We start from the raw sequence: 55,634 nt of genomic DNA, 5'->3' as shown, positions 1-55,634 counted from the left end.
AAGACCTTTGCGGACGGCATTGCCCATTCCCGCACGGGTAAGCTCGAGGCTATCGCCACCCGCAATCCGGACAAGCCCGGCCTTGCTGACGCCTTTCCCGGCGCGCGCATCATCCATGGTTACGATGCGCTGCTTTCCGATCCCCATATCGACGCAGTCTATATCGCCACGCCCCATACCGGCCATGCGGAATGGGCGATCAAGGCGATCCGTGCGGGCAAAAACGTGCTGGTGGAAAAGCCCATCGCGCTTTCCGCCTATGACGCCGATGCCATTTTCCACGAAGCGAAAAAGGCTGATGTCTTTGCGGGCGAGGCCTATATGTACCGCCTGCATCCGCAGACGGCAAAACTGGTGGAGTTGATCACGAACCGTGCCGTTGGCGATATCCGCATCATCCGCTCCAGTTTCGGTTTCAACATGGGGTCTTTCCGTGCCGATCATCGTCTGTTTTCCAATGAGACGGCAGGCGGCGGCATTCTCGATGTCGGCGGTTATCCCGTATCCATGGTGCGGCTGATTGCCGGTGCAGTCGATGAAAAACCCTTTGCTGAACCCGAAAAGATTGTAGGTGCGGCCCATCTCGGCCAGTCGGGCGTCGATGAATGGGCTTCGGCCGTTCTGAAATTTTCGAACGGTATCGTTGCCGAAGTCTCCTGCTCGATCATGGCAGGCCAGGACAATGTGCTGCGCATCATCGGTTCGGAAGGCCGTATCGAAGTCAAGGATTTCTGGTTCGCCGCCGGCCACAAGGGTGGCACCGGCCGGATCGATATTTTCAGGGGCGACAAGGTCGAAACCATCGAATTGCCGGAAGACCGTTGGCTCTATTCCTTCGAAGTCGATGCGGCAGGTGAGGCGATAAGGCAGGGCAAGCAGGAATTCGGCGCGCCCGGCATGGGCTGGGCCGACAGCCTCGGCAATCTACGTGTCATGGACCAGTGGCGTGCCGCCGTTGGCCTGGAATACAGCGTCGAAAAAGCAACCTCTCGCATCACGAATATTGCCGGTGGCAAGGTCGTGGCAGGCAATGCGGTTCCGAAGCGGCAGATACCCGGCCTCACCAAACCCGCTTCGGTGGTTGCGCTCGGTTTCGAGTTCTTCCCCAATTTCGCCTCCGCGTCCCTGACGCTCGATGCTTTTTATGAGGCGGGCGGCAATCTGTTCGATACGGCTTATGTCTATGGCGGCGGCAAGACGGAAGCAATATTCGGTGACTGGCACACCAGCCGCAACGTGCCGCGCGAAGAAATCGTGTTGATCGGCAAAGGCGCGCATTCGCCCCTCTGCTATCCGGACATGATCGCCAAGCAGCTCAACCAGTCGCTGGAGCGTCTGAAGACGGATTATGTCGATGTCTATTTCATGCATCGTGACAATCCCGACGTGCCGGTCGGCGAATTTGTCGATGCGATGGATGCCGAAGTCCGGCGTGGTCGCATTCGGGGCATTTTTGGCGGATCGAACTGGACGCGCGAGCGTATGGACGAGGCCACCGCCTATGCGCAAGAGAACGGCAAACAGGCGCCGGGCGCACTTTCCAACAATTTCTCGCTTGCCGAAATGCTCGATCCCATCTGGGCGGGGTGTGTGGCGGCATCGGACGATGAGTGGAAGGCATGGCTCCAATCGCGCCAGATCCCGAATTTCGCCTGGTCGAGCCAGGGGCGCGGCTTCTTCACCGACCGGGCGGGGCGGGACAAGCGAGATGACGAGGAAATCGTCCGCGTCTGGTATTCCGACCGCAACTTCGACCGCCGCGACCGGGCGATCGAGCTTGCCCGGAAACTCGGCCGCCATCCGATCCACATCGCGCTCGCTTATGTCATCGCCCAGCCTTTCCCGGTCATTCCGCTGATCGGGCCGCGCACCATTGCCGAACTGGAGGACAGCCTTTCTGCGCTGGATATCAAATTGACGGCTGAGCAGGTTAAGTGGCTGGAGGCGTGACGCGACACGAGGCGGCGGGTTTTCCGCGGTCTCCGGATGGATGATAAAGTCGGCTACCTCTCCTGCGTCATGCCGGGCTTGACCCGGCATCCGGCTACGGTGTGTCAGCGCCGTGGCCGGAGCCTTTTGCAATCAAGGGATTGACCGTGCTGGACCCCGGACCTCGTCAGGGTGACGGAATGCGGATGCTGTGGTGGTGCTAAAGCACTGTTCTATAGGAGGACTATCCCCAACCTCCTACCTTATCTTGTTTTCCTGCTTCTTTCTCTCAGCAGCCGCTGATAAATCGGAATCTTGATATAATTGCGCCCGCCTGAAAACACGGCGGGTGAAACAATCTACCGGGGTTCTTATGGGCGATATCGATCGAGGCCGTGCGCAGCAGTTGATGGGTGAGGCGGGCATGGATGCGCTGGTGCTTTTCCAGCCCGAAGCCTTCCGTTATGCGGTTGGAGCACATGCCGGTGTTGCGACGATGTGGGGCAGGGCGGGGTCGGCGATTGCGCTTGTGCCAGCCGATGCTGCGTCCGGGCTTGCCGCCGTCGTCAGCGATCACGCCGCACCTCTTGTCGAGAAGGCCGCGCCTGATGTCGATCTGCGCCGGCATCGCATCTGGATCGATATGGTCGATATGTCGGGTGTCGAAAACGTCTCGCAGGTAGACGGTGCCTATCGCCGAAACAATTCCGGCGGACAGAGGCCGGAGACATTCGATCGCGCCGCCTGCTTTGTTTTGCTAGCCGACCTTCTGCAGGAACGCGGGCTGTCTGCGGCGCGCATCGGTGCCGATCTCGAATTCATGCCGGCCGCCGATTTTTCGGCTCTTCGTGAGGCGACGCCCGCTGTGACCTGGGTTGATGGTTCGACAGTGCTGAAACGTCTGCGTGCGGTGAAATCCGTGCGCGAGATTGAACTTCTCAGGCGGGCCGCAGCGGCCGCTGAGGCCGGGCTGGTCGAGATGGCGGCGGCCGTGCGGCCGGGCGTGGCGCTCAGCCAGCTTTCCAATGCGTGGAAAGCCGGCGCTCAGTCGCATGCCCTGAAGTCGGGTTTTTCGCTGAGCGGTCATTGGGACTATATATCGGTTGGTCCGGTCCTGTCGGATATGACGGCGGTCGTCGCGCCCGGTGCCCTGATCAAGGCCGATGTTGGCACGCTGGTCGATGGTTATTCGTCGGATGGCGCGCGGACGTTTTCATGGGGGCCGGTCTCTCCGCTCGCGGCCAATATTTTCAAGGCGCTGGAGGCAGCTTTTGCCAGCGGGCTGGAAGCGATTCGTCCCGGCAATACATTCGGTGCGGTGCACGCCGCCATGCTGGCTTCGATGCGCAAAGACGGATTCAGCGAATATTATCGCGGTCACTTCGGCCATTCCGTCGGCGGCGGCGTGGGCATCGAGGAATGGCCATTCTTTTCCCATGACAATGAGGAGGTCATTCTTCCGGGCACGGTCGTGGCACTTGAAGCGCCGTTTTACGGCGAAGGTCTGGGCGCGCTAATGATCGAGGACCAGTTCCTCGTTACTACAGCAGGGGCAGAGTGCGTGAACAGCCTGCCACGCACCCTTCGGGATTTGTCCCGGGCCTGAGGCCGGCCAGGTTCAGAGAAAGTCGTCGCGGCGCGGGGTGAAGCAGTCGATCAGCTCGCCCTCTTCCAGGCAGAGGCAGCCGTGCTCGACATGGCCGGGAATGATGAGGCTGTCGCCTTTCTGCAGGTCGTAGGCTTCGCCATCGCGGTAAAAGCGGAAGCTGCCGCTGGCGACATAGGTGGATTGCACATGCGGATGGTTGTGCAGCTTGCCTTCGGCGCCGGTCTTGAAGCGGAACGAAACCACCATCAGCTCCGGCGCTTCGGAAAGCACGGTGCGTTCAACACCATCGTCGGGTGAAACGGTGGGGAATGTCGGAAGCTGCTGCATGTCGTTCTCCTCGGTCATGCGATGTCGTTCAAGCTTGAAATTCAGCGCGGCGCGCGCAGCATGGCGCGGTAACGCGTCTGACTGCTTTTCAGGTGGTGGCGCATGGCGCTTCTTGCCGCCTCTTCGTCGCCGTCCTGTATAGCAATCAGGATCGCTTCGTGCTCACCGACAAGCCGGTTGAGGTCAGCGGGCGAAAGCACGGTTTCCTTGCCGTTTTCGGCAACGGCGCGGCGCGGAATGAGCGTGGGGCCAAGCACCTGTAGAAACTCGCTGAAGCGCGGATTATTGGTCGCGTCGGCAACAGCCAGGTGAAAAGCGAAGTCGGCCTCTGCTGTCGGAATGCCCTTGGCGGCGCTGGCGCGGAAGGCATCGAAGGCTTCGATGATTTTCTCCTCCTGCGCCGGGGAGCGGCGAACGGCCGCAAGACCGGCGGCATCACCTTCCACGGCGGTGCGCAGTTCGAGCATTTCGATCAGGGACGAGACGCGGGCAAGATCGACATTATGGAACGGCCGTCGCTCGACAGGCGCTGGCTCCAGCACGAAGACGCCCGCACCCTGACGCGGCTCGACCAGCCCGTCGGACCTCAGTGAGGCGATGGCCTCGCGCACCACGGTGCGGCTTACGCCGAATTCCTGCGTCATCTGCGCTTCGGAAGGCAGGCGCTCGCCTGTCTTATAACGGCCCTTGGCGATCTGGCTGCGGAGCTCCTCGGAAACCTTCACCACAAGCGTCTTGGCTTGCGGAGCTGCCGGTTCGGAGGTTATCGCTTTTGTCATTGTCATCGCCGTTCTAAAAAAGGGTGCAGGTTAGCGTCCGGTATTCCTCGATACGTCATTCGCGGTCCGGCTTGCAATCCCGCTGCACGCGCAGGAAAGACCGGTTATCATGCCTGTCGGTCCCGAATGGCATTTCACGTCGCCTTGAAGATCGGATTGTCGATGAAAACGCCGCCCTGAAAACGCGCCACCGCATCTTTAGGGTCTGGTTGCGGTGTTGTCTCGGCAATGTGCTGCCGGAAAGTCTCGGCGTTGTCCTTCGGTTTCCAGCCAAGCCAGCCGAGGTGGGAATTGTCCCACCAGCCCGCGTCATTGGCCGATGCGCCCCAGATGACCGGGCAGCCGAGCACCGGCGCGCGGAAAACCGCCTCGATCAGCGATACGAAATCATCCTGCGAAAACCAGGTCGACAACATGCGGTGATTTTGCGGTTCCGGCGTGCATGAGCCGATACGGACCAGCGCCGTTTCCTGGCCGAATTTTTCGAAATACATGCGGGCGAGGCTTTCGCCGAAACATTTGGACACGCCGTAAAGACCGTCCGGCCGGAAGGGAACGTTGGGGCCAAGCCGCTCTGTCTGGGAATAATAACCGATCGTGTGATTGGAGCTGGCGAAGACGATTCGCGGCTGCCCATGGGCGCGGGCCGCCTCATAGAGGTTATAAAGCCCGATGATATTACCGTGAAGGATTTGCTCGAAAGGCCGCTCCACCGATATGCCGCCAAGATGGACGATGCCGTCACAATCGGCGACCATCGCATCGACGGCGCTGGCGTCGGCCAGATCGCATTGCACGCATTCCTCGTTCGGCCCGGCAGGATCGAGCGGCGAAAGATCGGCAAGACGCAATATCTCGGCCATGGGTGCGAGGCGCTTGCGCATGACGCGGCCGAGTTGGCCAGCCGCACCGGTAACAAGAAGCCGTTTCATTGCAATTCTCCCTAAACGAATGGACTGCGGATCATCGAGGCTGCGGGAAACCCCATTCAACGTCTCCGGCGTGGTCGAGATATCCAGGTTCCTCTTGACCTTGTCATACAGATCGTACAAAAAGCGGATAACATATATTATGTCCTATACGCAACAATCATGAAGGATGAGTTTGATGCTGACCGTCGAAACAAGGCAGGCCGTCAACCCGGAATATGCAAAAACGCTCGATACCGATGGGCTTCGCAAGCATTTCCTCGCCAACGACATGTTCCGTTCCGGCGAAATCAGGCTGATCTATACCCATTACGACCGTTTCGTCATGGGCGGCGCGGTGCCTGATGGTGCCCCGCTGATGCTGGACAAGGTCGAGGAAACCAAGACGCCGTCGTTCCTTGACAGGCGCGAGATGGGCATCGTCAATATCGGCGACACCGGCACCGTCAACGCTGGTGGCGAGACGTATACGCTCAATCGTGGCGACGTTCTGTATCTCGGTGCGGGAAGCGGTGCGGTGACCTTCGATGGCGCGGGCCGGTTCTACGTCACTTCATGCCCGGCGCATCGCAGCCTGCCGGCAAAGCTCGTCAGCCTTGCCGACAGCAAGGAGGTCAAGCTTGGTGCGACCGAGACCTCCAACAAGCGCACAATCAACCAGTTCATCCACCCGCTGGTCATGGAAAGCTGCCAGCTGGTGCTCGGCTATACGACGCTCGAGGACGGCTCCGTCTGGAACACCATTCCGTCGCATATTCATGATCGCCGCATGGAGGCCTATCTCTATTTCGGCATGGATGAAAAGTCGCGCGTTCTGCACCTGATGGGTGAGCCGCAGGAAACGCGGCATCTCTTCATTTCCAACGAAGAGGGTGCCATTTCTCCGCCCTGGTCGATCCATTCCGGCGCTGGCATCGGCTCTTACACGTTCATCTGGGCCATGGCTGGGGACAATGTCGATTATACCGACATGGACTTCATTCAGCCGGGGGATCTGAAATGAAAAATCCCTTTTCGCTTCAAGGGCGTAAGGCGCTGGTGACGGGTGCCAATACGGGGCTTGGTCAAGCAATCGCCGTCGGCCTCGCCGCGGCCGGCGCGGAAGTTGTCTGCGCCGCCCGCCGCGCGCCGGACGAGACGCTGGACATGATCGCGAAGAACGGCGGCAAGGCCGCCGCATTGTCGATTGATTTTGCCGATCCACTCGCCGCCAGGGACAGCTTTGCCGACGCCGGTTTCGATATTCTCGTCAACAATGCCGGCATCATTCGCCGCGCCGATTCCGTGGAGTTTTCAGAACTCGACTGGGATGAGGTGATGGACGTCAATCTCAAGGCGCTGTTTTTCACCACGCAGGCCTTCGCCAAGGAATTGCTGGCGAAAGGTCGTCCGGGCAAGGTAGTCAATATCGCCTCGCTACTGTCGTTTCAGGGCGGCATCCGCGTACCGTCCTATACGGCGGCGAAGCATGGCGTTGCGGGTTTGACCAAGCTTCTGGCAAATGAGTGGGCCGCGAAGGGCATCAACGTCAATGCCATTGCGCCCGGTTACATCGAAACCAACAATACCGAGGCGTTGCGGGCGGATGCTGCCCGCAACAAGGCCATTCTGGAACGCATCCCGGCAGGCCGCTGGGGGCATTCTGAAGACATCGCCGGGGCGGCGGTTTTCCTCGCCTCGCCGGCGGCTGACTACGTGCATGGCGCCATCCTCAATGTCGATGGTGGCTGGCTGGCGCGCTAATGCGCGCCGGTTTTCAAAATTCATCATATAACTTGTATGATGACTTGTTGACAAATATGCGGCAAGCGGTTTAGGTGGCTTCCAGTCAGTGAACTTGCAGAGGAATACGGATTATGAACCCTGAACAAATCAAGGCGGCGCTTGGCTCCGGCCTGCTCTCCTTCCCGGTAACGCATTTTGATTCCGAGGGTCGTTTTGCGGCCGATAGCTACAGGGCGCATGTCGAGTGGCTTGCCGGTTACAAGGCGCCGGTGCTGTTTGCCGCCGGCGGTACGGGCGAGTTCTTCTCGCTGAAGCCGGATGAAATCCCTGCTATCGTTTCGGCTGCCAAGGAAGTGGCCGGTGAAACGGCAATCGTTTCCGGCTGCGGCTACGGCACCGAAGTTGCGGTTGATATCGCACGCGCGGTGGAAAAAGTCGGTGCTGATGGCATCCTGCTTCTGCCGCATTATCTCATTGATGCGCCGCAGGAAGGCCTTTACGCGCACATCAAGAAAATATGCCAGTCGGTCGGCATCGGCGTCATGGTTTATAACCGCGACAATTCGGTGCTTCAGGCGGATACGCTGGCGCGTCTCTGCGATGAGTGCCCGAACCTCGTCGGCTTCAAGGACGGCACCGGTGATATCGGTCTCGTTCGCCAGATCACCGCCAAGATGGGTGACCGCCTGATGTATCTCGGCGGCATGCCGACGGCGGAACTGTTTGCCGAAGCCTATCTCGGCGCCGGTTTCACCACCTATTCCTCGGCCGTCTTCAACTTCGTGCCGGGCCTTGCCAACGAGTTCTATGCGGCGCTGCGGGCCGGCGAGCGCGCCACCTGCGAACGCATCCTGACGGAATTCTTCTATCCGTTCATGGCGATCCGCAATCGCGCCAAGGGTTACGCTGTCTCCGCCATCAAGGCTGGCGTTCGCCTGCAGGGCTTTGATGCGGGTCCGGTGCGCTCGCCGCTGAAGGATCTGACGAATGAGGAAATCGGCATGCTCGATGCCCTGATCGGCACGCACAAGCGCAAGGTGTGATCAAGGTATAACGGGAGGGGAACGATGAAGATCACAGCGGTGCGCACGCATCTGCTCGAACATCGGCTGGCCACGCCGTTTGAAAGCGCATCCATGCGCTTTGACCGGCGTGCCCACGTTCTGGTCGAAATCGAATGCGATGACGGGACCGTCGGCTGGGGCGAATGCCTCGGTCCGGCGCGACCGAACGCCGCCGTGGTTCAGGCCTATTCCGGTTGGCTTATTGGCCAGGATCCCCGCCAGACCGAAAAGATCTGGGCTGTGCTTTACAATGCCCTGCGCGACCAGGGCCAGCGCGGCCTCAGCATTACCGCCCTGTCCGGTATCGATATCGCGCTGTGGGATATCAAGGGAAAGCATTACGGCACCTCCATCTCCATGCTGCTCGGCGGGCGCTGGCGCGAAAGCGTGCGCGCCTATGCCACCGGCAGCTTCAAGCGTGATGGGGTCGACCGTATCTCCGACAATGCCAATGAGATGGCGGAGCGCCGTGCAGAGGGTTTTCACGCCTGCAAGATCAAGATCGGTTTCGGCATCGAGGAGGATCTTGCGGTCATTGCCGCCGTGCGCGAAGCGATCGGGCCGGATATGCGGCTGATGATCGACGCCAATCACGGCTATACCGTTACCGAAGCCATCGCGCTCGGCAATCGTGCGGCTGAATACGGCATCGACTGGTTCGAGGAGCCGGTGGTTCCCGAGCAGCTCGATGCCTATGCCCGCGTGCGGGCGGGCCAACCAATCCCGGTTGCGGGAGGCGAGACCTGGCACGGGCGTTACGGCATGTGGCAGGCGCTTTCCGCCGGTGCCGTGGATATTCTCCAACCAGACCTCTGCGGTTGCGGCGGCTTTTCCGAAACGCAGAAGATTGCCACGCTTGCCACGCTGCACGGCGTGCGCATTGTGCCGCATGTGTGGGGCACGGGCGTGCAGATCGCCGCTGCCCTGCAGTTCATGGCCGCGATGGTGCCCGATCCGGTGCGGGTAAACCCCATCGAGCCGATCATGGAATTCGATCGGACACATAATCCGTTCCGTCAGGCCGTGCTGCAACAGCCGATAGAGGCGGTGAACGGTGTCGTCGCCATTCCCGATGGTCCCGGTCTCGGCATCGAGATCAACCGCGACGCACTCGTTGAATTCAGGATGCCACAGCCATGAGCGAACTTGTCAGAAAACTAAGCGGGACACCGCCGCAGCCAGCATTCCCAAAAGGGGCGGTCGATACTCAGATGCATATGTATCTGCCCGGTTATCCAGCCTTGCCGGGTGGGCCGGGCCTGCCGCCGGGTGCGCTGCCGGGGCCTGAGGATTATCGCCAGCTCATGCAATGGCTCGGCATCGACCGCGTCATCATCACCCAGGGCAACGCCCAACAGCGAGATAACGGCAACACGCTGGCCTGCGTGGCAGAAATGGGCGAGGCAGCCCGCGCGGTGGTGATTATCGATGAGAACACGACTGAAAAGGACATGGAAAGACTTGCCGCTGCCGGTGCCGTGGGCGCCCGTATCATGGATTTGCCTGGCGGCGCGGTGAGCCTATCGGAACTGGAAGCGGTGGATCAGCGTGCCCATGCTGCCGACTGGATGGTGGCAGTTCAGTTCGACGGCAATGGGCTTCTCGATCATTTGCCGCGTCTTGAAAAAATCCGCTCGCGCTGGGTCTTCGACCACCATGGTAAATTCTTCAGGGGTATCGACACGGATGGCCCGGAGATGGCGGCACTTTTGAAGCTCATCGATCGCGGCAATCTCTGGTTCAAGTTTGCCGGTGTTTATGAAAGTTCGAGCGACGCCTGGCCCTACGAAGATGTTGCAGCCTTTTCGCGCCGTATCGCTGCCCATGCGCCGGAGCGGATCGTCTGGGGGACGAACTGGCCGCACAATTCGGTCCGTGAGACGGCTGCCTATCCGGATGATGCCCGCCTTGCGGAGCTCACACTCGGCTGGCTGCCGGACGATGCGGCCCGTCACCGAGCGCTGGTGGAAAATCCAGAAGCCCTGTTCAAGCTGCCGCCACTCAAGGCGGTGTAGTTTCAATTCGGGATAGTTGGGGAAAGGGAGGTCCCCATCATCCTTTGCAGATGAAAGGTCTTTGCATGCCGGCCCGGATGGGCGTGAAAAATTCGGTCCGTTAGCCTTGGAGGGGTGGGGCCATTGTTACAACGGAGGAGGAAGAAATGAAAAAGATTGCAAGCATGATGTGCATCGCGATGGGGATCGCGCTGTCAGGCGTTTCCGCCAAGGCGCAGGAAATCACCCTGCGCTCGGCCGATATTCATCCCGACGGATATCCGACGGTTGAAGCCGTGAAATATATGGGCGAACTTCTGTCGGAACGCTCCAATGGCCGCATCAAGGTGCAGGTCATGAACAATTCGGTTCTCGGCGGTGAGAAGGATACCATCGAGCAGACCCGCTTCGGCGTCATCGACATGAACCGCGTCAACGCTGCGCCTTTCAACAATCTCGTCAAGGAAACCACCGTTCTCGGCCTGCCTTTCCTGTTCCGTTCGACGGAACACATGCACAATACCGTAGACGGCCCGATCGGCGATGAGGTTCTGGCAGCTTTCGAACCGCACGGCCTGATCGGTCTTGCCTTTTACGATTCCGGTGCGCGTTCCTTCTACACAACCAAGAAGCCCATCGAAAAACTGGCGGACCTGAAGGGCCTCAAAATCCGCGTGCAGCAATCGGATCTGTGGATTTCGATGATGCAGGCGTTTGGCGCCAACCCTACGCCGATGCCGATGGGCGAGGTTTACTCCTCGCTTGAAACAGGCGTTGTCGATGGTGCGGAAAACAACTGGCCGTCCTACGAATCCGCCCGTCACTATGAAGTGGCGAAGAACTATTCGCTGACGGAACATTCCCTCAATCCGGAAATCCTCGTCATCTCCAAGATTTCCTATGACAAGCTGTCGCCGGAAGATCAGAAGCTGCTGCGTCAGGCAGCCAAGGATTCCGTTGGCAAGATGCGTGAATTGTGGAGTGCGCGCGAAAAGGCCTCGGAAGAAAAAGTACGCGCCGGTGGCGCCAACGTCATCAAGGTCAATAAGGAAGAGTTCGCCGCCGCGATGGGGCCGGTCTACGACAAGTTCGTCACCGATCCAAAAATGAAAGACCTTCTTGAGCGGGTAAAAGCCGTCAAGTGACATAGGGAAAACCGGCTCTGGCAACAGGGCCGGTTTTCTTTTGTCGTCATTGGTCTGAGGTTGGAGGAGGAAGGCAAATGCGAAACTTCATGCGGGCGATCCGCCCATTTCTCGGCGCGCTCAGCCGTGCGTCACTTTACATCGCCGGCGTCGGCATGGTCGCCATGACCCTTATCGTCGGCTGGCAGGTGTTTGCCCGTTATATCCTGAATGATTCACCAAGTTGGTCCGAGCCGCTGTCGCTTCACCTTATGTCATGGTTCATCATGCTGGGGGCGGCGGTGGGCGTGCGTGAAAGCGTGCATCTGGGGCTGGATATTCTGCGCTATATGATGCCGCCGCGCATACAGGCGGCGATGGACCTGACCAGTCTGGCACTGATCTTCTTTTTCGGGGTTGGCATGTGCTGGTACGGAACCGTCCTCTCTGCCGGAACATGGACGGCGACGATCCCTGTTCTTGGATGGCCGGGCGGCATGGATTTCTTCCCGCTGATCGGTGGCGGTTTTCTGATCGCGCTGTTTGCAGCCGAACGCTTTATCGATCTCGTCATCGGCGAGGAAATCGCGGCGGATGTGTTTGTGCAGGAGGCCGCGTAAATGGCTTACACAATCCTCTTCGGTGTCTTCACCCTTCTGATGCTGATCGGTACGCCGATTGCGTTCTGCCTCGGCATTGCCTCCTTCGCCACCGTTCTTTATCTCGGCCTGCCGCCCATCGTGGTCTTCCAGCAGATGAACTCCGGCATGAACGTGTTTGCGATGATGGCGATCCCGTTCTTCATCTTCGCGGGTGACCTCATGGTCCGCGGCGGTATAGCCCATCGTCTGATCCGTTTTGCGGCCGGTCTTGTCGGTCATCTGCGCGGCGGTCTGGGGCAGGTCAACATCGTCGCTTCGACATTGTTCGGCGGCATTTCCGGCTCGGCTGTCGCCGACGCCTCGGCCGTTGGTGGCCTGATGATCCCGCAAATGGCCAAGCGCGGTTATGACCGGGATTACGCCGTCAACGTCACTGTCAACGCCGCCATCATCGCGCTGATGATCCCGCCTTCGCACAATATGATACTTTATTCGATCGCGGCGGGTGGCAATGTTTCGGTGGCCGATCTCTTCACCGCCGGCATCATTCCAGGCCTGCTGCTTGCTGCGGCCCTGATGGTCACCGCCTATATCGTCGCGCGGCGCAAGGGTTACCCGTCCGAGCCGTTTCCCGGCTTTTCGAAGCTGATGTATTATCTTCTGGCGTCCTTTCCCGGCATTCTGTTGATCGGCATCATCTTCGGCGGCGTTCGTTCGGGTATCTTCACCGCGACGGAGAGCTCCTGCATTGCCGTTCTCTACGCTTTCCTTGTTGCCATGCTTGTCTATCGTGAGCTGGACTGGAGCGGTTTCGTGGAAGCGGTGATGGGGGCGGTTCGTACGACAGCGATGGTTCTGCTCGTCATCGGCACGGCTGCGTCGTTCGGCTGGTTGATGGCGTTTCTGCAGGTACAGACACTGATGATCGCGACAATCAGCGCGATTTCGGACAATCCGATTATCGTGCTTCTGGTCATCAACGTCATTCTGCTCTTACTCGGCACTTTCATGGATATGGCGCCTATGGTCATCATTTCCACGCCGGTGCTTCTGCCTGTCGTGAAGGCCTTCGGCATCGATCCCGTGCATTTCGGTGTCGTGATGATCCTGAACGCCGGTATCGGTCTCAATACGCCGCCGGTCGGAACGGTGCTCTTCGTGGGATGTGCGGTTGGCGGCATAACGATACGGGAAGCGATGCGAACGATCTGGCCGTTCTTCGGCGCCAGCATAGCCGTGCTGCTCGCCGTCACCTATATTCCGTCGCTTTCACTCTGGTTGCCGTCACTTTTCCGGTAGTTCCAAAGCTTTATCGCAAGAAGGCCCCGCTATGCCGGGGCCTTTTGCATTTCGGTGGCAAGCAGCCTCTGCTGTTCGTGCTCGTCAAACGCCATCAGATTGCCGTGCCTGCTGCGGCGTATCCTGTTCATGTGGTCGCGGGGGCTCAACCCCAATGTGCGCTTGAACATCCGCGAAAAATAATAGGGATCTCCATAACCCACTTCTGCCGCCGCAGCCGCAACTGAAAGCCCGGCTTCAAGAAAATGCATGGCACGTTCCATGCGTTTGAATTCCTGATACTTCCTCGGCGTGCGCCCCACCCGTTTCTGGAACTCACGCAGGAAATAGTCGCGATTATAGGGGGCTGCGTCGGTCGCCCTTGCGGCGATTTCAGGGTCGAGCGGATTGGCGGAAATCATCGTGATCGCTTTCATGACAGCCAGATCCAGGGCTTCGGCACCTTCCGGCTGGAAACTCGGACGGTCGACCCATCCGAGAAATGCATCATCGATAAATGCGATCAGCAACACCATGAACAGGTGATGCTGGCCAAGCGTGACAGAGGAGGGCGGAGCGCTCTGCCGATAGTGGCGCACCAGCGGCTCCAGCAGCGGCCAGCGGCTCAGCGAAAGTTTCGGCTTGAGGTCCATCTGCGCGACAAGGTTGTGACGACCGTAAATATCCAACGTGAAATGCTGTGCCACTCCCCGATAGGTGACGGCCTGTTCATTCCAGCCGATAAAATGCTGCCCCCTGAAAATCAGCATGGCGTCGCCAGGCTCCAGCACCCGTGCTTCACCGTCCACGAGATAATGCCCGCGACCCTCCAGGCAGATAATGAGATCGTCCACCTGATTGGATTTGTCGATCTGCCAGGTGCGGGAGTGCTCCATCTTGATCGTGGCGCGCGTGAGATTAAGCGTGAGCGCCGCAGGCGGAACGGACGAGAGAATACCACCTTCGATTTCGTCCATCTTTTTCCTCGTCTTTGTTAATTCACCTTGGCTCGGAAATTTGGTTTTGTCACCTCACAAACTGCTAATGCGCGCCGTATCAATGAGGGAGGAGATCGGCTGCGGCGAGAAATCGCGCCATCATGCGCCCGCCGTCAGCCGTTCCGGGAGAATCACTTGCACGAAATTGTATTCTGTTATCCGCGCCTTTCCGGGGTGGGGGAGGAGCGTCATGAAATCTAATCGCTTCCTCGGGCTGGGATATCTGACGCCCTACATCATCGGACTTCTGGTTTTCACGGCGATCCCGTTTCTGGGTTCCCTGTATCTCAGCTTCACCCGCTACGACCTGATGAGTGACCCCACATGGGCGGGACTGGCCAATTACGAGCGGCTTTTCACCCGTGATCGCACGTTCATGAAATCCCTGAACGTCACCCTGTTTTATGTGTTTCTGACGGTGCCGTTGAAGCTTGCCTTCGCGCTGTTCATCGCAGCGATACTCAATTACAAGCTGCAATTCATCAATTTTTTCCGCACCGCCTTTTACGTTCCGTCCATCCTCGGCGGTTCGATCGCGATTGCGGTGCTGTGGCGCTACATCTTCGCCAGCGAAGGGCTGGCCAACATGGCGCTGGCGGCAATCGGCTTGTCGCCGGTCGACTGGTTTGGCGATCCCGCCAATGCGCTTTTTACAATTACGCTGCTGCGCTGCTGGCAGTTCGGTTCGGCCATGGTGATCTTTCTCGCCGCGCTGCAATCCATCGACAAGTCGCTTTATGAGGCAGCGGCAATCGACGGCGCAGGCAAGGTAAAGACGTTCTTTTTCATCACCCTGCCGCTTCTGACGCCGGTCATCTTTTTCAACCTGATCATGCAGATGGTGCAGGCATTCCAGGAGTTTAACGGGCCTTACATCATCACCCAGGGCGGGCCGTTGAAGTCTACCTATCTGCTGCCTCTCTATATTTACGATGAGGCTTTTAAGAAGTTCAACATGGGCTATGCCTCCGCCATCGCCTGGGTTCTTTTCACCATCATCACCGTGCTGACCCTCGTGGCCTTCTGGTCCTCGAAAAAGTGGGTCTATTACGCCGGCGACAAGCGGAATTGATGCCATGACCGATATCGCAACCTTAAACGACATGCAGGCCGCCCGCCGGGCAAGGCTCCGGCTGTTATCGACCTCTGTCCGGTACACGCTGCTGTTCGCGGTCGGCTTCATCATGCTCTATCCGCTGATCTGGCTGGTCGGCGCAAGCTTCAAGACCAATTCCGAGATCTTTTCCGGTGCAGGTTTCATTCCTGAGACGCCAACGCTGGACGGTTACATCCGCGGCTGGGAGACTTCCACGCCCTACACCTTCGGCCGGTTTTTCTGGAATTCGTTCTTGATCATCCTGCCGAAGGTCATCGGAACGGCGATTTCCTGCACCATGGCGGCCTATGCCTTTGCGCGCTTCGATTTTCCGCTGAAGAAAATCCTGTTTGGCTCTGTCATCGCCATCCTGCTTTTGCCCAATGTCGTAACCCGCATTCCACAATATATCCTGTTTCGTGACCTCGGCTGGCTGGATAGTTTCCTGCCGCTATGGGTTCCCTCGGCACTAGCCGGTGATGCCTTCTTCGTCTTCATGCTTGTGCAGTTCCTGCGCTCGCTGCCCTCGGATATGGAGGAAGCCGCCCGTGTGGATGGCGCCAACAGTCTGCAGACGCTGGTTTACATCGTCGTGCCGATGCTGGCGCCGGCGCTGATCTCGGTCTGCCTTTTCCAGTTCATGTGGACGATGAACGACTTTCTGGGACCGCTGATCTACCTGTCCTCGGTCGATAAATATCCGGTGAGCCTGGCGCTCAAACTCTCCATCGACACCACCGAAGCCTTCGAATGGAACCGCATCCTGGCGATGTCGGTGCTGACGATCGCGCCTGCGCTCGTCGTGTTTTTCGCGGCGCAACGGTATTTCATTGAAGGGATCTCGTCTGGCGGGGTCAAGGGCTGAAAATGGCAAGCGTTCAACTTAAAAATCTCGAAAAAGTCTATGGCGGCAGCTTCAAGGCCGTGCACGGCATCAATCTCGAAATCGAGGACGGCGAGTTCATGGTCTTCGTCGGCCCGTCCGGCTGCGCCAAATCCACCACGCTGCGCATGGTGGCGGGGCTGGAGGAAATCACCGGCGGTGAAATCCTCATCGGAGATCAGCGCGTCAACGACCTGCCGCCCGGCAAGCGCTCCATTGCCATGGTGTTCCAGAACTATGCGCTCTATCCGCATATGAAGGTGCGCGGCAATCTTGCTTTTGGCCTCAAGATTGCCGGTGTTGCCAAGCCCGAGATCGAGAAGGCAATCGACAATGTCGCGCGCATTCTCGAAATCGAGCCCTTGCTGGATCGTCTGCCGAAACAGCTTTCCGGCGGGCAGGCGCAACGTGTTGCTTTGGGCCGCGCCCTCATCAAGAAACCGGGCGTGTTCCTGTTCGATGAGCCCCTTTCGAATCTCGATGCGAAGCTGCGCGCTTCCATGCGTGTGCGCATTACCGATCTGCATCGCCAGCTGAAGGCGGAGGGCCTCTCTTCGACCGTCGTCTACGTGACGCACGATCAGACGGAAGCCATGACCATGGGCGACCGTATCTGCGTCATGCAGGCCGGGCGCATCATGCAGGTCGCCACGCCGAAGGAACTCTACAACCGGCCCGCCAATCTGTTCGTCGCCGGTTTCATTGGCATGCCGGAAATGAACCTTGTGGATGTGGCGATCGACGGGGCGGAGTTCGTCATCGGTGGGCAACGTCTTCCGATAGGCGACCATCTGGAAAAGCGGCTTTCAGCCAGACCGGCAGACGCCGTCATCGGCATCCGTCCGCAGCATCTTTCGCTCGCCGGTGAGGCCGATGGGCCGGCGCTGCAGGCGAAACTGACCAACGCCGAATTCATGGGGCACGAGGTCTATCTGCATGCCGATCTGGGCGGACAGAAGCTCGTGAGCGTGGTGGGAGCAGCCGAATTCGAGGCGCTTGGGCGCGACGGCATTCTGCGACTGAAGCCGGACCCCGAGAAGCTGCATATTTTCGACAAGGCCGATGGCCGCAATGTCTCGCTGTGAGGAGGGGACGAGCGTGCCTGATTTTTCGAGGAGGAGAAGAACAATGAAGATGACGAGAACAATGGCGATGCTGGCCGGTGCTGCCTATCTGGCCACCGTGGCTGCGCCTGCGGCGGGTGCCGCGGAACTGCGTATGTCGTGGTGGGGCGGCGAAAGCCGTCATGTCGCCACCCAGAAGGCAATTGCCGCCTGCGGTGAAAAATACGGCCACACGGTCAAAGGTGAGTTTACCGGCTTCGACGGATATCTGGAAAAACTGACCACGCAAATGGCAGGCAAGACGGAGGCTGATATCGTTCAGGTGAACTGGCCATGGCTGCCGCTGTTTTCCAAGAATGGTGAAGGTTTTGCTGATCTGCGTCAGCTGAAACCTCTCGATCTTTCGCAATGGGCCGAGACGGATCTGGAAGCGGGTTCTATGAACGGAGTGCTTCAGGGCCTTTCAGTCTCCACCACCGGCCGCGTGTTTTTTTTCAACGCCACCACCTTCGAGAAGGCTGGTGTTGAAATCCCCAAGACATGGGATGAATTCTTCGCGGCAACAAAAACCATCAAGGAAAAGCTCGGCAAGGATCATTACACCTTCAATGCCGTAAAGGAGACTGCCCAGCTTCTCGTGACACTCGCCGTGGTGCAGAAAACCGGCAAGGATCTGGTCGACCCCAAGACCAACCGTGTCGCCTGGACGTCGGAGGAACTGGCGGAAGGTATCTCGTTCGTCGGCAAGCTGGTAGAAACCGGCTCCATTCGCTCCCAGAAAGAGGAAGCGGCCGATGGCAACGTCAATCTTTATGAAAAGCCGTCCTGGTCCGAAGGCCGTATCGCTGGTTCCTATGAATGGGATTCCACCTATTCGAAATATGCCGATCCCCTAAAGGATGGGCAGGTGCTGAAACCCGTGCCGATGCTGAAGCTCGCCGATGCCGTAACGGAAGGCGTTTATCGCAAGCCTTCCATGGTCTTTTCGATCTCGAAAAACTCGAAGAACCCTGAAGCGGCCGCGCAAATCCTGAACTGCCTGCTGAACGAGCCTGAGGGCATCGATGCGCTTGGCACGTCTCGCGGCCTGCCTGCTTCCAAGGCTGCGGCGCAGCGTCTGGGCGACAAGGGTGAGCCGGAAGTGCGCGCCGCCAACGCCATCGTCATGACGGCATCTGGACCGGTAGTTTCGCCCTTCAACGAACATCCGGAAATCCGCTCCGGCTTCATCGATACGCTGGAGGAATATGCCTATGGCCAGCTGACGGCGGAAGAGGCGGCTGAGCAGATCATCGATACCACCAATGACGTTCTGGCCAAATTCGATTGACGACAATGGCCCGCCGCCCTTGCGGCGGCGGGCTCTTTATCCGGTTGCCGGGTGACATGGGCATTCCCGCCGATTGTTTTCGCGGGACATGCACGAACAACGAGAAACGAGCATGAACGAACCCTCTATCATCGCGCTTTCGGCGCGAACGGCGGCGCTTTGCCTCGCTGTACCCGGTGCGCGATATCACCTGCCGCAGACGGCATGGCGGCTGACTTCGCAAGATGGTGATTTACGAACCGGAAAATCCGCCACCGTGGTGACGCTGCTGCATGATCTGCGTCCGGATACGCGGTATGTGTTCGAAGCGGATGGGTTCGCAAGCCTGGAGTTCAGGACAGCGCCCTGCGCGGGGCTTGTCGAGGCGATGGCATTTTCGCTGACGCCGGATATTGCGCTTGACGACGAAGCCGGCGCACGCGCCAACGCCCGCGCTCTGGAAGAGGCAGTTGCCGCCGTGCCTGCGGGCGGCACGTTGCGATTTGCTGCCGGCCTTTGGACAGCGTTTCCCGTGCGGTTGAAAAGCGACATGACGTTTCATCTTGCGGAAGGGGCCGTGCTGCGCGCACCCTCCACCCGCAATGGCTGGCCGATCCTGCCTGCCCGCGATGAGACGGGCCGCATGCTCGGCAGTTGGGAAGGGCTACCGGATGCCTGTTTCGCTGCGCCGGTCCATGCCATCGGCGCAGATAATCTCGTGATCGAAGGCACAGGCGTTCTCGATGGTTCCGGCGACAGAGGCGACTGGTGGAGCTGGCCGAAAGAAACCCGTGACGGCGCGCGCCGACCGCGCGGCCTGCATCTCGTTTCCTGCCGCAATGTCGGGCTTTTCGGTTTCACCATTCGCAATGCACCGTCCTGGACGGTCCATCCACAGGGGTGCGAGACCCTGACAGCGGCGGGTCTCACAATCAGCGCTCCGCATAACAGCCCCAATACCGATGGCTTCAACCCGGAAAGCTGCCGCAACGTGACGATATCAGGCGTGCGCTTTTCAGTGGGCGACGATTGCATTGCTGTGAAGGCAGGCAAACGCGGGCCGAACGGCGAGGACGACCATCTGGCGGAAACACGCGGCGTCAGCGTACGCCATTGCCTGATGGAGCGCGGCCATGGCGGGCTGGTGATCGGCTCGGAAATGTCGGGTGGCGTGCATGACGTAACGGTAGAGGACTGCGACATGGTTGGCACGGATCGCGGCCTGCGTCTCAAGACGCGGCGGGGCCGTGGCGGTTCAGTCAGCAATGTCACCATGCGCCGGGTGTTGCTGGATGGCGTGCAGACCGCGCTTTCCGCCAATGCCCATTACCATTGCGATGCCGATGGGCATGACGGCTGGGTGCAGTCGCGAGACCCTGCACCTGTCGACGACGGGACCCCGTTTATCGACGGAATTACTGTCGAAGATGTGGAAATCCGCCATCTGGCACATGCCGCCGGCGTCTTTCTCGGTTTAGCGGAGGCCCCAATCCGCAATATCGCCATTCGCAATCTCACCATCGTCTCGCGTGATCCTGCAGCCGTGGCCACACCGCCGATCATGGCCGATGGGGTGCGCCCCATGCTGCATGAGGGGATCGTTTTCGAACAGGCTGAAATCATTTGCGACGATCCTGCGCTGCTGAGCGCCTCTGGCATTTCCCATTCACAGATTTCAATCGAGAAAACCCATGAAAGCCACTGATTATTTTGATCAATTCACCAGCCGATATAGGCACTACAAGGGCGGAAGCTGGTGTTATGAGGATGGCTGTGTCTATCGGGGTTTGCAGCACCTGTTCGAAGCGACCGGCGAGCGTCGCTGGAACGAACATCTGCATCGTCTGGCTGACACCCAGATAGCGGCAGACGGAGTGCTCGCCGGTTACGATCCTCAGGAATACAATATCGATCACATCCTTGCCGGTCGCATTCTGTTTCCTCTGGCAGCGGAAACGGGCGATCCGCGTTATCTCGCTGCGGCGGAACATCTTGCTGGCCAACTCCGCAGCCATCCGCGTACGGGCTCCGGTAATTACTGGCACAAGAAGCGTTATCCGCATCAGGTCTGGCTGGATGGCCTTTATATGGGACTTCCTTTCCAGATCGAATATGCGCAGGCGACTGGTGACGCCGAACTGATCGACGATGCGCTACAGCAATTCTCAACCGCACTCACGCTGACGGCGGATGCCGGTGGGCTCTATGTCCATGGTTATGACGAAAGCCGCAACCAGCGCTGGGCCGACCCCGTGAGCGGCCAATCCCCGGCCGTATGGGCTCGCGCCGTCGGCTGGCTCGCCATGGCGCTGGTCGATGCGTTGGTGATGTTGCCGGCTGATGGCGCAACGATCGAACTTCGGGAACGCGCGGGCCTACTTCTGGCCGGTATTGTTGCCCGGCAGACTAAAACCGGTCTCTGGATGCAGGTGCTGGACAAACCGGATCTTGCCGGAAACTACGAGGAAACCTCCGCTTCGGCGATGTTCGCCTATGCCTTACTGCGGGCTGCGCGGCTGGGGCTTTTGCAGGGCGAGGAGGCAAAGGCGGCTCTTTCGGCGGGCCGGTCCGCGCTTGATGCCCTGCTTGAGAGACAGCTCAAGGTGGACGAAAAGGGTATCGTCCGTCTCACCGGCATCGTGCATGTCGCGGGCCTTGGCGGTTTCGAGGGCAATTATCGCGATGGGTCTCCGGATTATTACCTGACCGAGCCGGTTGTATCCGATGACGCCAAAGGCGTCGGGCCGCTGATGATGGCCTATGCCGAAAGCCTGCTTTTGGCATGACGGCGCGGTCATCTTAACGGGCATAGGGTATTTTGTGGCATGAGATCATGCCACTTTTGCCAAGATCACCGTCTGGATCAGGCCCTGTTTTTTGTGGTTCGCGATGGTGATCGTGCCACCGAAGCGCTCGATGATTTCCCTGGCGATGGCAAGACCCAACCCCACACCAGGGATCGACTTTCGCCGCCCGAGATCGACCCGAAAGAAGGGCTCGAAAACCCGGCCGATCAGTTCCTGCGGAATGCCAGGGCCTTCATCGCGGATTGTAACGACGACCTCGCTCTCGTCCTCGGTTAGATCGATCCGTGCCGTTTTGCCATGGGTGACGGCATTGAGGATGAGGTTGCGCAAGGCTCTTTTAAGCGCAAGCGGAGCGGCCTTGATGATCATGGCGGCTTCCGGTTTCATAAAGTCGAGGGTATCAGCGTAACCGAGATCAGAAAGTTCGCTGACGATTTCGCCGAGAAGCCTGCCGATATCGATCATCTTGACGGTATCCTGGCTCACTTCCTCGCGCACAAGCAGAATGGCGCTATCCGCGATGGCGTTCAGTTCCTCGAGGTCCGCCAGCCATTTGCCCCGCTCTTCGTCGTTTTCGATGAATTCTGCCCGCAGGCGCATGCGGGTCATTGGGGTTCTCAAGTCATGGCCAGCGGCTGCGACGAGGCGCATTCGGCTTTCCATTGCCGCCTTCAGGCGGCGGGCGAGTTCGTTCAAGGCCCGCGCCGTGGCGCGGATTTCACCCGGACCTGTTTCCGACAAATGGGGTAGCGAACCATCGGGTCCGATGCTTGCAGCGGCGTTTTCCAGCATGTCGAGGGGGCGGGTGATCTTTCTGGCAGCAAAGATGGAAACAGCAGCACCGCCAAGAATGATCAGCCCGATCCACATGCCGAAAATCTTCCAGCCGCCCGGGGGAGGACCCATATGCGGAATTTCCGCGACCAGCCATCCGCTTTTTTCCAGCGCTATAGCCGCCACCGGGGCACTACTTCCTGGCGCGCGGATCACAATTGCGGTGCGCGGCTCGCCAACCTGTGCAAGGGCCTTTTCTAGAAACTCCGAAAGCATTCCATCGAGATCACCTTCAGGCGGCTTCTGTTCGATGCGGAAATAGCGGGGTTGTTGCAGCGAGGGGTCGCGTTCGGCCATGGTCACGGCAAAGGCAAGGCTGCGGGCAACGGGCTCGATGGTGGCATCTGGCGGCGGCGGCTGCAATGTCTGATCTGCCACCACAGTTGCAAGCGCGATGACCGCGATGATGGAGACGATCAACAGTGCGGCGATACGGTTTCTGAGCGAGCTCATCGATGCACCGGCAGGGTTCTGACCTGAACCGTCATCTGGTAACCGCCATTGCGAACGGTCTTGAAGATCGGAGCCCGGGCATCGGTTTCGAGCTTCTTGCGCAACCGGCTCATCAACACGTCGACGGAGCGGTCGAACGGTCCCCGGTCCTTGCCCTGCGTAAGATCGAGCAGCTGATCGCGGGAAAGAAGCCGGCCGGGCCTGTCGAGGAAGACTTTCAGCAGATCGAACTCCGCCCCCGTCAGCTCGATCCTCTCACCGCTGGCGTGGATGACGGAGCGCTGTTCCGGATCGGCGGTGAAGTCCGCAAAACCATAAGCGGTGGATGAGCCGCGAGGTACTTCCTGAGGTACTGCGCGGCGCAGCACGGCCTTGATCCGCGCCGTCAGTTCTCGCGGATTGAAGGGTTTGCCAAGATAGTCGTCGGCGCCGATTTCCAGCCCGACGATCCGGTCGACATCCTCCTTGAGCGCTGTCAGGAGAATGACGGGCGTGCGCGGCCGGCGGCCTTGGAGATCGCGGCAGATATCGAGGCCGGAACCATCCGGCAGCATCACGTCGAGCACGATGAGATCCGGATCGGAGCAGGCGAACTGTTCTTCGAACTCACGCTTGTCGGCTGCCATCGAAACGCGAAACCCCTGCGAGCCGAGATATTTCGCGAGCAATGTGCGTATCTCCGGATCATCATCCACGATCAAAATATGTGTCACCGAAACTGTCGCCATATCGTCCAACCTTTTGATGCCACTATACATAAGCGGCGCAAAGAAACGGCGGATTTTTGCAACGAAAGCTTGCTGCGGCCGCTCTGGCAACATTCGGTTACAAATAGGCCGCGCGTGGAACAAGACCCGCAACATTCGGACCAAAGCCGGAAACGCTTAGCTCCTATCGTCTTCTCAGGTTGGAAAACGAAAAGGAAGGTAAGATGAGAAACGCTCTAATCGCCACCGCCGTCGTCGTGACAACTGTTCTTGGCGCTTCGGCCACCTCCCGGGCTGCGGAGCAGGGTGAACCAGTGCCGCCGCTGGCCAGTCCTGACTTCGGTTCGAATAGTGGTCCGGAGCAAAGGCTGCCGCATGGCCGCAAGATGGCCGGGCCTGAGATGCTACGCCCGGATATGATGGGGCCGGATATATTGGGCCCGGATATATTGGGGTTGGCGACGAAACTTTCGGCAGCGGAAATCTATCTCGGCGTCACACCTGAACAGCTTGGTCCGTGGCGCGCCTATACCACTGCGCTGATCGATCTTGTTTTGCCCACTTCGGAACTCAAGCCATTGCCGCCGAAGGGACCGGGTGCGACGGGGCTAGAGCCGCGTCTTGCCGGTGAGGAACTGGCCGGCATCACAATGAAAAAGGCAGAACAGGCTAAAGCACTTCAGGACGCAGCGGCTACGCTGAAACCGAAACTTTCGCCGCAGCAGGTGAAGAAGCTTGCTGAACTCGAACGCGCATTGATGCCGCCTCCGCCTCCCGTCCCGCATGATGGCCGTGCACGAGACGGTCGTATCGAGCCTCCGCATGGCGACAGGATGCCGCCGCTGCCTCACGCAGAGCGGGGCTGACGCCACTCTTCAAAGTTTCCTCCTTTAATAGCCCCCCAGCAAAGGAGGAAATCAGCCGGAAACGGCTGAAGCCGGGGGATCGCTCGCCTGCGATCCCCCGCGTGATTTTCAAGCGAGAAGATGATGATGAGATATTTCTACCTGATGCTGGCGACGGTTTTTGGTTTGAGCTTCGTCTGGTCGGTCGCTGCGGCCGGTGACAGGCCGATGCGAGATCCGGCGGCGAAATCCCGGCAGGAAGAACAGTGGCACCAACCCGTCTGTGCCAAGGAACGGCGCGAAAATGCACACGGCAAGCGTCGTCACGGCGCCTGCCGCAAGGCATCCGCCAGAAAGTCTGTTGCCGCCTATGAATGGATCGAAGCAGACAACGGCTTCATCCTTGTGAAACACGACATGAGGTCGGTTTCTTCTTTTGAGTAGACCGGCCGGACAGGACAGGACAGGACGATGAAAATGGTTCGCAAAGCAGGTGTGGCGCTGACGGTTGTCGCGCTCGCCCTGGGTGGCTACTGGTTTTCGTCACAATATACGCGGGCCGCAACGCCCGGTTATATCACCTCGTCTGTGAAGCGCGGTGATATCGAGCAGACCGTTCTGGCGACTGGAACGCTCAAACCCGTTCGTCTGGTGGCCGTCGGCGCGCAGGCCTCCGGTCGCATCACCGCCGTCAAGGTCGCACTTGGAGATACGGTCAAGGCGGGCGATCTCATTGCCGAGATCGATTCCGTTACCCAGAATAACAGCCTGCGCACGGCGCTGGCAGCGCTTGCCAACGTGAAGGCGCAGCGGGTGGAAAAGCAGGCGACACTTGCTCTCAACCGCCAGAGCCTTGTCCGCCAACAGGAAATGGTGTCGAAAAATGCCGCCTCCCGTGCGGATTTCGAAAGCGCCACTGCAGCGCTCGCAGTCACCCAGGCGCAGATCGAAGCGATCGACGCCCAGATCGAGGAGGCACAGGTCGCTGTCGAAACGGCAAAGGCCAATCTCGGCTATACGAGGATCACCGCGCCCATCGAAGGCACTGTTCTGTCTATCGTCAGTCAGGAAGGGCAGACCGTCAACGCCACGCAGTCCGCGCCGACAATCGTGATCCTAGGCCAGCTCGACCGGATGACGGTGCGCACGGAAATTTCCGAAGCAGATGTGACGCGCGTAAAAGCCAGTTTGCCAGTTTACTTCACGGTGCTGGGTGAGCCGCAGCAGCGTTACGACGCGACGCTTACGTCCATTGAACCGGCGCCTGAATCAGTGCGCAGCGACTCCAGCTTCAGCTCCTCGACGTCTTCCTCGACCACATCGTCCTCTTCCAGCACCTCGTCGTCGGAGGCGATCTATTATAATGGCGTGTTCGAAGTGCCGAACCCGGACGGCAAGTTGCGCACCTATATGACGGCGGAGGTCCATATCGTCCTTGGTGAAGCCAAGGACGTGCTAACCGTTCCGGCGGCGGCCCTTGGTAGCAAGGGCGCCAACGATGACTATGCCGTGCGTGTGGTAGACACCGATGGCAGAATTTCCGAACGCAGGGTCCAGATCGGTCTTAACGACAAGGTAACGGCGGAAGTGCGTTCCGGCCTTGCCGAGAACGAGCGCGTGGTGACCGGCGAACTTTCCATCGACACCACCAAAAACGCCATGCCCGGGCCTGGTGGCCCGCCGATGGGTTTTTGAACAATGGCTGATCCTTTGATTTGCCTTAAATCCGTGCGGCGGGATTATCCGTCCGGTGAAGGTACGATTACCGTACTCAAGAATATCGACCTCATCATCGAGGCCGGCGAGATGGTGGCGATCGTCGGCGCTTCCGGATCGGGCAAGTCGACGCTGATGAATATTCTCGGTTGCCTCGACCGGCCGACCTCAGGGAGCTACAGCATCAGGGGCCGGGAGACGGGCAATCTCGATGCAGACCAGCTTTCGGAATTGCGGCGAGAAAACCTCGGTTTTATTTTCCAGCGTTACCATCTGCTTGTCGAACTGACAGCGCTCGGCAATGTCGAAATTCCGGCGATCTACGCCGGAAAGTCACAAAGCGATCGCAGGAGCGATGCCGCCAGGTTGCTCGGTCGCCTTGGCATGGCGGACCGCCTCGATCATCGTCCGGGCCAGCTTTCCGGCGGCCAGCAGCAACGCGTTTCCATCGCGCGCGCCCTTATGAACGATGCCGAAATCATTCTTGCCGACGAGCCGACCGGTGCGCTCGACAGCGCGAGCGGCGACGAGGTGTTGCGCATCCTCGACGAGCTGCATGCCGAAGGGCGCACTGTCATTATCGTCACGCACGATATGTCAATTGCACGACGTGCCGAACGGATCATCGAAATCAGCGACGGCGCCATAATTTCAGACCGCAGGGCGGATGCCGCGCCGGTTCGGAAGGATGACGCCAAACCCTCTATGGTTTCCGGCGGGGCCTCCAGTCTCGCTGGTCTCGCATCCTCGCTGCGGGAGGCATTGCGCATGGCGCTCCTGTCGATGCAGGCGCACAAGCTGCGCAGCTTTCTCACCATGCTCGGTATCATCATCGGCATCGCCTCGGTCATCAGCGTCGTGGCGCTGGGGCAGGGGTCACAGCAGCGCGTGCTGCAGAATATCTCAAGCCTCGGCACCAACACGCTGGAAATCTTCGCGGGCAAGGATTTTGGCGACATAAGGTCGGGCAAGATCACCACGCTGGTCGTCTCCGACGCCGAGGCACTTGCCAAACAATCCTATGTCGCGGCTGTGACGCCCACGGTCTCGACCTCCAGTACGGTGCGTTTCGGCGCGAAGGAGGCGAATGCGCTTGTGAATGGTGTCAGCGAGCGGTATTTCGTCGCCAAGGGCACGAAGCTGTCACAAGGGCGCTTTTTCGATGCCGCAAGCGTCGCGCAGAAAGCCCAGGAGGTGGTGATTGATGAGAACACCCGCAAATCGTTGTTTGCGGATTTCGACGGCAGCCCCATCGGTCATGTCATCCTCATCGGCAAGATGCCGGCCCGCATCGTCGGCATCACGCAGGCGCAGCAGGGCGGTTTCGGTTCAAGCCAGAACCTTTCACTTTATCTCCCCTATACTGCCGTCCAGTCACGCTTTCTCGGCAGCCTGTCGCTGCGCAGCATCACGGTGCAGGTGAGTGACGATATTGACGCCGCAATTGCCGAACAGGCGGTGACGGTTCTTCTCACCCAGCGGCATGGAACGCGGGATTTCTACATTCTCAACACTGACGATATTCGCCAGACCATCACCAGTACAACGCAGACCATGACGCTGCTGGTTGCGGCGATCGCGGTGATTTCGCTTCTGGTCGGCGGCATCGGGGTGATGAACATCATGCTCGTTTCCGTTTCCGAACGTGTATCGGAAATCGGCGTGCGCATGGCAGTCGGCGCACGGCGCAGTGATATACTGCGCCAGTTCCTGATCGAGGCAGTGCTCGTCTGCATCATCGGCGGAACGCTGGGAATTTTGGGCAGCTTCGGCTTCGGGGCGCTTTTCTCCGCCTTCAGCAGCAATTTCGCCATGGTCTATTCCACGGTGTCGATCATTGCTGCCTTCGTCTGCTCGACACTGATAGGCGTCGTTTTCGGCTATCTGCCGGCCCGCAACGCATCGAACCTCGATCCTGTTGCGGCCCTGTCGGCGGGTTGATATCCGCCGCTGCCGGTCAAGCCTTGTTTTTTTCGATGAAGCGGATGGCGTCGCCAACGGTCAGGATTGTGCTTGCGGCCGAATCGGGGATTTCCACTCCGAATTCTTCCTCGATTTCCATGACAACCTGAACCACTTCGAGGGAATCGGCACCGAGATCGTCGACAAAATTGGCGTCATCGACAACCGTGCCGGGATCTGCGCCAAGCTGGTCAACGATGATTTTTTTAATACGGTCGGCGATGGTGGACATGGTGGGACTCCGCGAAAGTTGTTTGCCGCCGAACAACCCGTTTGAATTTGCGCCCAGGACACTTGCTAAAATCGAAACCGGTTTTTGCGAGGCGTGGTACACAGAGTCAGAAGGTCAAAGCATCGATGACATTCGGACGTAGCATGCCTTTGACGGCTGCGAAAGAGCGTGGCTCATGGGGAATTGCCCATAAGAATTCGGGGTATGTTTGACGTTGAACAGTTTTTGACTGGATGCGATGAACCGCTGCGCTGTAAACCTCGTTTTCGTGAAGTAATTATAATCCAGTCCTGTCGAGCATCAACGCCCATGGTCCAGTCTTCCCCGGAACGCTTCATATTGCTCGATGGCATAAGGGGCGTAGCTGCGCTCTTCATCGTACATCGCCATGCCGAACAGTTTTTCGGGAGAGACGACGCTTCGAGCTATCTCGCCGTCGATTTGTTCTTCGCCTTGAGCGGTTTTGTGCTGGCGCATGCCTACAGCATGAAACTGCGCGAAGGGGCGATTACGCCAGGCTTCTTCATGAAGGCGCGCCTTGCGCGACTTTATCCACTGTATGGGCTGGGGCTGGCGTTGATGGCGTCCTATTTCATTTGCCTCTACCTGTTGGGCCTGCCGACGCCGATCGATGATCTTCATCGCCACATCAATCCCGGTGAACTGGCGATAGCGTTGTTGACCGGGCTTCTTTTCGTTCCGGCACCCTTCACGCTTACATTGAACGGCGCATTGTTTCTGGTGAGTCCGGCATGGTCGCTTTTCAACGAGCTGGTGGTGAATGCGGTTTATGGCCGGTGGGGTGTGCGGGCGACTACGAAACAGACAATCGTGGTGCTGGCTGTCAGCGCCTGCGTCCTTGTCGTGGCGGCTGCTGAGTTTGGGAAGTTGCATGCGGGGTTTCGATGGCACGAAATGTATGCCGGCATGGGAAGGGTGTTTTTCTCGTTTTTCGCAGGCGTGCTGGTTTACCGCTTCCGCAATCGCATAACCGAGCTGAAGCCCATCCAGGCGGCCCTCTGTCTTATGCTGGTCTGCGTCATCCTCGCCGTGCCAATTTCGCGTGAGCTTCGGCCCTTCTTTGATCTCGCGGTGGTTCTGCTCGTCTGGCCGACGGTATTGTTCGTAGCCAGCAGGATAGTGCCGGGTCGCAGGGTGGGAATCTTGTCGACGTTTCTCGGCACAGCTTCCTACGCCGTCTATGTGCTGCATATTCCGCTGCTGGCCTGGACGGATTTTCTGATGCCTGCCGTTGATAGGGAAAACATCGCTTTGCCGGTCGGTGTCGCTTTCCTGATAGGGACGACGTGTCTGTCATGGTACCTGACGGTCCATTTTGATCAGCCAGTGCAGACATGGCTCAAAGGTCGCCTGAGAAAGCGGGCAGGGGTCGGGCAACCCGTGTGATCGCGTCTTGTCGCTGCAGGCTTCAGTAATGCGCGAAGATTGGAGCCGTGATAACAAAGGCCGCGACGAGACTGATGATCGTCAGTTTCGCGGCACGCATGCGGCGCATTCTGCGGCCGCTCCAGTCATACGTCATACTCACCCTCCACGCAGACGCAAACTCTCGGACTGATGTCCGACTAAATCAGTTTCTCCTGATATATCTCATTTGCCAAGTCATTATTGTTACCAGTGATTTTGGCGAACACCGTCCGCTTCGGGAGGCGCTTCAGGGGAAAAGCCGGATAAGTTGATTGTCTTTGAGTTTCAGGCGGCTTGCCTCATCGGAAGAAATGCAATGCTCTATGTTCTTTCGCAAGTCGTCGGGAACTATCGGCCCGCCTGCCTTCAAAAGCTTTTCGGTCATCGAAAAAAGAATGCCGAACTGGGTCTCGCATTCGGCCGATGTCAGAAGCAGCGGTAGCGACGGAACGGTGTTCGCCGTAAAGACGCTATCCGCCGTATCGTACATGGTGACGAGGTACCAGGTCAGAAATAGCCCCAGCCACAGGCCGGTGCTGACCATGATATATTCGCGCATCTGCTCTCTCCCCTCAATGGCGGTGGTAAAGCAGTGGCAGGCCCTGGATTGCATATCGGGGGAGCGGCTTCCACGGCTTGATGCGGTCGTGTTTCTGCACGCCGAACAGGAAACGCATTTCGTCGGTGAGGTCTGCCGGATCGGTCAAACCATCCTGATATAATTCAATAACCTTGCGGGCGGCTCTGTTATGGAGCTTTTTGTCATCATCGTCGGAAAGGTGATTAAAACCGATGCTCTCGAGGACCAATTGGAGCATTTCGAGATCTTGAGAGGAGATCAGGCAGTTACGGGGCGCAGAAGACATGATGGCCTCTTTTCTTACTGGTTCAGAAAGCCGAAGCCTCGCGCGCGCCCTTAAAAGGCTGCACGGGACGCTCCAACGCTTCGAAACGATACGCCGGTGCGGTCGATGACCGTTGCCGGTTTTCGGGGGGCATGTGCCTCAATGCGCCCTGGGAAATTCCGCACGGGGCGCTGTAGACGGGAGGCATGTGCAAATGGGGCTTGAGACGGCAAGGATGCCTGACGGCGGTAACGCCCTTTAAGTACCGATGGGGAAGGGTGCGCTTTTTGCGCGCAATAGGCAAGTTAATTCCATAGCCCCTGACGAGTATGTGACCGGTGCGGCGACATTCTTTATCTCACCAAGGCAGACAACAAAAAAGGCCGGGGCAATATTGCACCGACCTTCCTCATATCGCCATTAACACCAGTGCCAGTACATCCGTGGTCAAAAGTCTAAAGCGACGGAAACAACTGCGAACGACATATTTTGCGCTCACCAGCAGTTGCTGTATGAACTTTCTAGAAGAGCAATGTGGCCAAAACAAGTCCGCATTTCCATTATATGTTTTATTTGTCGCGACCCTTTGTGTATCGGGTCGCGGTTTGGCAATTCGTGCCGGGGCGTCGCGCTGTTATGAGCGGGCTGTCCGGAACAATCCTACTTCTTCTTGCCATCCGCAGTTGTGGAGTTTGCGAACTTGACCTGCGTGCCGGCAGCTGGTGCCGCAGCCGGAGCTTTCGTCTTGTCCTTCTTCGGTTTGCGGACTTCTTTGTTGCTGCGTACTTGACCCTTGGCCATGGTGTCCTCCTGGTATTGAACAGATATTCGATATTGTGTGGTCCGGGGCATGATCGCGCGCCGCAGGCAGGCTGCGGGGCGGTTTCATCGTCAGGGGAAAGGCAGTCCGTTAAGCGGAAGTTTCCCGAAGGGAAGGGTCGGTTTGGAGAGGCGGATACGCCCTGCGTAGAAGGTTCTCCGCACCATGTCGGGCTGGAGGCCAAAATCAGGAAACGCCGCAAAGCCGGAGGATGCGCCGCGATCCTGATCTAGGCGCATTGCTGTTTCTTCGGCGGCACTGAGAAGCAGGCGAAGCGATGCGTTTTCCCGGTAACCCAAACCGCCGGTGCGGACGAGGTTCCGTGAAAGGCTTGATGAATAAAAGTCGGAAGACATCTCGTCCTCCTTTCGTTTGGGGGCGAGGACACTCTGCCCTCAAACACCAGCACTCTTCAGCGGATTGCTGACAGGCGAAGCGTGCGCCTGTTGCGTATCAGGTTCAAGAAGTTTTTCGGAAAGACGACGTCAAAAAGTGCAACCGGGTTATTTCTTGCCGGATGACTTTTTGGTGCGGGTGGGTGGAGGGGCGGCGATTGCCGCCTCCTGAGCTTCGCGAAGTTGGCGAAGCCGTTCCGTCTTCTTGGCGCGCTGGTCGGATTCGGCGGTTATGATCTGTTTCGCCGCCTTGTCCGTTATGGATGCCTTGTCCTGCGAGGACAGCTTTCCGGGTTTGAAAACAGCCTCTTTAGTCGCGGTCATGGCATTCTCCTTTGCGGAGCGAATTGAAAGTTATCGAGCGCGGGCAACCTTTTTGGGAGCAGGAAGCAATCCCTCGCGCTGCAATTTTTTCTTCGCCATCTTGCGGTGGCGGCGCACAGCTTCGGCTTCTTCGCGGATACGCTTTTCCGACGGCTTTTCGTAAGATTCCCGTGCGCGCATCTCACGGAAGATACCCTCGCGCTGCATCCTCTTTTTCAAGACGCGGAGGGCTTGCTCTACATTGTTATCCCTGACGAGTACCTGCAACTTATCTCCTTAACGCAGCCATCGCTGCTATTTTTTGATTCTGATCGTATTCGAATTGATCCAGCTCGATCCCGCAACGCGCGAAGACGAGCCTTCGATTTCCACGGGCCGCGATGAAGACGCAACCACATCGATTTCATCGAGCGCTATATTACGTTCGAAGTTCTCGTGCTGGAAACGCACCCTGTAGCGAACCGCACCTTGTTGTGTCTCTGGCAGAGCCGTTACGACCCGGCCTGGACCTTTGGGCTGGTTGGCCCCAAGTACGCCCGCCTTCAGAAAGATAGCATCGCCGGAACGATAAGGATTTTTGCGCATGAGAGCCTCCCCATGGCCAAAAAAAACAAAAGGCCGGGATTTAACCCGACCTCTCACAATCACTCAGCGCCACTGCTGGTACATGCGTAGCCAGCGGGGCCGATGACAAATCAAGCTGCGCGAAGGTTGTCAGCGGAGCTCTTGCCGGACTTGCGGTCCTGCACGATGTCGTAGGTGATCTTCTGGCCGTCGTTCAGCGAACGCAGACCTGCGCGCTCAACAGCCGAAATGTGAACGAAAACGTCCGTGCCGCCGTTGTCAGGCTGAATGAAGCCGAAGCCCTTGGTGGCGTTGAACCACTTTACAGTACCAGTGTTCATAACGATTTCCTTTCGTAGTAATCGTTGTTGGTTTCCGCGATACCTTGCGGAATTAGATCGATTATTTGAGAGGAAATCCGACGGGAACGTAGAGTCCCAGGAGCGACGTCACAAGCAATTGTCGATTTGCCGAATATAGCCTCAATTTTTGATTTTGCAATGGGCCGATGCGGAAAAATGCGCCATCTGGCGATTGCACTTGCCGGTTCCGATGTCTCTTCCTGCGTCAGCGGCGCGATTTCGGTTTTTTCTCTTCCCTGTTCATATCACGCCCCACCCATTTGAAAAAAAGGATCAGGCTGGTGCCGATGATGATGAGCGGAATGAAGGATTCGAAACTGGACATGATTAACTCTTTCTTCCCCCGATCGTCGTTTTACCGGTATGGAGGAAGCGCGTAATCTGCAGAATGTTATCCGTTCTTTTTTGGCAATTGCGGCCTGCGGACCGACGTTGAAAGCACCGCAGGCCGAAAATATCTAGATGGGCAGGGATTTCACCGCCGCTGCACCACCCTCGCGGGCGCTTTTCAATGCGGCTACGCCGCAGAGCACGGACATGGCGCCGGCGCGCGAACCCGCCCGCTGCCGCAGCCGGTCGTTCGAACCGGGCTTGAAGATCATGTCGCGCATGCGATTGTCGCCGCCATAATGGCCGCCCGGCTCATGCGGCACCCAGATACGCTCGACACCGCCACCGAAACTTTTTACCAGCAGTATTTCGTCGGCTGGGGGCTCAGTCCACGGCTGCTTTTCATATTGGCGCATCTCGATGCGTCCTTTATGGCCGTTAAACGCGATGTGGTGTCCCTCGATCGGCATATAGGTATTGAGCGAATAGGAGACCTGCACGCCGTTCGCATAGCGAATCGAGGCACTCATCGTGTCGGGGATGTCGATCTCCTCGCGAAAGACGCAGGCGTCACGCATATAGCCATCCACAGTCGACGGGTCCTCGTAAAGCGCGTCCAGGAACGGGTCGGCCCCGAGATCCATGAAATAATCGCACTCGCCCTTGTGCGGACAGGTACGACAGCGCGTTCCCCGGAACGGTCCGTTCTTGCCATAATGCAGCAATTGCCCAAAGCCCTTCACTTCCACCGGGTCGGAATCGAGATACCAATTCAGAAGATCGAAGTGGTGCGTGGCCTTGTGGACGAACAGGCTGCCTGAATGTTCGGTGAAAGCGTGCCAGCGGCGGAAATAATCCGCACCGTGCTGGTTATCGAGATACCAGTGGAAATCTACCGAGGTAACGGTGCCGATCGCGCCATCGTCGATCAGCTCCTTGATGCGCGCCGCCGTCGGTGAAAAGCGATAATTGAAGGAAACGTCGACGCGGCGGCCGCTTTCGGCCTCCGCCGCGCGGATGCGGTCAATCTTTTCCGGGGTGGTGGTCATGGGTTTTTCGCTGATGACATCGGCACCGCCCTCGAGCGCGCGGATAATGATGTCGTCATGAGTATCGTCGGGCGTGCAGACGATTACCAGTTCCGGGCGTTGCTCGGCCATCATCCGGTCGAAGTCGTCGTAAAGCGGAGCGGCCGACCCCATCATGGCGCGGGCCCGTTCTGCGCGCATCAGGTTCAGGTCGCAAATGCCGACCAGTTCGACATAGTCGCTCCACCCGGCCAGAAGTTCGCGCCCCCACATGGTGGTGCCACGATTGCCGGTGCCGACCAGTGCATAACGTTTGCGTTTCACCCTTTCAGGCATTTCCTTACTCCCGAACCCAATCAACAAACGGTTTTAAAACGCTCGACGACGGTGGACAGAACCTCGTCCACCGGGCGTGCCTGCCAACGATGCGAAAAAATCTCGACTTCCTGCGGACCGGAAAAGCCGGCGGCCTCGATCATGGCGCGAAATGCCTTCAGGTCAATCACGCCATCGCCCATCATGCCGCGATCGTTGAGCGGATCGGTGGTCGGCACCAGCCAGTCGCAGATATGGTGTGCCAGTATCTGCCCGTTTCGCCCGGCGCGCGCCACCTGTTCCTCCAGCTCCGGGTCCCACCAGACGTGATAGACGTCGATGGCCACACCGGTTCCGGCACCCAGCCGGTCGCAGAGGTCGAGCGACTGTTTCAAAGTGTTGAAGCAGGCGCGGTCGGCGGCATAAAAGGGATGCAACGGTTCAATGGCGAGCGGCACGCCGGCTGCCCTCGCATAGGGAAGAAGTTCGGCCATGCCGTCCTCCACCATCTGCCGTGCACCTTTCAAGTCTCGAGAACCCGCGGGCAGGCCGCCCACGACAAGCACCAGGCAATCTGCCTTCATGGCGGCGGCTTCGTCCACGGCGCGTTTATTGTCCTCAATGGCGCGGCTGCGGCCTTCTGCATCGGGGGCGGGGAAAAAGCCGCCCCGGCAATGGCCGCTGAGACGAAGGCCGTTCTGCTCGACAATGCGTGCTGCTTCAGCAAGGCCTGCAGCGTGAACCTGCTCGCGCCAGGGCGAGATGGTGGTGATGCCATGCGCAAGGCATGCATCCACGATTGCCCCGAAGGAACGTCCCTGCCGCACGGTGGCAAAATTTATTGAAAGGCCCTCAACGCCCATAACGGTACTCCTCCCTTTTGCGAAGGCCTCCAGCCACCTTCGCTCTCGCGCTTAACCAATGCCTCTGACAGCCAGAAACTGCTTCATGCGATGCGTCGCCACATCCGGTTCGGCAAGCACATTGGCCTTGTCCGCCAGCCGGAAAAGCTCGGCGAAATGCCGCGTGGAGCGGGCGCTTTCCTGCCCGCCAACCATGGTGAAATGGTCCTGCAAGCCGTTGAGATAGGCGAGAAACACCACGCCGGTTTTGTAAAAGCGGGTCGGCGCCTTGAAGATATGGCGTGAAAGCGCCACCGTTGGCTCCAGAATGTCGAAGAATTCATTATCCGCACCGCGCTTCAGGCTGGCGAGCGCCTTGGATGCCGCCGGAGCAATGGCATCGAAAATGCCGAGCAACGCGTCCGAATGACCTTTTTCGTCACCGGCGATCAGCTCGGCATAATTGAAGTCGTCGCCGGTATACATGCGAACACCAGCGGGCAGGCGACGGCGCATGACGATTTCCTTTTCCTTGGATAGAAGCGAAATCTTGATGCCGTCGATCTTGTCTGCATTCTCCTCGATCATGGCAAGGCAGGTGTCCATCGCCGCCATATGGTCGCGGGCACCCCAGTAGCCCTCAAGCGCAGGATCGAACATTTCTCCCAGCCAGTGGATAACCACCTTGTTCTCGGCACGGGAAAGGACCCTGGCATAGGCCTTGAGATAATCGTCCGGGGAGCGGGCGGCAGCGGTGAGCGCCCGGCTTGCCATCAGGATCACGCGCCCGCCTTCTCCCTGAACAAAATCAAGCTGTTCCAGGTAGGAGTCGATAATCTGGTTCAGGTCATATCCGCCGCCCTCAAGATGATCCGTGCCGACGCCGCAGGCGATCAGCGCATCCTTGCGGGTGGCCGCTTCCTTCAGCGAACGGGAGATCAGTTCCTGCGCCTGCGGCCACGCCAGTCCCATGCCGCGCTGGGCCGTATCCATGGCCTCCGCAACACCCAGGCCGAGGTCCCAAAGGCGGTGGCGGAAGCGCAGGGTAGCGTCCCAGTCGATGGCGGGCGTCAACCATGGATCGTTGTCGGCGAGGGGATCGGCCACCACATGGGCGGCGGCGAAGGCGACACGATTGAAATCCGCCGCACTTCGTTTCTCAATGGCGACCGGCGCGCCTGATAGCCTGTAGACCTCGATGCTGCGGTCGTCCTTTGGAAGCTTGAGTTCGCTCACTGTCGCCTCCTCAGGAAAGTGCGGGAACGTCGAGCCAGCGGCGTTCCTTCCATGATCTCAGCCCCAGTTCGGCCAATTGCACGCCCTTCACGCCCTCCATCAGCCCATAGGGCCATGGGTCGTTGTCGACGAGGTGACGCACGAACATTTCCCACTGCGCCTTGAAACCGTTGTCATAAGTGACGTTGTCAGGCACTTCCTGCCAGGTCTTGTAGAAATCGATGGTCTGGGGCTGGTCAGGGTTCCACACCGGTTTCGGCGTATTGGTGCGGTGCTGGGTCCAGCATTTGGTGAGACCCGCCACGGCCGAACCATGCGTGCCATCAACCTGAAACGTGACGAGATCATCGCGGCGCACACGCACCGCCCAGGAAGAGTTGATATGGGCGATGGCGCCGCCTTCCAACTCGAAGGTGGCGTAGGCGGCATCGTCGGCATCCGCCGCATAGGCGTGGCCCTGTTCATCGAAACGCTCGGGGATATGGGTGGCGCCGAGGCAACTTACGGATTTCACCGGTCCGAATAGATTATCGAGCACATAACGCCAGTGGCACAGCATATCGAGGATGATACCGCCGCCATCCTTCAGGCGGTAATTCCACGAAGGACGCTGCGCCGGCTGCCAATCGCCTTCGAAAACCCAATAGCCGAACTCGCCGCGCACCGAGAGGATCTTGCCGAAAAAGCCGCTGTCACGCAGCATCGCCAGCTTGCGAAGGCCGGGCAGGAACAGCTTGTCCTGCACCACGCCGTGTTTGATACCGGCGCTTTCGGCCAGTCTGGCAATTGCCAGCGCCTCTGCCACGCTGTCGGAAATCGGCTTTTCGCAATAGACGTTCTTGCCCGCCTTGATGGCTTTTTCGAGCAGGCTGCCACGCATCTGCGTCGTGCCGGCGTCGAAGAAAAGCGTGTCATCCGGGTTCGCAAGGGCGGCGTCGATGTCGGTCGTCCAGCGCGCGACATTGTGCTTTTTAGCGATTTCCTCGATTTTCGCATCGTTTCGGCCGACCAGAATGGGGTCGAGCATGACCTTTTCGCCGCTCTTCAAAACCACGCCGCCCTGATCGCGAATGGCGAGAACGGAGCGCACGAGGTGCTGGTTGTAACCCATGCGGCCGGTGATGCCGTGCATGATGACGCCGATACGTTTCATGAATTTCCTCCCAAGGCGGCCTTTTCCCGAAAGCCGCTTCCGTAAAACATGGCAATTTGTAACCATTTGGTTATTTGTGATCGTGAAGGATGCGATCTGTCAAGGTGTTTTTGGCAGGAAATTCACATGCACTTGCGGCGGCAGAAATCACGGGTTTGTGCCGCGCCGCAAAAGGAAAAGACGCGCTTCGCGGATGCGAATGGCGCGTCGTCGCTGTTGTTAAAGGGAAATTCGGTTTTTACGGCTCAGACCGGCCGCACCGCAGCAAGCAGGGTATCGACGATATGCTGGCCCCAGCGTTCAAGTTCGGCGGGGTCGGTAAGGTCGCGCTGGAAGATCGTCGACAGCGTGAATCGGTTCGAAAGATAAAAGGCGCCGAGCGAGGCGATCGTCAGATAGACGTCGATCGGATCGAGACCGTCACGGAATTCGCCAGTATCGCGGCCGCGCCGCAGCACGTCCTCAAGCTCGGAAATGAAGTTCGAATGCATCGCCGCAATCGTAGCGGATTGCCTGAGATATCGGGCTTTATTGAGGTTTTCTGTTGCGAGAATGCTCAGAAATTCCGGGTGATCCAGAAAATAATGCCAAGTGAAAAGCGCAAGTTCCCGCAAGCCTTCCGAAGGCGCCTTGCGGGTCAGGTCCAGCCGCCGTTCGGTGTGGCGGATGTGGCGATAGGCGTCCTCCAGAACGGCGAGATAAAGCGCGTCCTTGTCGCCAAAATAATGGTAGATCATCCGCTTGTTGGTGCCGGCACGCCGCGCCACGACATCGATTCTCGCGCCCGCCAGGCCCTTCGCGGCCACCTCGCGGCGGGCGGCTTCAAGAATGGCGGCGCGTGTTCTCTCCGGGTTTCGCACCTGTGCCGCCCCGCGTTTGCGCTTGGGGGCAGGCGTTTCCTCGACGGCCGGATCGGGCAGCTGGTTTTTCGTCGTTTCGTCCATCTTAGCACCCGCTTGACAATGTTGGCGATCGGTGTTCCCATGTAACCAATTAGTTATAAAACGGCAATAGTCGTTTACCCCCATCATCAATTTGGCAGTCAATTAGGGAGGAGTTGCCAATGCCCGTGATGCTTCACAGGAGAAGTGTGCTTTCAGCAGGGCTTGCGGCCCTTTCACTCGCAACATTGGGAGGTGGTTCGGCGCAGGCTCAGGCCGCGCGGCTGCGTATGTTGTGGTGGGGATCGCAGGAGCGTGCGGATCGCACCAACAAGGCGATCGCCGCATATAAGCAAATCAAGCCGGATCTCGACATTGCCGGGGAATTTGCCGGCTGGAGCGACTACTGGCCGCGCCTTGCCACGCAGGTGGCAGGCCGCAACGCGCCTGATCTGATCCAGATGGATTATCGCTACATCTTCGAATATGGTCGGCGCGGCGCCCTTGCTCCCCTTGATGACTATATTGGCAAGGGCCTGAAGATAGAAGATTTCGGCAAGATGAACATCGACTCCGGTCGGGTCGACGGCAAGCTTTACGGGGTTAATCTTGGCGTGAATTCCAGCGCTGTCTTCTTCGACAAGGTGGCCTGGGAAAAATCCGGCGCGACTCCGCCAGCGATCGGGCAGACCTGGGAAGAGTTTGCCGAAAACGCCGCCAAGCTCAGCAAGAACAAGCCCAAGCCCGGCTATTACGCCACGGCCGATGCCAGCGGCGTCGAGCCGAGCTTCGAGAACTGGCTGCGTCAGAACGGCAAATCACTCTACACACAGGATGGCGGTATCGGTTTTGATCCGACCGACGCGACCAAATGGTTCACCATGTGGGCGGATTTGCGCAAGAGCGGTGCATGCGTGCCGGCCGATATTCAGGCGCTCGACCAGTTGAATATTGAAACCAACGCGCTGACGACGGGCAAGGCGGCAACGGCATTTGCCCATTCCAACCAGTTTGTCGGTTATCAGGCACTCAACAAAGCAAAGCTGGCGATTACCTCCTATCCGAAAAGAAAGAAGGATGGTCCTTCCGGTCACTACCTGAAACCATCCATGCTCATCAGCGTCGCCAATGGCAGTGCCGGCATCGAGCAGGCGGTCGGTTTCATCAACTTTCTCGTTGCCGAACCACAGGGCGTCGATGTTCTGGGTGTGGAGCGCGGCGTTCCGGCGTCGGAATCGATGCGTAACGCGCTGACCGCCAAGCTCGATGCCGTCAGCAAGAGCATGGTGGAATATATTGCCGAGATTACCCCCGGCGTTGGCGATCTGCCGCCGGCACCCCCTCCGGGTGCAGGCGAATTCGCCTTCGTCCTGAAACGTACAGCGGAAGAGATCGGCTTTGGCAAGATTTCGGCGGCTGAGGGTGGTGACCGGCTCGTCAAGGAATCCGAAACCGTCATTAAACGGAAGTGATGGCAGATGGCCTTTCGATCTGAAACTCTCGTGGAGGAGAGCCGTGGCGCGGCTCTCCCGAAGCGGGCAGGCGTGAAGCGGCTTTTGGACCGCAACGTTCACGCGTACCTGTTTCTCCTGCCGTGGCTGATCGGTTTCTTCGGTCTCACCCTAGGGCCTGCGCTGGTGTCGCTTTATCTGTCCTTCACCAATTATGACCTGCTTCAATCCCCGGACTGGGTGGGGGCGGCCAATTATGTGCGCATCGCCACTGCCGACCCTAAATTCGCCGCCGCCATGCAGGTCACCTTTACCTATGTGCTGCTTTCGGTGCCGTTGAAGCTGATCTTTGCGCTGCTGGTGGCGCTCGCCTTCAATCGCGGCATAAAGGGGCTCACGCTTTACCGGGCGATCTTCTATCTGCCGTCGCTGCTCGGTTCCAGCGTGGCGATCGCTGTTCTCTGGCGGCAGCTTTTCGCGTCAGATGGCCTCGTCAACATGGTCCTGTGGCAGGTTTTCGGTTATGAGGGGCCGAGCTGGATTTCCAATCCGGACTACTCGCTCTACACGCTGGTGATCCTGTCCGTCTGGCAGTTCGGCTCGCCAATGATCATCTTCCTCGCAGGGCTCCGGCAAATCCCGCAGGATATGTACGAGGCCGCCGATATCGACGGCGCGAGCAAGATGCGGCAGTTCTTCCGTATTACGCTGCCGCTGTTGACGCCGGTGATCTTCTTCAACGCCGTGATCCAGACGATCGATGCCTTCAAGGCCTTCACGCCCGCCTTCATCATTTCCGAAGGCACGGGCGGGCCGATCAACTCGACGCTGTTCTACACGCTCTATCTCTATCAGGAAGCCTTCGGTTTCTTCCGCATGGGATATGCCTCGGCGCTTGCCTGGATTCTTGTGATCATCATCGCGCTGTTCACGGCCTTCTCGTTCCTCAGCGCGAAATACTGGGTGCATTACGATGACTGACGCTGTTACCGCTCCCCGGCCGGGACAAGGCCCGCAACGCTCACCGCTAATGTCGGTTTTGCTGCATGCGGCGCTGATCCTTGCCTCCTTTGCGATGCTTTATCCGATCCTGTGGATGATTTCGGGTTCGTTCCGCCCGCAGGACGAGCTGTTCGGTTCCTCCTCGCTCATTCCTTCGTCGGTTGATTTCGGCGGCTATATTCGCGGCTGGACCGGGCTTCAGGTCAGTTTCGGGCAATTCTTCTGGAACTCGTTCTTCATCTCGGTGCTCGCCACCATCGGCAACGTCGTTGGCTGCTCACTTGCCGCCTTCGCTTTCGCCCGCCTGCGGTTCGGTGGGCGCAATTTCTGGTTCGCGCTGATGCTTGGCACCTTGATGCTGCCCTATCACGTGGTGCTCATCCCGCAATATATCCTGTTTCTGGAAATGGGCTGGGTGAATACGTCGCTGCCGCTGATCGTGCCGAAATATCTGGCAACCGACGCCTTCTTCATCTTCCTGATGGTGCAGTTCTTCCGGGGCATTCCGCGTGAGCTGGATGAGGCAGCGGTGATGGACGGTTGCTCGCCCTTCCGCATCTACTGGAAGATCATGCTGCCCCTCTCTCTGCCGGTTCTGGCAACGGCCGCGATCTTTTCCTTCATCTGGACCTGGGACGATTTCTTCGGTCCGTTGATCTATCTGAACGACATCAACACCTACACCGTGCAGCTCGGCCTCAGATCCTTCGTGGATTCCACCGGCAGCTCGGATTGGACGTCGCTTTTCGCCATGTCCAACCTGTCGCTGGTACCGGTCTTCCTGTTCTTCCTGTTCTTCCAGCGGCTGCTGATTGAAGGCATCGCTACCACCGGAATGAAACGCTGAACGGACGAAACGGGACCGAAAACGAATTGCAGAACATCAACACCGTCGCGGCTGCCTTGTCTGCAGCGCGACGGTCGGGAGAAACAGCATGGCAAGCAGCATTACTCTGGAAAAAATCGTCAAGCGGTTCGGCGCCTTTCCGGTCGTCCACGGCATCGATCTCAAGATCGAGCCGGGCGAGTTCACCGTTTTCGTTGGCCCCTCGGGCTGTGGCAAATCCACGCTTCTGCGCATGATCGCCGGTCTGGAGGAAATCTCCGAGGGTGATCTTCGCATCGATGGCGAAAGGGTCAACGAAACAGCCGCTTCCAAGCGCGGTATCGCCATGGTGTTCCAGTCCTATGCGCTTTATCCGCATATGAGCGTTTACAAGAACCTCGCTTTTGGGCTGGAGACGGCGGGTTACAAGAAACCGGAAGTCGAGGCGCGCGTGCAGAAAGCTGCCGATATCCTGCAGATCGGTCCGTTGTTACAGCGCAAGCCGAAGGCGCTTTCTGGCGGCCAGCGCCAGCGTGTCGCCATCGGTCGGGCTATCGTCCGCGAGCCGAAAATCTTTCTGTTCGATGAACCCCTGTCCAACCTCGATGCGGAACTGCGCGTGCAGATGCGTGTCGAAATTGCCAAGCTGCACCAGACGCTCGGCAGCACCATGATCTATGTGACGCATGACCAGGTGGAGGCCATGACGATGGCCGACAAGATCGTGGTCCTGCGTGACGGCCGCATCATGCAGGTTGGCCGCCCGCTTGATCTCTACAACAATCCGGCCAACCAGTTTGTGGCGGGTTTCATCGGTTCGCCAAAGATGAACTTCCTTTCCGCGAAAGTGGCTTCAGGCGACAGCTCCAACCGTACCATTGAGGTCGCCGGCCAGCGCATTCTGCTCGAAAAGCCGGTCGCGGCTGAGGAAGGCGAGCCACTCACTTTCGGCATTCGTCCCGAACACGTAAACCCACAGGCGCAATCGGCCTCGCTTGGCGATGCGTCCATCCAGCTCGTTGAACATCTCGGCGGCTCGACGGTGGTTTATACCAGCACCCCAGATGGCCAGCCCGCCACCCTGCTGCTGGACGGCCAGCGCCATATCCGCATCGGCGAGACCATTCCCTTTGCGTTTGATCTGGCGAAGACGCATCTGTTCGGGGCAGATGGGCGGCGAATATAAGAGGAAAAACCGGGGGGAGGAACAGACCTTCCCTTATTCCTGTGCGTGTCACAGGAGTCCAGCTGACGCGTCTGCGCGGCGAGGAAATCAATCAGCCCAAAGACTTGGGCTGGCTGGTTCCCTATAGGGGATACAGGGATGAGGGCAGCGGGCGGTTGTGATGGATAGCGAATTTTAGTCCGCCGCGTCGGTTTTCGATAAAAAACAAGCGGTTCTAAGAGCGGGCGAGAATCTCGCCCAGCACCGCCGCATCTTCCGAGAACTGGGCGACGTTGTCACCTTTGACGAACTCCAGCATCGCATAAGCCGGTTTAGTCCAGTCGCTTGCTGGCAAGGCATCAACGCAAGACCGCCAATAGTCCGCGCGCTCGCCGAGCGGCAGGCGGCTGGCATCGGTGAGCCACGCGAAGACGTGCAGGTGGCAGATGCGCGAGCCGAGCGCGGATATTTCCGCAAGGGCGTCATCCAGCGGTAGACCTGGGGCTGGCTGCCAGTAAAAGAACAGGTTAGGCATCGGCAAATCCTGCATGAGCTGCAAGGCCGAGGTCAGCGTGTCGGTCAGCGAATTGGGGTGATATTCGAGGCCGATTGTCATTCCGTAGTCGTCTGCCCGCCGGGCAAGTGCCGCCAACGCGTCGGTCGCCGCACGGCGTTCCTCTGGTGAATAATCCGCGGATGGGCGTTTGCGGCTGCCGGGCCAGATGCGGATATGGCCGGTGCCGAGCGCTTTCGCGGTTTCCAGAACTGCGGTCACATCCTCCGGCGCAAAATCCGGTGCGAAGATGTAGGATCCGTAGGAAGAGACGCTAAGACCGGCTTTCACCGTACGCGCCGCCACATTCCTTGCGTTTTCTAAGTCGCCAGGTGGCACATGGATATCGGCACCCCATTCTATCGCCTTGATGCCATTTGCGACGGCAAGGTCAATCACGGCCTGCGGCGTCATGGACCTGAAGGTGACAGAGCAGAGGCCCGGCTCGAAAATTCTCATGCGATCAGTTCCAGATGTTCCGGACGTACCTGCTGTTGCAATGGTTCTGCGCGGCAGAAGCGTTCGATCTCGGCAATCGCCATGTCGCCGAGCCGGGCGCGTTCGAGGCCGACGGCGCCGGCGATATGCGGCGTCAGGAACACGTTCGGAAGGCTGTAAAAGGGTGACTCTGGTGGCGGAACCTCCGGATCGGTCACGTCGATGACGGCCTCTATGCGTCCGGTTTTCAGTTCCGCCAGCAGAGCGTCTTCGTCCACCAGCGCGCCGCGGGCCGTGTTGATCAAGGTCGCTCCGTCCTTCATCAGGGCAAGCGCGTCGGCGCCGATCATATGCCGGGTTTGCGGCAGGGATGGCGCGTGCAGGGAAATGACATCGCTTACCGCCATAAGCTCGCGGAGCGATACGAGACGCACACCGAGCTTTTGTGCCTCCACCGCGCTTAAAAACGGGTCGAAAAGGATAAGATCGAGATCGAAGGGCTGCAGCAGATTGATGACCCGACGCCCGATGCGTGACGCCCCGACAATGCCGACGGTCAGGCCGAGATTGCCGATTACCTGCGACTGCAGGCGGTCGACGTTTCGCCGTGCGCGATCCTCTCCGTAGATGCGCCGGAAACCGAAGGTACGCTTGCCGGAAAGCAGGATCATTGCCAGCGTAAACTCCGCGACCGGCTGCGCATTCGCCTCGGCCGCGCTGCACACCGTAACGTTTCGTTCGAAAACTGCCTGGGACAGGAAGTATTTCACCGTCCCGGCGGCATGTGAAATCAACCGAAGGTTCGGCATCATTGCCAGTTCCCGCATGTCGATCTCGGGACAACCCCAGCCAGTCAGAAGAATATCTGTTCTCTCCAACTGGGCAGTCACAGCTGGGTCGTGAAAATCGGAGATCGGCCGGGTATCGAGGATGTCGACGCTCTGCGACAGCTTGTCAAGCGCCTGTGGCGTCAGCACATGCTGCGTCCGCTCCGGGTCCATGGCAAGGCTGAGACGCGGACGCGGGCTCATCATTGCGGTTCTCCCGCCGCCGCCATACTGCTTACGGGAACACCGCGCTCAACAAACAGGCGGTCAAGCGCTTCCATGTCCGGAAGTGCGGGAACTGTCGCCAAAGCTGTTTCGCTTTCAGGTCCCGCCACTCCCACAAAGACGGCGCAGGCGAGCAGGGTTTTGCCCGCTGGAATGTCGCCCCGCAATTGCGGCACCGTGGTTTTGGCATTGATGAGATTGGTATTGGGCAGCGCCTTCAACGCCACGCCCTGGCGGGATGCGCTGGAGCCGAGATCGATGATGGCGGATATGTCGGTGCCGCAATCGGCCGTTGCCCGGCCGCTGTCTTCGGTCACCGCATCGCGGTCGCCATCGTTGCGGTTTATCGCAAAGCCGCCTTCGGTGACCAAAAGTGGCCGCGCGGAAGTAATCCGGTGCAACCGGATATGCCACTCTCCCGCGGCAACCAGCGTCGTTTCGACCTCGACATCGGGGAATGGGTTCCAAGTCGCTCGAAGATTGGTGCCAGCCAAGAGCACAGTGCGGTTGGTTTCGCGCACCCGGTAGTGGCGGCCATCTTCGGAAAAGGCCAGCATATTGTCGAAACCATTGGTCTTGAAACCGCGCTCGTCCACTTCCACGCCGAAAGCGTAACGCGAGGAATAGGCGAATTTGGCGTATTTCTCCGGCCCGCCGCGCATGGACAGGTTTTCCTGCCCACTCGTCAGCGCCGTGACGTTGCTCTTACTGCGCATCATCACCATGCCGGGATGAACGAGCGGCCGTGGTTTTGTGGATGTGTCTGGCAGCTTTTCCTCCGCCTGCCAGAAGGGGTGGCTTTCCGGCAAGGCCAGCGGCAGGAAAGCCTTGAAGGCCCAATAGGGTGAACCCGCCGAATTATAGCTTTCCGACATGGTCAGTTGCGGATAGGCGTAACCGATGGAAAGCACGCCGTCGCGGTCGGCAATCGGCTTTCCCGCCCACCAGCGCAGATGTTTCAGATAAAGCCCCTTGATCTCCCCCCAGGGCATCGCTTCCTCATCCGCGAAGGCGAGGGCACCCCAGAAGCCGCCGCAGGCGAAACGGTAGGTCATGGAGCGGCCAAAGGCCAGCGCGCCACCATCCTCATCGAACCAGCTTGCGAAATCCCCGGCAAACAGGCGGGCACGTTCCCGGTAGCGTTCGGCGTATGCATCATCCGGTTTGCTGATTTTCGCGTAGATCAGCCCGTAAAAATGCATGGCGAAGGCGATGTAGTGGTCGATGCGGCGATAGTTGCCGTCGCGATACCAGCCGTCGGCGATGTAAAATCCGTCCAGCTCTTTCAGATATGTTTCGGTGAGGCTCCGGTCGAATTCGATACCGAGATGATCGAGCGCCGCATCGACCATCACCCGGAAAAACTTCCAGTTATTGTCGGCATAGATGCGCTCGCGCGCCGCCAGAAGATAATGGCGCACATTCGCCTTTTGCGCTTCGGACAAGGGTTCCCACAGATGTTGCGGCGCAAGCCGAAGCGCAAAGCCGAGGGCGGCCAGTTCCACCAGCCGCTGATCCTTCTGCCGCACGTCGCCCCAGTAATCGGCATGGGCGGGATCGGTGCCATTGGCGATGCCTCTGGCCAGAAGCGGCCAATGGGCGAAGGCATCGCCGCTGAGCGCAAGCGGCGCGATGCCCCAGAGTGGTCGCGCAAATCCTTCCAGATCGGCCGCTGCCCGGTCAAAATGCGCGGCGGTGCCGCTTAACGTCACTCTTGCGCCGCTCTCTGAGAAATAGGGAAGCAGCGGTGCGAAACTGTCGTCCAATGCCCGTCTGACGTCGGCGCGGGTCTTGAGTGAATTGCCGTAAAGCGGATTGAAGTTGGTCATTGGATCATGGTTTGCTGGCTCATGCATCGCGCGCCGCCTTTCCCGTCTTTTTTGCTCGACCGGCGGTCTGTCCTTCCACAAGCTGTACACCCAGCTGAACCTGCCGGGCATTGGCCGATGGCTCCGCCAGCCGGCGGCGCATCAGCTCCACCGCCTCGCGGGCAATCTCGCGGCGGTCTACCCGGATTGTGCTGAGCCGGGGAGTGGAAAGTTCGGCGAAGGGCAGGTCGTCGAAGCCGATGATGGAAAGATCGTCCGGTACCCCGAGGCCAAGCTCTTGTGCTGCTCCCAGCGCGCCGAGCGCGATCGCATCGTTCATGCAGAAAATGCCGGTCAGATCGGGGTTTTTGGCCAGCAGCTGACGAACCGCATCACCGGCCTGCCCGAAGCCGCTATCCGCCGTGGAAAGCAGAAACTCCTCATAGGTCGCACCCTCTTCCTCGATGATAACCTGCCGAAAGCCCCGCATGCGCTCTCTTATGGTGTGACGGTGTTGCGGACCTATATAGGCGACCTTGCGGTGCCCAAGTTCCAGCAGCCGCCGCGCTGCCATCGCCCCGCCGTAAAAATTGGAGGGCGAGACGCAATCCAGCATCATCGAGGGATCGGCGCTATTGACGAGAACCGGTTGCAGCACACCCTGCGTGATGCGGTGGATGATCTCCTCTTCGGGGTCAAGACCAATGGCGAGAAGGCCATCGACCTCGCAGACCCGCTGTGTAAGGGCGTCGTCGATCTGCCTCTGGTGCAGCAGCCGGATATCGAGTTCGAAACCCTCTGTCTGGGCAAGGCTGCGCAGCATGTCGAAAATATCGTGATAAAAGGCGCCGATATCGCCGGTCGCTCGTTCGGCGGACATGAGGGCGAGGATTTTCTTGCCCTCCAGCGAGATGCCGCCGGTCTGGCTGGTGACTGGCCGCAGCGGATAACCAAGTTCCGCCGCCACGCCAAGAACCTTGGTCTGGATCGATGCGCTGATGCCTTTTTCCCCGGCGAGAACCCGTGAGACCGTGCTGATGGAAACCCCTGCACGCTGGGCGATATCCGACTGGCGCGGGCGGCTGATGTCGGGCGTATCGTTCATGTCTTCTCCTGCGCTTGCAAAAAATTCTATTATGATGCAAATATTGCAAATAATGAAAATTTGCAAGAATTTAAGTGATAAGTGAGAAATTTGCAAAACGCGGGAGGAGCAGATGCAAACTATCGATAGACGTGGATTTTTGGTGACGGCGGCACTGGCAGGTCTTGGCGCGGCGGCGGGCGGTTTCCGCGCGATGGCGGCCGAAACCCGGCTTCGTTGCGTATGGTGGGGTTCGGCTGACCGCAACAAGCGCACCAATGATGTGATTGCCCTCTACCAGAAGGCAGATCCACAAACGGTAATCAGCGGCGAGATGATCGCCGGTTCCGACTATTGGACCAAGCTTGCGACGTCCATGGCGGGACGTAACGTCGCCGATATCTTTCAGCTCGAGCCTTCCACCATTGCCGATTATTCCGGCCGTGGCGCCTGCATGGAACTTGACCAGTTTGTCGGCTCGTCGCTTGATCTTTCCAATTTCGGCAAAAGCGAAGTCGATCTTTGCCGCATCGACGGCAAGCTTTACGGCGTCGGTCTCGGGCTGAATTCGTTCTGCATGATGTATGATGCAGAGACGCTGAAGGAGGCCGGCGTCTCCGTGCCGAAGGAGCAGATCACCTGGAAGGCGCTGGCGGAACTGGCGCGCGATTTCAAGAAGAACGCTCCGGCGCGGCGCAATTATTGGGCGGTGCCCTATGGCGCCCGTTATCACTACGTCTTCGATGTCTGGCTGCGCCAGCGCGGCAAGCTCCTGTTCCAGGACGGCACCATCGGTTTCAACAAGGAAGATGCCAAGGAATGGTTCGCCTATTGGGAGGATCTGCGCGAGAACAAGCTTTGCGTCTCTGCCGATATCCAGACGCGCGATGACAATACCATCGAATCCAACGCGCTGACTCTTGGCAATTCCGCAATCGGCTTTGCCTATTCCAACCAGCTTGTCGGTTACCAGGCGCTCAACAAGAAGACCCTGTCCATTGGCATGCTGCCGGGCGAGGGGGCGGGAAAACCGACCGGGCATTATTACCGGCCGGGGCTTATCTGGTGCATTTCGTCCACCTCCACCACTCCGGAAGCTGCTGCGAAGTTCATCAACTTCTTCGTCAATGATCTGGAAGCGGGCAAGGTTCTCGGCGTCGAACGCGGCGTGCCGCCGGCGAAGAAGGTGCGCGAAGCTGTGTTGCCAAGCCTCAACGAGACCGAACGCAAGACGGTGGATTACATCGAGAGCCTGTCCGGCAAGCTCGATACCTATCCTGAGCCTGCCCCCATCGGCGCCAATGAGTTCGACCGTGGGGTAATGCGTCCGATTGCCGACTCACTCGCCTTTGGCCGCGCCACTGTGGATGAGGCAGCGCAGAATCTTGTCGATACCGGCACCCGCACGTTGCGCAAGCGCGGGTAAGGAAAAAGAGGCAGCGCATGCGGTATCGAAACCGCCTGCGCTGCCTCCATTCGCAATCATTCCTTGCGTGCCTGACTTTGAATATATCGACACGACAAACAATGCTGGACAGCATAAAATATTTAAGCCAGAAATTCTGATCTAGATCGCTAAATCTGAAGATTAGACAATGGCTCCCAATTTCCTACTTATTGACGCTGAAAAAGAATTCGATGTTTTGAAGGCGGCGGCGTCGCTGATCCGTGTGCAGATATTGAAGCTGCTGCACGAGGCCAACGGTCTCAATGTCAACGAGATCGCGCAGAGGCTGGACCTTCCCCAGTCCACCGTGTCGGCCGGTGTGACCGTTCTTGAAGAGGCGGGGCTGCTGCGAACCGAAACGCGCAAGGCGCGCAAGGGCAGCCAGAAAATCTGTTTTGCGACCTGCGACGAGCTTATCGTTTCGTTTCGAAGCCCCGAGACGCCGGCTGTATCCAACTACATTGCCGTCGCCATGCCGCTCGGCCTCTATACGCAGAGTTCGGTGACGGCGCCTTGCGGCATCTGTTCGCCGGAGGGCATTATCGGACTTCTGGATGTCCCTGATACCTTCATGGATCCCGACCGCATGAAGACTGCACTTTTGTGGTTCACATCGGGTCACGTCGAGTATCAATTCCCCAATAATGCCAAGATTCAGGGCCGAAACGTCGAGGAAGTCGAGTTTTCGATGGAGGTCAGTTCCGAGGTGCCAGGAACGCACAGCAACTGGCCGTCAGACATTACCCTCTCCGTCAACGGCAAGGAGATCGGGGTCTGGACCTCGCCCGGCGATTTCGGCGACAAGCGGGGTACGTTTACGCCCGACTGGTGGAAACTGTCCGGCTCGCAGTATGGAATGCTCAAAACCTGGCGCATTACTGCCCAGGGAACCTATGTCGATGGTACGCGCATTTCCGATGTGACGCTTGCGGATATAGATCTGTCCAGCCACCGCTCAATCCGCTTGCGGATCGAGGTAAAGGCGGATGCAAAGCATCCGGGCGGGCTCAACATCTTCGGCCGGGGTTTTGGGAATTACGATCAGGACATCGTATTGCGTCTGCGCACCGCAGACTGATCGGGCCAATTTCATAAAGTATGATTTTCGCGGTTGACAGGCGCGGCTTCCATTGGCAACTATATTATGAAATATGGTTTATATCATATTTTAAGATATAAATGCGCATGGGAGGAGAGCCTATGAAAGCGCGGGTTTCAGTCCACCGGGACTTCCGGATTGGGCGTATCGACGATCGCCTATATTCCGCCTTCATCGAACATATGGGGCGGGCGATCTATGGCGGGATTTACGAGCCCGGCCATCCGCAGGCGGATGAAAACGGTTTTCGCAAGGATGTGCTGAAATTCGTGCAGGATCTGAAGATTCCGGCGATCCGTTATCCCGGCGGCAACTTCGTTTCGGCCTATCGCTGGGAAGACGGCATCGGCCCCCGTGACAAACGGCCCGTGCGGCTTGATCTTGCATGGCGCTCCAAGGAAACCAACCAGATCGGCGTCAACGAGTTCGCAGACTGGGCGTCGATGGCAGGCATCGAGATGATGCTCGCCGTCAACCTCGGTTCCCGTGGTCTGGATGATGCCCGCAACTTTCTCGAATACGTGAATTTCCCCGGCGGCACCGAGCTTAGCGACCTTCGCCGCAGCCACGGCGCCGAAAAGCCGCATGGCGTGAAGATGTGGTGCCTCGGCAACGAGATGGACGGCCCCTGGCAGATTGGCCACAAGACGGCGGTGGAGTATGGCCGGCTGGCAAACGAAACCGCGAAAGCCTTCAAGGGTTTCGACCCCACCATCGAGGCAATCGTCTGCGGAAGTTCCAACGACGGCATGCCGACCTATCCCGAATGGGAGCGCGAGGTGCTGGAAGAATGCTACGAGAATGTGGACCACATCTCGCTGCATAAATATTTCGGCAATAACAGCCGCGACACGCTGAATTACTTCGGCAAGATCGAAGAAACAGGGCGTTACATTCAGACTATCGCCGGTGTCATCGATTACGTGAAAGCCAAGAAGCGCGCCAAGAACGATGTCTCCATCTGCTTCGACGAGTGGAATGTCTGGTACCATATCCGCGAAGACGACGGTAAACGCATCAAGAGCTGGGACTGGCCGGAAGCGCCTGCACTTCTGGAGGAGACCTACAATTTCGAGGATGCTCTCTTCGTGGCCGGGTTGCTCAACGAGTTCATCCGTCGCTCGGACAGGGTGCGCATCGCCTGCATTGCCCAGCTCGTCAATGTCATCGCCCCCATTCGCGCTGAAAAGAACGGACCGGCATGGCGCCAGACCATCTATTATCCCTATCAGTTCGCCTCGCTTTATGGTCGTGGCGTTGCACTGAACATTGCCGTCGATTGCCCGACCTACGATTGCAACGCGGCCGATGACGTCAAATATCTCGATGTCGCCGGCGTGTTTGATGAGGACGAGGGCGTGGTGACGCTGTTTGTCCTCAATCGTCATCTGACCGAAGCAGCAGAGCTCAATGTCGGTCTCACCGGCTTTTCGCCTGTGTCACTCAGCCTGCATCTTTCCATGGCGGGATATGATCTGAGGATCGGCAACGGTCCGGATCAACCCGACCGCGTCGTGCCGGTGCCGGGCAGCGGCATTGGTGTCGAGGATGGGGCGCTCAAAGGCTCTGTGCCGGCGCTGTCCTATCATGTTCTGCGCGTGAAGGTTCAGTGAGGCGGTGATGGGTGTCCGTCTCAGCAATATCGCCAAGTCCTTCGGCTCCTTTGCAGCCATCCGGGACGTTTCGATGGAGATTCCGACGGGCAGCTTCGCGGTTTTCGTGGGGCCATCCGGTTGCGGAAAATCCACCCTGTTGCGCATGATCGCCGGTCTTGAGGAAACCAGCGGCGGTCACATCGCCATCGACGAGCGCGACGTCACCGCTGTCGAGCCGGCGGATCGCGGCGTTGCCATGGTCTTCCAGAATTATGCGCTTTACCCGCATCTGACGGTGTTCGAGAACATGGCTTTCAGCCTGCGTCTCGCCCGCCGGCCGAAAGCGGAGGTGAATGAGAGAGTGGGGGAAGCTGCCCGCATCCTCCAGCTCGAGGACAATCTGCACAAGAAGCCATCGCAGCTTTCCGGCGGCCAGAGGCAGCGCGTGGCCATAGGCCGCGCGATCGTGCGACAGCCGAAGGTGTTTCTCTTCGATGAACCCCTGTCGAACCTGGATGCGGAACTGCGCGTGCAGATGCGGCTGGAACTGACCCGGCTTCACCGCAAGCTCGGCGCCACGATGATCTACGTCACGCATGACCAGGTGGAGGCCATGACGCTTGCGGACAAGATTTTCGTGCTGAAGGGCGGCATCGTGCAACAGGCCGGCGCGCCGCTCACCCTTTACGACGATCCGGACAATCGTTTCGTCGCTGGCTTCATCGGATCGCCCGCGATGAATTTCCTTGCTGCCGACATCGTCGGGCAGCGGGACGGTATCGTGACGCTTACGCCTGAAGGTGGTGAAAAGCACCTCGAAGCCCGGCTTTCGCATCCGGTTTCCCCCGGTCAGCGGGTCGAAATCGGCATAAGGCCCGAGCATCTGGTGATCACGCAAGAGGGTGCTTTGCCTGTCAATGTCGAGGTGGCGGAGGAGCTTGGCGACCTTTCCTATCTCTATACCCGAACGCGTGCCGGGAAAGAACTTGTCGTGCAGCGGCAGGGCTCGCGCGAGCGGCTGGATGGCCGGTCAGTCTCACTGAGTGCTTCGCCCGATCACATCATGGTTTTCGGCAGCGACGGCAAAAGGTTGCGATAGGCGCGAGGAGGCGCCTTTCGATGCAGTAGTAGACCGCCCCTTGAACGGGGTGTTTCCAACAAACGGGAGGAGTGAACGATGCGACTGATCAAGACATTGCTTGTTGGTACGGTTCTGGGCCTGAGCGCCCTGCCGGCACTGGCGAAGCAGGATATCGTCTGGTGGGACTTTCTGTCGGGCGGCGACGGTGTGCGCATGAAAGCGCTGATTGCTGCCTTCAACAAGGAACACCCTGACATTCAGATCAAGGGAACGACGCTAGAGTGGGGCGTTCCGTTCTATACCAAGGTACGCACGGCGTCCGCCGTGGGTGAGGGGCCCGATGTCATGACCTATCACCTGTCGCGCGCGCCGCTCGGCCTTGATGAAAAAGTATTGAGCGAAATTACCACAAAAGACCTTGATGATGCCGGGTTGAAGACCGGCGACTTTTTCAGCGCACCCGTCGAGGCAGCAACCCATGACGGCAAGCTTTATGCGGTGCCGTTTGATATCCATGCCCTTATTCTCTACTACAACGCCGATCTTCTGAAAGGGTCTCCCTATCTCGATGCCGAGGGTAAGTTGAACGGTATCAAGACGATGGAGGATTTCGAAAAGGCGCTGGCCTGGGCGAAGGACAAGGGCGTTCAGACGCCGGTTACCTATCAGTCGGGTGGCGAAGCCGGTGTCTGGCGTGTCTTTTATACACTGTTCTCACAACAGGGCGGCGAACTGGTCACCAATAACGAGGTGCTTGCCGGCGACAATGCGGAAAAGGCTGCCAAGGCGATCGATACCATGTCGAAATGGCGGGAAAACGGATGGGCGCCCGAGCAGGCGGAATATCCGGCGTCCGTTGCTCTCTTCTCCGCTGGCAAATCTGCCTTCCAGCTTAATGGCGTCTGGGAAGTTCCGACCTACAAGGATCTGGAAAAGAACGGCAAGCTCGGCTTCAAATGGAGCGCTGTGGAAGTTCCGCCTTTCATGGGCAAGCGCGCCACCTGGGCGGATTCGCACGCCTTTGCGATCCCCAACCAGGGTGACAAGACTGTTTCCGGCGAGAAACGCGCCGCTGTCATGACGGTTATTGGCTGGATGGAAAAACACGCCATCAGCTGGGCCGATGCGGGGCATATTCCGGCCTATAAATCGATCACCGAAAGCAGCGAATACAAGGCGATGCAGCCGAATGCCACATATGCCTCGCTGGCGGAGGCGGCAGTGTTCGATCCGAAGACCACGATTACCGGAGTTGCCTCACCCGCTTACGATGCGGCGCTTAATATCATCGCTCCGGCCATCCAGGGCTACATGAGCGGCGCGGATGCGGTCGAGCAGATCAAGTCCGAGCTTCAGGGCAAGCTCAAGTAATCCGAGACTGCCCTCTGGCTGTCAGCCGGAGGGCAGCGTGCAATGCGGGAGGTCCCGGAGGCATTCCATGGCTATGATTGAAAACCGGCGCAAGAAGTCGCTGATCGCACTGTCGATGGTGACGCCATTCATCGTGGTCTTCGCCACGTTCTTTCTTTACCCCCTGATCGAGATGATACGCATCAGCTTCACGGATGCGCCGCTTATCGGCGACGGCAACTGGGTCGGCCTGCAGAACTACATAAAATTGCTGAGCGACCGCCTGTTCGTCACCTCGCTCAAGAATAACGGCTATTTCGTGCTGCTGACGGTGGTGCCAACAACGCTCATCGCCCTGTTGATTGCGCTTGCGGTCAGCCGATTGTCCGGCATCAAGCAGACAATCGCCATGAGCCTGTTTTTCCTGCCTTATGTCCTGCCGGTTTCGGTCGTCACTGAGATCTGGGCCTGGATGCTCGACCTGCAGTTCGGCATTCTCCAACCGGTCATTTCGTTGCTGGCGGGCAAACCCGTCGCGGTTTTCAAGAACCCCAATTGGGTCATGCCGATGGTCGCTGTCGTCACCATCTGGTGGACGAACGGTTTTAACGTTCTGCTCTTCATTGCCGGCTTGCGAAACATTCCGACCGAGCTTTATGAGGCCGCAGCTCTTGATGGCGCAACGACATGGCAAAAGTTTCGGCGCGTCACATGGCCGCTTCTGTGGCCGGTGACCGCGCTGATCCTGACGCTGCAATTGATCCTGCAACTGAAGATATTCGACCAGATCTACCTCTTGAGCGGCGGCGGACCCTTCAATTCCAGTTTCGTGCTTCTCCTCAAGGTCTACCGGGAAGCCTTCCAGATGAACAATGGCGGTTATGCATCGGCCGT

At 58.6% G+C, this 55,634-nt stretch carries 55 protein-coding genes (2 of these 55 running past the window's edge); 31 read left to right on the top strand and 24 right to left on the bottom strand.

Annotated elements, in window-relative coordinates; all coding sequences use genetic code 11:
• Both ACQZ45_RS20590 and ACQZ45_RS20585 read left to right on the top strand, forming a co-directional pair.
• On the top strand, window positions 1-1,950 hold the 3' portion of the coding sequence (locus tag ACQZ45_RS20590; protein WP_112959760.1) for an aldo/keto reductase. It extends 54 nt beyond the left edge of the window; 1,950 of the gene's 2,004 nt are visible here — the last part of the coding sequence; its start codon lies beyond the left edge, outside the window; its stop codon occupies window positions 1,948-1,950.
• A 352-nt stretch (window positions 1,951-2,302) separates the two neighbouring features.
• Window positions 2,303-3,535, top strand: coding sequence for a M24 family metallopeptidase (locus tag ACQZ45_RS20585; RefSeq protein ID WP_112959759.1), 1,233 nt, complete (start codon window positions 2,303-2,305; stop codon window positions 3,533-3,535).
• A 12-nt stretch (window positions 3,536-3,547) separates the two neighbouring features.
• On the opposite strand, the gene ACQZ45_RS20580 is transcribed toward ACQZ45_RS20585, so the two are convergent.
• The 3 genes from ACQZ45_RS20580 to ACQZ45_RS20570 all read right to left on the bottom strand — a co-directional run bounded on the left by ACQZ45_RS20580 (window position 3,548) and on the right by ACQZ45_RS20570 (window position 5,576).
• A complete protein-coding gene (locus tag ACQZ45_RS20580; protein ID WP_003517929.1) occupies window positions 3,548-3,865 on the bottom strand; it encodes a cupin domain-containing protein in 318 nt (105 codons plus the stop codon).
• A gap of 41 nt (window positions 3,866-3,906) precedes the next feature.
• On the bottom strand, window positions 3,907-4,644 hold the full coding sequence (locus ACQZ45_RS20575) for a FadR/GntR family transcriptional regulator (protein ID WP_003517927.1): 738 nt from the start codon (window positions 4,642-4,644) through the stop codon (window positions 3,907-3,909).
• Window positions 4,645-4,778: 134 nt separating this feature from the next.
• The gene (locus ACQZ45_RS20570; protein ID WP_065705287.1) at window positions 4,779-5,576 is read right to left on the bottom strand and encodes an NAD-dependent epimerase/dehydratase family protein; all 798 of its coding nucleotides are present in this window, start codon (window positions 5,574-5,576) and stop codon (window positions 4,779-4,781) included.
• A gap of 175 nt (window positions 5,577-5,751) precedes the next feature.
• Between ACQZ45_RS20570 and kduI the strand changes: the two genes are divergently transcribed.
• From kduI to ACQZ45_RS20530, 8 genes are all read left to right on the top strand, one after another.
• A complete protein-coding gene (gene kduI / locus ACQZ45_RS20565; RefSeq protein WP_065705289.1) occupies window positions 5,752-6,576 on the top strand; it encodes a 5-dehydro-4-deoxy-D-glucuronate isomerase in 825 nt (274 codons plus the stop codon).
• On the top strand, window positions 6,573-7,316 hold the full coding sequence (gene kduD, locus ACQZ45_RS20560; protein WP_013761417.1) for a 2-dehydro-3-deoxy-D-gluconate 5-dehydrogenase KduD: 744 nt from the start codon (window positions 6,573-6,575) through the stop codon (window positions 7,314-7,316). Before kduI ends, kduD begins: the two co-directional genes overlap by 4 nt.
• 113 nt (window positions 7,317-7,429) lie before the next feature.
• A complete protein-coding gene (gene kdgD, locus ACQZ45_RS20555) occupies window positions 7,430-8,341 on the top strand; it encodes a 5-dehydro-4-deoxyglucarate dehydratase (protein WP_112959758.1) in 912 nt (303 codons plus the stop codon).
• 24 nt (window positions 8,342-8,365) lie between these two features.
• Entirely contained in the window at window positions 8,366-9,502 is a 1,137-nt protein-coding gene (locus tag ACQZ45_RS20550) for a D-galactarolactone cycloisomerase (RefSeq protein WP_112959757.1), read from the top strand.
• Window positions 9,499-10,377 carry an amidohydrolase family protein gene (locus ACQZ45_RS20545; protein ID WP_112959756.1) on the top strand — a complete coding sequence of 293 codons (879 nt, stop codon included), beginning with the start codon at window positions 9,499-9,501 and terminating at the stop codon, window positions 10,375-10,377. The genes ACQZ45_RS20550 and ACQZ45_RS20545 overlap by 4 nt, the downstream gene beginning before the upstream one ends.
• 146 nt (window positions 10,378-10,523) lie before the next feature.
• The gene (locus ACQZ45_RS20540) at window positions 10,524-11,501 is read left to right on the top strand and encodes a TRAP transporter substrate-binding protein (RefSeq protein ID WP_003517915.1); all 978 of its coding nucleotides are present in this window, start codon (window positions 10,524-10,526) and stop codon (window positions 11,499-11,501) included.
• A gap of 77 nt (window positions 11,502-11,578) precedes the next feature.
• The gene (locus ACQZ45_RS20535) at window positions 11,579-12,100 is read left to right on the top strand and encodes a TRAP transporter small permease (RefSeq protein ID WP_013761414.1); all 522 of its coding nucleotides are present in this window, start codon (window positions 11,579-11,581) and stop codon (window positions 12,098-12,100) included.
• Complete coding sequence (locus ACQZ45_RS20530) at window positions 12,101-13,381, top strand: TRAP transporter large permease (protein ID WP_003517912.1); 1,281 nt, start codon at window positions 12,101-12,103, stop codon at window positions 13,379-13,381.
• 29 nt (window positions 13,382-13,410) lie between these two features.
• On the opposite strand, the gene ACQZ45_RS20525 is transcribed toward ACQZ45_RS20530, so the two are convergent.
• On the bottom strand, window positions 13,411-14,337 hold the full coding sequence (locus ACQZ45_RS20525) for an AraC family transcriptional regulator (protein WP_019566472.1): 927 nt from the start codon (window positions 14,335-14,337) through the stop codon (window positions 13,411-13,413).
• Between the two features lie 211 nt (window positions 14,338-14,548).
• Between ACQZ45_RS20525 and ACQZ45_RS20520 the strand changes: the two genes are divergently transcribed.
• The 6 genes from ACQZ45_RS20520 (at window position 14,549) to ACQZ45_RS20495 (ending at window position 21,496) form a co-directional block, all read left to right on the top strand.
• Entirely contained in the window at window positions 14,549-15,430 is an 882-nt protein-coding gene (locus ACQZ45_RS20520; protein ID WP_003517909.1) for a carbohydrate ABC transporter permease, read from the top strand.
• A gap of 4 nt (window positions 15,431-15,434) precedes the next feature.
• The gene (locus ACQZ45_RS20515) at window positions 15,435-16,319 is read left to right on the top strand and encodes a carbohydrate ABC transporter permease (protein ID WP_019566471.1); all 885 of its coding nucleotides are present in this window, start codon (window positions 15,435-15,437) and stop codon (window positions 16,317-16,319) included.
• Window positions 16,320-16,321: 2 nt separating this feature from the next.
• Window positions 16,322-17,422, top strand: a complete 1,101-nt coding sequence (locus ACQZ45_RS20510) for an ABC transporter ATP-binding protein (RefSeq protein ID WP_035199333.1) — start codon at window positions 16,322-16,324, stop codon at window positions 17,420-17,422.
• Between the two features lie 43 nt (window positions 17,423-17,465).
• Window positions 17,466-18,731 carry an ABC transporter substrate-binding protein gene (locus tag ACQZ45_RS20505; RefSeq protein WP_112154410.1) on the top strand — a complete coding sequence of 422 codons (1,266 nt, stop codon included), beginning with the start codon at window positions 17,466-17,468 and terminating at the stop codon, window positions 18,729-18,731.
• A 112-nt stretch (window positions 18,732-18,843) separates the two neighbouring features.
• The gene (pglA, locus tag ACQZ45_RS20500) at window positions 18,844-20,415 is read left to right on the top strand and encodes a polygalacturonase PglA (RefSeq protein WP_112153403.1); all 1,572 of its coding nucleotides are present in this window, start codon (window positions 18,844-18,846) and stop codon (window positions 20,413-20,415) included.
• Window positions 20,402-21,496, top strand: coding sequence for a glycoside hydrolase family 88/105 protein (locus tag ACQZ45_RS20495; RefSeq protein WP_112153402.1), 1,095 nt, complete (start codon window positions 20,402-20,404; stop codon window positions 21,494-21,496). The genes pglA and ACQZ45_RS20495 overlap by 14 nt, the downstream gene beginning before the upstream one ends.
• Window positions 21,497-21,541: 45 nt before the next feature.
• Here ACQZ45_RS20495 and ACQZ45_RS20490 read toward each other — a convergent pair whose 3' ends face one another.
• Together ACQZ45_RS20490 and ACQZ45_RS20485 are read right to left on the bottom strand one after the other, a co-directional pair.
• Entirely contained in the window at window positions 21,542-22,804 is a 1,263-nt protein-coding gene (locus tag ACQZ45_RS20490; RefSeq protein ID WP_448742511.1) for an ATP-binding protein, read from the bottom strand.
• Window positions 22,801-23,532: a response regulator gene (locus ACQZ45_RS20485; RefSeq protein ID WP_211391350.1), complete on the bottom strand. Its 732-nt coding sequence runs from the start codon at window positions 23,530-23,532 to the stop codon at window positions 22,801-22,803. Before ACQZ45_RS20485 ends, ACQZ45_RS20490 begins: the two co-directional genes overlap by 4 nt.
• Window positions 23,533-23,735: 203 nt before the next feature.
• Between ACQZ45_RS20485 and ACQZ45_RS20480 the strand changes: the two genes are divergently transcribed.
• The 4 genes from ACQZ45_RS20480 to ACQZ45_RS20465 all read left to right on the top strand — a co-directional run bounded on the left by ACQZ45_RS20480 (window position 23,736) and on the right by ACQZ45_RS20465 (window position 28,013).
• Entirely contained in the window at window positions 23,736-24,377 is a 642-nt protein-coding gene (locus tag ACQZ45_RS20480; RefSeq protein ID WP_111789602.1) for a hypothetical protein, read from the top strand.
• 126 nt (window positions 24,378-24,503) lie between these two features.
• Entirely contained in the window at window positions 24,504-24,800 is a 297-nt protein-coding gene (locus ACQZ45_RS20475; RefSeq protein WP_111789601.1) for a hypothetical protein, read from the top strand.
• A gap of 27 nt (window positions 24,801-24,827) precedes the next feature.
• Window positions 24,828-26,051, top strand: a complete 1,224-nt coding sequence (locus ACQZ45_RS20470; protein ID WP_111789575.1) for an efflux RND transporter periplasmic adaptor subunit — start codon at window positions 24,828-24,830, stop codon at window positions 26,049-26,051.
• A gap of 3 nt (window positions 26,052-26,054) precedes the next feature.
• Entirely contained in the window at window positions 26,055-28,013 is a 1,959-nt protein-coding gene (locus ACQZ45_RS20465; protein WP_111789574.1) for a MacB family efflux pump subunit, read from the top strand.
• Window positions 28,014-28,029: 16 nt separating this feature from the next.
• On the opposite strand, the gene ACQZ45_RS20460 is transcribed toward ACQZ45_RS20465, so the two are convergent.
• On the bottom strand, window positions 28,030-28,266 hold the full coding sequence (locus ACQZ45_RS20460) for an acyl carrier protein (RefSeq protein ID WP_003517889.1): 237 nt from the start codon (window positions 28,264-28,266) through the stop codon (window positions 28,030-28,032).
• A 309-nt stretch (window positions 28,267-28,575) separates the two neighbouring features.
• Between ACQZ45_RS20460 and ACQZ45_RS20455 the strand changes: the two genes are divergently transcribed.
• The gene (locus tag ACQZ45_RS20455) at window positions 28,576-29,673 is read left to right on the top strand and encodes an acyltransferase family protein (RefSeq protein WP_019566461.1); all 1,098 of its coding nucleotides are present in this window, start codon (window positions 28,576-28,578) and stop codon (window positions 29,671-29,673) included.
• 268 nt (window positions 29,674-29,941) lie between these two features.
• Here ACQZ45_RS20455 and ACQZ45_RS20450 read toward each other — a convergent pair whose 3' ends face one another.
• The 13 genes from ACQZ45_RS20450 to ACQZ45_RS20390 form a co-directional block, all read right to left on the bottom strand.
• Window positions 29,942-30,253 carry a hypothetical protein gene (locus ACQZ45_RS20450; protein WP_003517885.1) on the bottom strand — a complete coding sequence of 104 codons (312 nt, stop codon included), beginning with the start codon at window positions 30,251-30,253 and terminating at the stop codon, window positions 29,942-29,944.
• Between the two features lie 13 nt (window positions 30,254-30,266).
• Window positions 30,267-30,560: a hypothetical protein gene (locus ACQZ45_RS20445; protein ID WP_013761399.1), complete on the bottom strand. Its 294-nt coding sequence runs from the start codon at window positions 30,558-30,560 to the stop codon at window positions 30,267-30,269.
• A gap of 639 nt (window positions 30,561-31,199) precedes the next feature.
• Entirely contained in the window at window positions 31,200-31,340 is a 141-nt protein-coding gene (locus tag ACQZ45_RS20440) for a hypothetical protein (protein WP_003517881.1), read from the bottom strand.
• A gap of 90 nt (window positions 31,341-31,430) precedes the next feature.
• Window positions 31,431-31,715 carry a hypothetical protein gene (locus ACQZ45_RS20435; protein WP_003517879.1) on the bottom strand — a complete coding sequence of 95 codons (285 nt, stop codon included), beginning with the start codon at window positions 31,713-31,715 and terminating at the stop codon, window positions 31,431-31,433.
• A gap of 147 nt (window positions 31,716-31,862) precedes the next feature.
• A complete protein-coding gene (locus tag ACQZ45_RS20430; RefSeq protein WP_003517878.1) occupies window positions 31,863-32,078 on the bottom strand; it encodes a hypothetical protein in 216 nt (71 codons plus the stop codon).
• Between the two features lie 30 nt (window positions 32,079-32,108).
• Complete coding sequence (gene rpsU, locus ACQZ45_RS20425) at window positions 32,109-32,345, bottom strand: 30S ribosomal protein S21 (RefSeq protein WP_003517876.1); 237 nt, start codon at window positions 32,343-32,345, stop codon at window positions 32,109-32,111.
• 27 nt (window positions 32,346-32,372) lie between these two features.
• Complete coding sequence (locus ACQZ45_RS20420; RefSeq protein WP_019566459.1) at window positions 32,373-32,663, bottom strand: hypothetical protein; 291 nt, start codon at window positions 32,661-32,663, stop codon at window positions 32,373-32,375.
• A 110-nt stretch (window positions 32,664-32,773) separates the two neighbouring features.
• Window positions 32,774-32,983, bottom strand: coding sequence for a cold-shock protein (locus ACQZ45_RS20415; RefSeq protein ID WP_003517872.1), 210 nt, complete (start codon window positions 32,981-32,983; stop codon window positions 32,774-32,776).
• 479 nt (window positions 32,984-33,462) lie between these two features.
• The gene (locus tag ACQZ45_RS20410) at window positions 33,463-34,698 is read right to left on the bottom strand and encodes a Gfo/Idh/MocA family protein (RefSeq protein WP_111789573.1); all 1,236 of its coding nucleotides are present in this window, start codon (window positions 34,696-34,698) and stop codon (window positions 33,463-33,465) included.
• A 20-nt stretch (window positions 34,699-34,718) separates the two neighbouring features.
• Entirely contained in the window at window positions 34,719-35,540 is an 822-nt protein-coding gene (locus ACQZ45_RS20405) for a sugar phosphate isomerase/epimerase family protein (protein ID WP_013761396.1), read from the bottom strand.
• Window positions 35,541-35,591: 51 nt separating this feature from the next.
• The gene (locus tag ACQZ45_RS20400; protein WP_019566457.1) at window positions 35,592-36,755 is read right to left on the bottom strand and encodes a dihydrodipicolinate synthase family protein; all 1,164 of its coding nucleotides are present in this window, start codon (window positions 36,753-36,755) and stop codon (window positions 35,592-35,594) included.
• Between the two features lie 10 nt (window positions 36,756-36,765).
• Entirely contained in the window at window positions 36,766-37,908 is a 1,143-nt protein-coding gene (locus ACQZ45_RS20395; RefSeq protein ID WP_162724359.1) for a Gfo/Idh/MocA family protein, read from the bottom strand.
• 245 nt (window positions 37,909-38,153) lie between these two features.
• Window positions 38,154-38,852, bottom strand: coding sequence for a TetR/AcrR family transcriptional regulator (locus ACQZ45_RS20390; protein WP_003517856.1), 699 nt, complete (start codon window positions 38,850-38,852; stop codon window positions 38,154-38,156).
• A 119-nt stretch (window positions 38,853-38,971) separates the two neighbouring features.
• On the opposite strand from ACQZ45_RS20390, the gene ACQZ45_RS20385 reads away from it, so the two are divergent.
• From ACQZ45_RS20385 to ACQZ45_RS20370, 4 genes are all read left to right on the top strand, one after another.
• Window positions 38,972-40,261 (top strand): ABC transporter substrate-binding protein, encoded by a 1,290-nt coding sequence (locus ACQZ45_RS20385; protein WP_448742510.1) that lies wholly within the window; start codon window positions 38,972-38,974, stop codon window positions 40,259-40,261.
• A 6-nt stretch (window positions 40,262-40,267) separates the two neighbouring features.
• Entirely contained in the window at window positions 40,268-41,221 is a 954-nt protein-coding gene (locus tag ACQZ45_RS20380) for a carbohydrate ABC transporter permease (protein ID WP_003517854.1), read from the top strand.
• Window positions 41,214-42,089 carry a carbohydrate ABC transporter permease gene (locus tag ACQZ45_RS20375; RefSeq protein WP_013761392.1) on the top strand — a complete coding sequence of 292 codons (876 nt, stop codon included), beginning with the start codon at window positions 41,214-41,216 and terminating at the stop codon, window positions 42,087-42,089. Before ACQZ45_RS20380 ends, ACQZ45_RS20375 begins: the two co-directional genes overlap by 8 nt.
• Window positions 42,090-42,177: 88 nt before the next feature.
• Complete coding sequence (locus ACQZ45_RS20370; RefSeq protein ID WP_003517850.1) at window positions 42,178-43,254, top strand: ABC transporter ATP-binding protein; 1,077 nt, start codon at window positions 42,178-42,180, stop codon at window positions 43,252-43,254.
• Between the two features lie 214 nt (window positions 43,255-43,468).
• On the opposite strand, the gene ACQZ45_RS20365 is transcribed toward ACQZ45_RS20370, so the two are convergent.
• The 4 genes from ACQZ45_RS20365 to ACQZ45_RS20350 are packed head-to-tail and all read right to left on the bottom strand — an operon-like array spanning window position 43,469 to window position 48,189.
• Window positions 43,469-44,245 (bottom strand): sugar phosphate isomerase/epimerase family protein, encoded by a 777-nt coding sequence (locus ACQZ45_RS20365; RefSeq protein WP_080850074.1) that lies wholly within the window; start codon window positions 44,243-44,245, stop codon window positions 43,469-43,471.
• Window positions 44,242-45,258, bottom strand: coding sequence for a hydroxyacid dehydrogenase (locus ACQZ45_RS20360; RefSeq protein WP_112959753.1), 1,017 nt, complete (start codon window positions 45,256-45,258; stop codon window positions 44,242-44,244). The genes ACQZ45_RS20365 and ACQZ45_RS20360 overlap by 4 nt, the downstream gene beginning before the upstream one ends.
• Window positions 45,255-47,132 carry a DUF2264 domain-containing protein gene (locus ACQZ45_RS20355; RefSeq protein WP_113291896.1) on the bottom strand — a complete coding sequence of 626 codons (1,878 nt, stop codon included), beginning with the start codon at window positions 47,130-47,132 and terminating at the stop codon, window positions 45,255-45,257. The genes ACQZ45_RS20360 and ACQZ45_RS20355 overlap by 4 nt, the downstream gene beginning before the upstream one ends.
• A complete protein-coding gene (locus ACQZ45_RS20350) occupies window positions 47,125-48,189 on the bottom strand; it encodes a LacI family DNA-binding transcriptional regulator (RefSeq protein ID WP_003517845.1) in 1,065 nt (354 codons plus the stop codon). The genes ACQZ45_RS20355 and ACQZ45_RS20350 overlap by 8 nt, the downstream gene beginning before the upstream one ends.
• A gap of 112 nt (window positions 48,190-48,301) precedes the next feature.
• On the opposite strand from ACQZ45_RS20350, the gene ACQZ45_RS20345 reads away from it, so the two are divergent.
• The 6 genes from ACQZ45_RS20345 to ACQZ45_RS20320 form a co-directional block, all read left to right on the top strand.
• On the top strand, window positions 48,302-49,594 hold the full coding sequence (locus ACQZ45_RS20345; protein ID WP_080850077.1) for an ABC transporter substrate-binding protein: 1,293 nt from the start codon (window positions 48,302-48,304) through the stop codon (window positions 49,592-49,594).
• Between the two features lie 169 nt (window positions 49,595-49,763).
• Window positions 49,764-50,693, top strand: a complete 930-nt coding sequence (locus ACQZ45_RS20340) for an ArsR/SmtB family transcription factor (protein ID WP_019566450.1) — start codon at window positions 49,764-49,766, stop codon at window positions 50,691-50,693.
• Window positions 50,694-50,815: 122 nt separating this feature from the next.
• The gene (gene arfA, locus ACQZ45_RS20335; protein ID WP_013761387.1) at window positions 50,816-52,327 is read left to right on the top strand and encodes an arabinosylfuranosidase ArfA; all 1,512 of its coding nucleotides are present in this window, start codon (window positions 50,816-50,818) and stop codon (window positions 52,325-52,327) included.
• A gap of 7 nt (window positions 52,328-52,334) precedes the next feature.
• Window positions 52,335-53,408, top strand: a complete 1,074-nt coding sequence (locus ACQZ45_RS20330) for an ABC transporter ATP-binding protein (protein ID WP_003517841.1) — start codon at window positions 52,335-52,337, stop codon at window positions 53,406-53,408.
• Window positions 53,409-53,486: 78 nt separating this feature from the next.
• Window positions 53,487-54,761 (top strand): extracellular solute-binding protein, encoded by a 1,275-nt coding sequence (locus tag ACQZ45_RS20325; RefSeq protein ID WP_113291897.1) that lies wholly within the window; start codon window positions 53,487-53,489, stop codon window positions 54,759-54,761.
• 67 nt (window positions 54,762-54,828) lie between these two features.
• A protein-coding gene (locus ACQZ45_RS20320) for a carbohydrate ABC transporter permease (protein WP_162724358.1) crosses the window boundary here: on the top strand, window positions 54,829-55,634 show its 5' portion. Its footprint extends 79 nt past the window's final position; only the first 806 of its 885 coding nucleotides appear in the window; it begins with the start codon at window positions 54,829-54,831; its stop codon lies beyond the right edge, outside the window.

The sequence above is a fragment of the Agrobacterium sp. 16-2014-1-2a genome (assembly GCF_053522705.1).
This window is presented reverse-complemented; position numbering and strand designations above follow the sequence as displayed.

Excerpts from the sequence above, each read along its gene's own strand:
- ACQZ45_RS20585 (WP_112959759.1), top strand. The coding sequence starts at position 2,303 with ATGGGCGATATCGATCGAGGCCGTGCGCAGCAGTTGATGGGTGAGGCG.
- ACQZ45_RS20580 (WP_003517929.1), bottom strand. The coding sequence starts at position 3,865 with ATGCAGCAGCTTCCGACATTCCCCACCGTTTCACCCGACGATGGTGTT.
- ACQZ45_RS20575 (WP_003517927.1), bottom strand. The coding sequence starts at position 4,644 with ATGACAAAAGCGATAACCTCCGAACCGGCAGCTCCGCAAGCCAAGACG.
- ACQZ45_RS20570 (WP_065705287.1), bottom strand. The coding sequence starts at position 5,576 with ATGAAACGGCTTCTTGTTACCGGTGCGGCTGGCCAACTCGGCCGCGTC.
- kduI (WP_065705289.1), top strand. The coding sequence starts at position 5,752 with ATGCTGACCGTCGAAACAAGGCAGGCCGTCAACCCGGAATATGCAAAA.
- kduD (WP_013761417.1), top strand. The coding sequence starts at position 6,573 with ATGAAAAATCCCTTTTCGCTTCAAGGGCGTAAGGCGCTGGTGACGGGT.
- kdgD (WP_112959758.1), top strand. The coding sequence starts at position 7,430 with ATGAACCCTGAACAAATCAAGGCGGCGCTTGGCTCCGGCCTGCTCTCC.
- ACQZ45_RS20550 (WP_112959757.1), top strand. The coding sequence starts at position 8,366 with ATGAAGATCACAGCGGTGCGCACGCATCTGCTCGAACATCGGCTGGCC.
- ACQZ45_RS20545 (WP_112959756.1), top strand. The coding sequence starts at position 9,499 with ATGAGCGAACTTGTCAGAAAACTAAGCGGGACACCGCCGCAGCCAGCA.
- ACQZ45_RS20540 (WP_003517915.1), top strand. The coding sequence starts at position 10,524 with ATGAAAAAGATTGCAAGCATGATGTGCATCGCGATGGGGATCGCGCTG.
- ACQZ45_RS20535 (WP_013761414.1), top strand. The coding sequence starts at position 11,579 with ATGCGAAACTTCATGCGGGCGATCCGCCCATTTCTCGGCGCGCTCAGC.
- ACQZ45_RS20530 (WP_003517912.1), top strand. The coding sequence starts at position 12,101 with ATGGCTTACACAATCCTCTTCGGTGTCTTCACCCTTCTGATGCTGATC.
- ACQZ45_RS20525 (WP_019566472.1), bottom strand. The coding sequence starts at position 14,337 with ATGGACGAAATCGAAGGTGGTATTCTCTCGTCCGTTCCGCCTGCGGCG.
- ACQZ45_RS20520 (WP_003517909.1), top strand. The coding sequence starts at position 14,549 with ATGAAATCTAATCGCTTCCTCGGGCTGGGATATCTGACGCCCTACATC.
- ACQZ45_RS20515 (WP_019566471.1), top strand. The coding sequence starts at position 15,435 with ATGACCGATATCGCAACCTTAAACGACATGCAGGCCGCCCGCCGGGCA.
- ACQZ45_RS20510 (WP_035199333.1), top strand. The coding sequence starts at position 16,322 with ATGGCAAGCGTTCAACTTAAAAATCTCGAAAAAGTCTATGGCGGCAGC.
- ACQZ45_RS20505 (WP_112154410.1), top strand. The coding sequence starts at position 17,466 with ATGAAGATGACGAGAACAATGGCGATGCTGGCCGGTGCTGCCTATCTG.
- pglA (WP_112153403.1), top strand. The coding sequence starts at position 18,844 with ATGAACGAACCCTCTATCATCGCGCTTTCGGCGCGAACGGCGGCGCTT.
- ACQZ45_RS20495 (WP_112153402.1), top strand. The coding sequence starts at position 20,402 with ATGAAAGCCACTGATTATTTTGATCAATTCACCAGCCGATATAGGCAC.
- ACQZ45_RS20490 (WP_448742511.1), bottom strand. The coding sequence starts at position 22,804 with ATGAGCTCGCTCAGAAACCGTATCGCCGCACTGTTGATCGTCTCCATC.
- ACQZ45_RS20485 (WP_211391350.1), bottom strand. The coding sequence starts at position 23,532 with ATGGCGACAGTTTCGGTGACACATATTTTGATCGTGGATGATGATCCG.
- ACQZ45_RS20480 (WP_111789602.1), top strand. The coding sequence starts at position 23,736 with ATGAGAAACGCTCTAATCGCCACCGCCGTCGTCGTGACAACTGTTCTT.
- ACQZ45_RS20475 (WP_111789601.1), top strand. The coding sequence starts at position 24,504 with ATGAGATATTTCTACCTGATGCTGGCGACGGTTTTTGGTTTGAGCTTC.
- ACQZ45_RS20470 (WP_111789575.1), top strand. The coding sequence starts at position 24,828 with ATGAAAATGGTTCGCAAAGCAGGTGTGGCGCTGACGGTTGTCGCGCTC.
- ACQZ45_RS20465 (WP_111789574.1), top strand. The coding sequence starts at position 26,055 with ATGGCTGATCCTTTGATTTGCCTTAAATCCGTGCGGCGGGATTATCCG.
- ACQZ45_RS20460 (WP_003517889.1), bottom strand. The coding sequence starts at position 28,266 with ATGTCCACCATCGCCGACCGTATTAAAAAAATCATCGTTGACCAGCTT.
- ACQZ45_RS20455 (WP_019566461.1), top strand. The coding sequence starts at position 28,576 with ATGGTCCAGTCTTCCCCGGAACGCTTCATATTGCTCGATGGCATAAGG.
- ACQZ45_RS20450 (WP_003517885.1), bottom strand. The coding sequence starts at position 30,253 with ATGCGCGAATATATCATGGTCAGCACCGGCCTGTGGCTGGGGCTATTT.
- ACQZ45_RS20445 (WP_013761399.1), bottom strand. The coding sequence starts at position 30,560 with ATGTCTTCTGCGCCCCGTAACTGCCTGATCTCCTCTCAAGATCTCGAA.
- ACQZ45_RS20440 (WP_003517881.1), bottom strand. The coding sequence starts at position 31,340 with ATGGCCAAGGGTCAAGTACGCAGCAACAAAGAAGTCCGCAAACCGAAG.
- ACQZ45_RS20435 (WP_003517879.1), bottom strand. The coding sequence starts at position 31,715 with ATGTCTTCCGACTTTTATTCATCAAGCCTTTCACGGAACCTCGTCCGC.
- ACQZ45_RS20430 (WP_003517878.1), bottom strand. The coding sequence starts at position 32,078 with ATGACCGCGACTAAAGAGGCTGTTTTCAAACCCGGAAAGCTGTCCTCG.
- ACQZ45_RS20420 (WP_019566459.1), bottom strand. The coding sequence starts at position 32,663 with ATGCGCAAAAATCCTTATCGTTCCGGCGATGCTATCTTTCTGAAGGCG.
- ACQZ45_RS20415 (WP_003517872.1), bottom strand. The coding sequence starts at position 32,983 with ATGAACACTGGTACTGTAAAGTGGTTCAACGCCACCAAGGGCTTCGGC.
- ACQZ45_RS20410 (WP_111789573.1), bottom strand. The coding sequence starts at position 34,698 with ATGCCTGAAAGGGTGAAACGCAAACGTTATGCACTGGTCGGCACCGGC.
- ACQZ45_RS20405 (WP_013761396.1), bottom strand. The coding sequence starts at position 35,540 with ATGGGCGTTGAGGGCCTTTCAATAAATTTTGCCACCGTGCGGCAGGGA.
- ACQZ45_RS20395 (WP_162724359.1), bottom strand. The coding sequence starts at position 37,908 with ATGAAACGTATCGGCGTCATCATGCACGGCATCACCGGCCGCATGGGT.
- ACQZ45_RS20390 (WP_003517856.1), bottom strand. The coding sequence starts at position 38,852 with ATGGACGAAACGACGAAAAACCAGCTGCCCGATCCGGCCGTCGAGGAA.
- ACQZ45_RS20385 (WP_448742510.1), top strand. The coding sequence starts at position 38,972 with ATGCCCGTGATGCTTCACAGGAGAAGTGTGCTTTCAGCAGGGCTTGCG.
- ACQZ45_RS20380 (WP_003517854.1), top strand. The coding sequence starts at position 40,268 with ATGGCCTTTCGATCTGAAACTCTCGTGGAGGAGAGCCGTGGCGCGGCT.
- ACQZ45_RS20375 (WP_013761392.1), top strand. The coding sequence starts at position 41,214 with ATGACTGACGCTGTTACCGCTCCCCGGCCGGGACAAGGCCCGCAACGC.
- ACQZ45_RS20370 (WP_003517850.1), top strand. The coding sequence starts at position 42,178 with ATGGCAAGCAGCATTACTCTGGAAAAAATCGTCAAGCGGTTCGGCGCC.
- ACQZ45_RS20365 (WP_080850074.1), bottom strand. The coding sequence starts at position 44,245 with ATGAGAATTTTCGAGCCGGGCCTCTGCTCTGTCACCTTCAGGTCCATG.
- ACQZ45_RS20360 (WP_112959753.1), bottom strand. The coding sequence starts at position 45,258 with ATGATGAGCCCGCGTCCGCGTCTCAGCCTTGCCATGGACCCGGAGCGG.
- ACQZ45_RS20355 (WP_113291896.1), bottom strand. The coding sequence starts at position 47,132 with ATGCATGAGCCAGCAAACCATGATCCAATGACCAACTTCAATCCGCTT.
- ACQZ45_RS20350 (WP_003517845.1), bottom strand. The coding sequence starts at position 48,189 with ATGAACGATACGCCCGACATCAGCCGCCCGCGCCAGTCGGATATCGCC.
- ACQZ45_RS20345 (WP_080850077.1), top strand. The coding sequence starts at position 48,302 with ATGCAAACTATCGATAGACGTGGATTTTTGGTGACGGCGGCACTGGCA.
- ACQZ45_RS20340 (WP_019566450.1), top strand. The coding sequence starts at position 49,764 with ATGGCTCCCAATTTCCTACTTATTGACGCTGAAAAAGAATTCGATGTT.
- arfA (WP_013761387.1), top strand. The coding sequence starts at position 50,816 with ATGAAAGCGCGGGTTTCAGTCCACCGGGACTTCCGGATTGGGCGTATC.
- ACQZ45_RS20330 (WP_003517841.1), top strand. The coding sequence starts at position 52,335 with ATGGGTGTCCGTCTCAGCAATATCGCCAAGTCCTTCGGCTCCTTTGCA.
- ACQZ45_RS20325 (WP_113291897.1), top strand. The coding sequence starts at position 53,487 with ATGCGACTGATCAAGACATTGCTTGTTGGTACGGTTCTGGGCCTGAGC.